The following is a 57,671-nucleotide window of genomic DNA, read 5'->3' as shown; positions in this document are numbered from 1 at the left end:
AGAATGCTCCAAGGGTTAAAGCCAAAGGCTGATAATAGCGAGCCACTCAATGTACAAATAGATAGTAAAGGGGATCTGGTTTTAATCTTAGGTTATGGCCGCGTCGGCCAAACCATAGCAAGATTTATGAAAACAGAAGCCATCCCTTATTTAGTCCTAGATCTTGACCCCAAAAGGGTCTCGGAGGCGAGAACGGCGGGAGAGCCTGTTTATTTTGGGGATGTCTGCAAGAGAAGTATCCTTAAGCAGGCCAAGATCCGTGATGCAAAGCTTATCGTACTGACCTTCAGTAGCGAGCGAATACTCGAAGAGGTCTTGCCTCTATGTAGGCAACTTGCTCCAGAAGCTAAAATTCTCGTCCGCACCCGTGATGACTCAGGAATGGAAGAGTTAGAACAGGCGGGTGCCAGCCAAGTTATCCCTGAAACACTGGAAGGTAGCTTGATGTTGGTGTCGCAGGTGCTTTATCAGTGTGGTGTGCCCTTGGCGCGAATTTTAAAGCGCCTCGAATCAGAGCGGCGAAACCATTATCAATACCTACACGGCTTTTTTTCAGGAGCCGAAACCGATTTTACTTTGGAGTTATTGCATGCGGTTGCTTTACCGAAAGGCGCTAATGCGGTGGGGCAAACCTTATCTCAGATCCCTTGGGAGAAACTCAGGGTGGAGTTAAGAGCGGTAAGGCGAGCCGGTGCAGAAGTCGAGAATCCGGAACTAGATTGGCAAATAAAACCAGGTGATATTCTTATCTTGCTAGGCAAGCCTAGGCGCATGGAAAAAGCAGAGATATATTTATTGCAAGGTTAAGTCGCACTTTACGCCGGTATAGCTAAATGTCGCTATAATTAACGGTTATCGAATAGACGTAGCTAAACTCTCGTTGCTGCAAGCCCAAGGAGTGAAGTCGTGCATTATCTCTTTTTTATCTTGTTGGCCCCCTTCTTGTTTTTACAAGGCCATAAAGTTAAGAAAAACACCCCGAAATTACCTGAAGCTGCAGGGCCTAGAGAAGGGGCGGTGGGAAGTGGCGCTGGATTATCGGTACTGATTTTGGGTGACAGTGCTGCTGCTGGAGTCGGCGTCGCGAGTCAGCAGCAGGCATTAGCTGGGGTGGTAGTAAGCGCGCTTGCCAAGCGTTATCAGGTTGATTGGCGATTACTGGCAAAATCAGGGTATAACACAGCGCAAACCATTGATATGTTACAACAAGCGTTAGCTAAGCAGGGGGACATGCGCTTTGAGGCTGTTGTCGTCTCGCTTGGCGTAAATGATGTCCTAAGCCCATTAACCGTCAATAAATGGATAAGACAACAGCAAGCCTTAATCGATCTCATCATTCAAGAACTGAACTGTCGGCACTTAATACTGACACGGGTGCCGCCTATGGGAGATTTCCCTGTACTGCCCCAGCCATTGCGTTGGTTTCTAGGTCAACGCAGCCAGGCCTTCAATCGACAGTTACTGCGCTATGCACGGCAAGAACCAAGATTTACCCTGTTAGATTTTGGTCATCAACTTAATTGTGATGCAATGGCAACGGATGGCTTTCATCCAGGAGAATTGATCTATAAAGACTGGGGCAAGAGTGTGGTGAACGTGCTGTTGGCACAGGAAGCTAACTCTAACGTCAATTGATTTTCTAATATTAATTGATATTAAAAAAATGCTTAATCTCATCAATCTGACACATAGCATCTTCATAGCCCAATTCTATTAAGGCACTGCAGTAGCCTTGCTCAAACAGTAGATAAGAAACAATACTCGAATCGGAGTGCTCGTTTATTCCAAGCACCTTCATCATTGATTTAATGGCGAACGGCATATCTTGAAAGTAGCGAGATGCCATCGCGCTGAGATCTTCACTGGGCTTAATCACTAAGGTTTCAATATTTTTAAGCGCTAATTTGCTTTTACTTTCTTCTGGGATCAAATCTAGGGTGTTATTGATCCGTTCCAGCCTTTCGAGATCGCTATTGAGTGTATCAGAGAAAATAGTGTCGAGTAGGTGACCGGCTATCGTCGCAGTCTTTGGATGGTGCTCAAGCTCTTTGGGTTGAATTTTATGGGGGCTCTCAAGGTTAATCACCATGATTTTTTCAGCTCCCAAATGAATTGGGCTGCTCAGTGGCGCTAACTGATGTACTGAGCCATCACCGTAGTATTCCTGATTTAAACGCACTGAGGGAAATACCATAGGGATAGCCGAGCTTGCTAGTAGATGATCGGTATTTAAGCGAGTACGCAAGCCATGCCGTCTATCTCTTTGCCAATTCTCCACGTGAGGGTTCGCCTGAAAAAAAGTGACCGAGCGGGAGTTGTTATAGCATGAGGTGTCGAGACTAACGGCTTCGAGTGCGCCGCTAGTAATATTACGGTCTATTCGCTCAAAGCTAATTAAGTCGTTGAGTAACTTTCTTAAAGGGTCGCTATTAAATAGGCTGCCAGGACTGCTAGAGGCACCATCACTCTGCAAGCCTTTTAAGGCCATTTTACTTAAGTGATTTAGTACGCCAAGAATCGATGCTTGATAGACTTTTCGAGCATGAATGTGTCGCCATACCCATTCAAGTTTACGTACACCTAAGTGGAAGCAAGATGCATGGGTCGCGATAGAGGTGGCGTTAATAGCACCTGCGGAAGTACCACAGATAATCCTAAACGGAATGCCATGGTTGCGAGGATAAAACTGCACTATCGCCTTGAGTACTCCAACTTGGTAGGCGGCCCTAGCGCCACCACCGCCCAATACTAAGGCCGTTTTATTTGGCAATTCGACGCTCCTTATCGGTTGAAAACTAAAACTTATTCAAAACAACTGCTTATTTTTAGAATATGTGAGTACACAAGGATCTTCAAGTCGTTAGTGCGAAACTCAAACAAATTTGTAATTGGGGGGAGTTTATGCGGATATATTGACATAAAAAAACGCCGATGATGTCATCGGCGTTTTTCGTGTTCTAGCTAGCTGTTTAGCGAACCCGCGATTAAGCTTGTTGCGCTTTTAAGAACTCAACGATTTGGTCTAGTGGAATATCTTGCTTCTCACCGGTGCGACGATTCTTGTATTCGAACATGCCGTTATCGATGTTACGATCACCAATAACCACAACGTGTGGAATACCAATCAGCTCCATATCCGCAAACATCACGCCTGGGCGTTCTTTACGGTCATCAAACATCACTTCCATGCCGGCATCGTTTAGGTCTTGATATAGCTGCTCTGCGATATCTTTAACGCGATGCGATTTGTGCATGTTCATTGGCAAAATACCAACAGTGAACGGTGCAATCGCTTCAGGCCAGATAATACCGCGGTCATCATTGTTTTGCTCAATTGCAGCAGCAACCATACGGCTTACGCCCACACCGTAACAGCCCATAAGTAGCGTCTGTGACTTACCGTTTTGATCTAGTACGTTAGCGTTCATCGCTTCAGAGTAGTTAGTGCCTAACTGGAAGATGTGACCGACTTCGATACCACGAAGTAATGCGATAGTCCCTTTACCACATGGGCTAGGCTCACCTTCGATGATGTTACGTAGATCGAATGCTTGCGCCTCTGGAAGATCGCGCTCCCAGTTAATACCGAAGTAATGCTTGCCATCTTGGTTTGCACCCGCGCCAAAGTCGCTCATGATGCTAACGCTGTGGTCAACAAATACAGGCATGTTTAGGCCAACAGGACCGATAGAACCCGTGCCTGCGCCAACCGCATCACGGATAGCTGCTTCATCAGCAAACTCAAATGGTGCTAATACTGCATCTAGTTTTTCAGCTTTCACTTCGTTTAGCTCGTGGTCGCCACGAATAACGATAGCCACTAATGGCGCTTCTTCAGTCGCACCTTTAACGATAAGTGTTTTAACTGTTTTCTCAATCGCAATACCGTGCTGTTCTACAAGTTCAGCAATCGTTTTAGCGTTTGGTGTGTCAACTAAGGTCATTTCGCTGGTTGCGGCTTGACGAGTTTCAGTTGGCAGTGGCGCTTCACATTTTTCAATGTTGGCTGCGTAATCACTTTCAGTTGAGTAAGCGATCAAGTCTTCACCGCTGTTAGCTAAAACGTGGAACTCGTGTGACATACTGCCACCGATAGAACCTGTATCAGCCATAACTGGGCGGAAGGCTAGGCCTAAGCGAGTAAGAATGTTGCTATAAGCTTGGAACATCGCTTCATAGGTTTCATCCATGGTTTCTTGATCGATATGGAAAGAATAAGCATCTTTCATCAAGAATTCACGTGAACGCATCACACCAAAACGTGGACGAACTTCATCACGGAATTTGGTTTGAATTTGGTATAGGTTAAGTGGTAACTGCTTGTATGAGTTAACCTCTTTACGCACGATGTCAGTGATCACTTCTTCGTGGGTTGGGCCAAGTACGAAGTCACGGTTGTGGCGGTCTTGGAAACGAAGCAGTTCAGGACCAAACTTTTCAAAACGACCCGTTTCAACCCAAAGATCAGCTGGTTGAACCATAGGCATAAGAATTTCAACTGAGCCAGCTTTGTTCATTTCTTCACGAACAATCGCTTCGATTTTACGTAGTACACGCAAACCTGTCGGCAACCAGCTGTATAAGCCCGATGCATTACGACGGATCATACCCGCACGTAACATTAACTGATGACTAACGACTTCTGCGTTGGCAGGAGTTTCTTTTTGAGTTGATAGCAGGTACTTGCTTACGCGCATTACCGGTGTCCAAATTTGAGTTGAATGGGCGCTATTTTATCATTTGTAGGGGTTCTGTCACCTATGGATTTCGTGATTAAGTGGAATTTATTGGCTTTGTTTTGTCTCAACAGACTAATGAGTGATAACTATTCGCTTTAACTTATTAAAAATTAAGCACAACAGCAGCCTATAGACATGTCGCGAAGGTTTGCCTTTATCACTTTATCTACGCTTCATTATGTCATTCATTATAGGTGCATCGGTTATGACTATGCTTGGACTTGGACTAGGAGTGGACAGGCAAGCTGTCTGCTTCGATTAAGCTAAACTTGAATATGGCATCTGATCACGAGTTTACATTTTCTGGAGCTCATCCTGCTATGGGAGCGATGAAATGGCATTAACTCAACTGTTCAATGGAAGGGAGCAAATCATGAAAAAAGTCGCAATCATTCAAGAAGCGCCTTGCGTGCTAGACAAAAAAGCTACGATTGAAAAAGCCGTTGAAATTGTTCACTCGGTATCAGAAAAAGGCGCTGAGCTTATTGTTTTTCCTGAGGCATTTATCCCTGGCTACCCCGCCTGGATATGGCGCTTAAGACCTGGGGGGGACTGGGGGGTGAGTGAAGCCTTACATACGCGTTTGCTACAAAACTCGGTAGATTTATCATCGGATGATCTTAAGCCCTTGCTTGACGTTGCAAAAGAGAGGGCGGTGACGCTAGTTTGTGGATTAAACGAGCGAGATAATGCCAATAGCCAGTCCACCATCTATAACACCGCCATCACTATCGATCCCCAAGGGAAAATTGTTAATCATCATCGTAAACTTATGCCGACCAATCCAGAGCGTATGGTCTGGGGCTTTGGCGATGGTCATGGCCTAAATGTGATGACTACACCAGTTGGAAAAATTGGTAGCCTAATATGCTGGGAGAATTACATGCCATTGGCGAGATACTCCTTGTATTCACAGGGGATAGAAATATATATCGCACCAACCTATGACAGCGGTGATGCTTGGATTGGCACTATGCAGCATATTGCCAGAGAGGGGAAATGCTGGGTACTGAACTGTGGTGTTGCGTTGCAAAGAAAAGATCTGCCAGAAGATTTTCCTGAACTCGATAGACTCTACCCTGCCGATGAAGACTGGATCAATCCTGGCGATTCGGCCATTGTCTCCCCAAGCGGCGAAATCATGGCTGGCCCCTTGTCTAAAGAGAAGGGGCATATACTGTTAGATATTGATGTTGAAAAGGCGGCGAGCTCAAAGCGGGCGCTGGATGTTGCCGGGCATTATTCGAGACCGGATGTTTTTAAACTAGAGGTCGATAAGTCTCGTCAGTCACCAGTGAGCTTTAAGAACCAGAGCTAAGATGAACAAAGCATACTTTTCAGTGTTAATTTAGCGTAAGGGCGCCTTTATAACGGCTATCTCATTAGCGAACTAAGTGTTAGATTAAGGACGGATGCAGTCGCTCTATCCTAGGGCGTTTTCAGAGACAAGTTTAGATAATGGAATTGATATTTTTACCGTTACTTATTGTGCCTTTTAAGTACAAGCAATTCGGTCGTTCAGAGTGGTATTTTACGCTGTTTTTTCTCACCTACGCCTTAACATTAACAAGCCTAACCTTGCCGTTAAATTCAAGGTTAGGCAGTTTTTATATTGGCGTTCCTTCCATCTCATATTTCTTTTATATGTACCCTGAGATCCAGACTCAGTATTCATCGACCGTGCTACGAAGCTTGAGTTTCTTAGGTGTCGTTAGTGCGTTTTTAGCTCTTGTCGTTTTCTTTTATTGAGTATGCAGTGCTAATTGCCAAGCTTCAAGCTGGCTATAAAGGCGTCATCAGTGCTACTCGTCGCTAGGATTATTTAACCACGAGAACTGGGCACTTAGCCTGATTGGCGATGGCTTCGGCGACGTTGGGGTTTAGCAGGTGAGACAGGCCTGTTAAACCATTGCTGGCTATCACTATCATGCCCACTTGTTGCTCGTCGGCTTCCTGTAATATTTGCTCAACTACGCCGCCGCTGCGAACGTTAGTATGCACCATTAAACCTCTAGGGACTTGCTCACGCACCTCTGCGACAATTTCTTTCATCTTATCGTTGGCATAGGCTTCTGGATCTTGAAGCTGCTCGGTTGGGCCGTTTATCACTATGCCAAAATCCGGTGCGACACTAGGTATTCCCATCACATTTAGTAGCCTAATGTTGACCCTATATAAACTTGCCATTTCAACGGCATAGCCTAAGGCGTGAGTCGATGTTTCTGAAAAGTCTATTGGGCACAAGATATCGTGTGTACGCATAACCCCTCCATCAAAATTAAAAAGCCAAGTATTGGAAAACCTAAGCTTTAAAGGCAAGCCTTAAATCTAAACCTAAGCCTAAACCTAAACCTAAGCAGTAAACATGAGCCTTAAATATAGGTGGATAAATGTCGCGGCTCAAATGTGTTTTTAAACCAAAATTAAAACAGTGGGAATGACTGAGGGGCAAACTTTGTTGGAGTTAATCTGAGTTGGTAAATTTTGTAGGGCGGCATAAAAGTGACTTAAACCAAAAGTCACTTCTAGGTTTACGCAGTTCTAGGTTTAGGCAGTTGCACTGTCGCAGCTTTTTGATATAAAGCAAGCGAGAAGCTGTTAGAGCTTATCTCGTCTATCGCCTATCACTCGGGCAGGGTTACCGGCCATAATCGCGTAGTCGGCGACATCTTTAGTGACAATTGCTCCCATGCCAATCACCGCATGATTGCCAATGGTTACACCATCGACAATGCCAGCTTGCGCACCAATCCACACATCTTCACCTATTACCACACCTTTTGAGTTCGACGCCTGTTGATAGATAGGTGTATCGGGAGCCATGCCGTGATTAAAGGCGTAGATGGTGACGTTATTGGCAATACGAGTCTGATTGCCAATTTTAATGCCATGACGACCGCCATCGAGGGAGCAACCATGGTTAATCGCCACCTCATTGCCGAGTGTTATAGGGCCGTGTAAAAAGCTGTCGGCGGCAATCATGCATTGCTCGCCTATAGTGATATCACGTCCTGGTTCGGCAAACAGGTTTGCTTCGGGCGCAATGAAACAACGCTCACCAATAGAGACGGTTTCAACCGCACTAAAATGAGCTTGCACCGCATTTTGCCAAGGTTTGGCCCACTGGAGGTGCTTCTCTTTTAATGAGAAATAAAGCCATGGCATATAAGACAGACGCTTTTTATGCTGAGTTTGGTAGTCCGGCTTCTGTTGTGCAGGTGGCAGATTTATTGGGCTCATCTAGTCTTGATTCTTCTGCTGAGTTCTACCTAAGGTTGAAGCTCTTAACTCTGTCACTTCGATACCAGCATCTGTGATCACCCACAAGATATCTAAGTCATATAAAGCGACTTGATATAATTTGGGGTCGGCCTTGGCTTTTTTATAAGCAGGGCGAGGGTCTTGCGCTAATACGCCTTCAATAAGCTCACGTAGGCGTGGATAAGCTGGATTTTGCTGATATTGCTCAACTTGTTCCAATGCCAGTTTGCTAAAGTATACATTCGCTAAAATAGGGGCGTCTTGGGCTATGCCTCCCTGAGCATTTTCGATTGAATCTGAAAATGGAATATAGGGCTTGATATCGATAATCGGGGTGCCATCGAGCAAGTCCATGCCTGAGATCTCAAGGCTCACCTTGCCGTTATGGGTATGCACAGCGTGAAGCTTAACCACTGACTGACCAATACCGTTAGGTCTGAAGGTAGAGCGAGTGGCAAATACACCCAGTTTTTCATTACCGCCCAATCTTGGAGGACGCACCGTTGTCTTCCAGCCTGCCGCTAGGTTTTCATGGAAGCAAAACAGCAACCATAGATGTGAGTATTGCTCTAAGCCTCTAACGGCATCGATTTGGCTAAAGGGCGGGGCTAACTCGACAAAGCCGCGTGCAGCGCTGACCAACCCCGGTTGTCTGGGAATACCAAACTTCTGTTTGTAAGGGGTGCGGCAATAGGCGACGGCTTGAATTTGGCTATTAAAAGACATTAAGGCTACTTATAAAATAGTAAATAATTACTGTTGGTTGTTGGTTGTAACAATCGCTTGGCCGACACAAAGCGCGCGGCTTACACAGTTTTGACTGGCTTCTTCAATCAATAAACAGTTTTTTATTACCAATCCATTGGCTTGTTTGTCTGCTGCTGCACGGCGCGCAAGCGTGCGGGCTTCACTGATCGCAGCCGGTGCATCATTTTCTGATACTTGGCAGGTTTCACCCTCGACCATGCCTTTCACTTCAAAAGGTCCAACAGGCTGAAGTGTCCCTTCATAGACAGTGACATCTGACGCCTTAAAGTAGTCATTAATGGCGTCGCTATCGAGATTACTGTTAAAGGTGTACTCACCCGCACAGCCACCGAGCAAAAGAACAAAAACTGAAGGTAAGAGATATTTCATGGTCGTTGGCCTGTTTTATTATTGAGATGAATGAGGCGTTATGATGATTAAAGCTACAATAAAAAAGTGCTCATTATGAGCACTTTTTTACCGTTCGGCTTTATACGCACTATAAGTTTGAAATTTTAGCGCTTTAGATACTTTTGATAAAGCTGTTGATGGCGATTATTAAGATCAATTTTACGGCCATCGATATAGATAGACTCGATACCCGCCTGCATTGGGTCCAATATGTCACCCGTTGCAAGGATGATATTGGCTCTAAAGCCTGGTGCTATCGCCCCCATATCATGGATATCTAGCACTTTGGCTGCATCTAAGGTGATGCTCTTGAGTGCTTCTTCTTTAGTTAAGCCATAGGCAACGGTTTGGCCGGCAGCAAAAGGCAGATTACGGCTATTCCAGTCAGACGAGAAGGCGAGGGCAAAGGGCACCTGAGCCTGTTTAAGCAGAGCTGGAATTTTAAAAGCCAGATCGATGGGTTCATCGTTACGTTTAGGAAGCGTCAACGTTCGGTTATAGATCACCTTAGCGTTAACTTCGGCAAGTGCACCAGCTACGCGCCAGGCATCATAGCCCCCAACAATTACCAGCTTAAAACCAAATTGTTTGCTTAAGGCGATGGCCTCTTCTATCTGTTTTTGCGACTGAGCATGAACAAATAGCTGCGCCTTGCCTTCATAGAGTGGCGCTAAGGCCTGCCAGCGAAGATCTTTCTTTTTCGTATTGCCCGCCTTTGCGGCAAGTTGATAGCGTTGACCATCTAAAAATGCGCCGTAGACTTTATCGATTCTGTGTTTTAAATCGTCTTGCTGCTCTTTACGCTTATCGGCATCTTTTGATAACCAGCGAATATGGGGCCAGTAAAGGTGAAACTGTTGTTCAGACTCGACTAAGGCATCCTCTATGGTCCAACTGTCCATCGACACCAGTGCCGACTGTCCTGCTAAACCATCACCTTGCGGCACAACTTGAGCATGGGTAATCCCATTGACACGGACGGTAGGAATAATCTCTGAATCTGGGTTAAAGGCTGAAATAGCCTCTAACTGAGGGTTGATGTAACCCACCTCGTAAGCGTCATTGCTTGGGCGCATCATCTCCACTTCAATCAACCCCATGGTGGTGTCTAGCGCAATCAAGCCGGGATACAGGTGCTTGCCCGAGGCGTCGATGATCTGTGCGCCGTTGAGCTTGGTTATATAGTCAGGCTCTGGCGCTGTATTTTCTGCTGTGGCTTGTTGGATCTTTGCAGGTACACTGTCAGAGCCATCGAGGTCTTGTCCCACCGCAATAACTTTACCATCAACAATCAGTACGTCGCTGTCTTGCATGACGCCATTAGTTACAGTGTGCACTGTGGCGTTAGTAAACAGTATGCTTTGGCTTTGGGCCTTAGCTGGTAGCATGTCATGGGCATTTGCCATAAAACACAAAGGTAGGCTCATTAGAGCGGCTGCCTGCATTAAAGCAGTCGGTTTAAAAGAGATTGTTAACATCATTACAGTGCTCCTTTAGCTGACTGCTGCCATGCATTGAAGTGGGTATCGCAGTGCCATTCAGGCTCGGTTAACTCTATAGGTGTCTCACCTTGTTTATGGGCATCATCGCTGCGAAGGACTTTTTGGATGAGTGAAGCGCGTTCAGTCGCAACTTGTGTTTGTGCATTCGCATCTTGCTCACGACTAAAGTAGCGACGACCTTTAATCCAAGTAGAGTCTACTTTAGCGTAGACAGAAAGTGGCGGGTTATCCCACAACACGATATCGGCTTGCTTGCCTTCTACAAGCGATCCGACCTTATCTTCAATACCGAGTTGGATGGCTGGGTTGATAGTGATCATCTTCCATGCATCTTCTGCGGACATACCGCAATACATCATAGACTTTGCCGCTTCTTGATTCAGGCGTCGCTGCATCTCATAGTCGTCAGAGTTGATGCTGGTGAGTACCCCTTTGTTTTGCATCAAGCAGGTGTTTTGCGGGATAGCGTCATAGACTTCAAACTTGTATGCCCACCAATCAGAGAACGTAGAGGCATGGGCGCCGTGCTTGGCCATCTCTTCGGCGACCTTATAGCCCTCAAGAATATGGGTAAAGGTGCTGATCTTGAAGTTGTAAGCCTCAGCAAGACGTAAAAACATCAATATTTCAGATTGCACATAGGAGTGAATATGAATATTGCGGGTTTGCTCCAGTACCTCGGCAATTGCCTCTAAGCGATAGTTGTACTGGGGCGCCACAGTGCGTCTGCGTTCGCTTGAGCGCATCTTCTTATAATCGACTTGATCTTGACGGTAGGCGATCGCCTCATTAAAAGCCTCACTAAACAGCGATTTCACCCCGATACGGCTCTGCGGGAAGCGGCGGGTAAAATCATCGCCCCAGTTACTCTGTTTAACATTTTCACCTAAGGCAAATTTAATACTTGCGGGCGCATCTTCAAACTTAAGCTGCTCGGCATTATCGCCCCACTTAAGCTGAATGATTTGTGCTTGCCCGCCAATGGGGTTGGCACTGCCGTGAAGTATTTGTGCGGTAGTGACGCCGCCAGCAAGTCCGCGATAGATGGCAATATCGTCTGGGTTGATCACATCGCCAATACGTACCTCAGAGGTGATGGCGTCGGTGCCTTCGTTAGTGCCGCCGTTGAGCGCAATATGAGAGTGCTCATCGATAATGCCCGCGGTGACATGTTTACCTGTAGCATCTATGCTGGCATAACCAGAAGGCGTCTTGAGGTTTTGGCCTATCTCTTCAATTCTGCCTCGGGAAATGATCAAGTCGCTATTGGGTAGGACACCACTCTTATCGGAGGTCCAGATGGTGGCATTTTTAATGTGTAGCTTATCCTGCTCTGGACGTTCGGTTAGACCATAAGCCACATTAGGTGAAGTTAACTTAGAGATAAGTGCGGCTTCTGCTGGCTTATTTTGTTTATCAGCGATTGAAATCGTTTCAAGCTTCACTCCGCCAAACGGCGTTGCTTGGTTGTTGCTGTCGAGTAATCTACCTGTTAGGCCTTGCCCATCTAACCAGAGAGTAAAGCGGCTAATCCCATCAAATCCCGCCTCAGAGAGGTCAGCGCTAAATGTGAGACGCCCTTGCTGGTAATCAATATTGGCAAGCTCAATGGTGCCTTCGCCACTCGAAAGTGTGCCTGATAGTGATGGAGACTGACTAATATTAAGATCGAAAGTCAGCTCGTTAAGTTGCAGCTGATAGGGAATGTCGAGCAGGGCTCGGTCTCGGTTGATGAGTTGACGCTCTTCACCCTGTAACCAGATACTGACAATTTTACCGTCATCGAAGATATTGCCATCGGTGATAACTAAGTCAGCCATGAAGCCTGGCTCGAGTTTACCGACTAAATGATCGATTCCCGATATTTCAGCGGCGTCGGTCGTTAATGCGGCTAGGGCCGCTTCCTCAGACAAACCTCTTTGAAGTGCTAATTTAAGCCTAGGCCAAAATTTATCAGACTCAATTCCGTACTGTGTTAATGCAAATGGAATTTCGGCATCTGCAATTTTGGCTAAATTACTTGGAGCGTGTTCCCAATGTCTTAATTGAGCTAGGCTAACTTCGCGCTCACTATCACCGTCGGTTATTTCAGGAGCTGCAGGATAATTGAGAGGGAGAATGAGACTGAAGGGATAGGACTTTAATTCAGTTAATCTTGCATATTCACGACCATTGCCAATTAGACTACCGCTTAATTCATGTTGGTTTAATAATCGAGCAGCTCTAAGCTGGTTATTGAGGTTTTTAGTTTCAAAAATGAAACTTTGCTTTTTGGCGTCGGCTAGTCGCTCAAATGCGATATTAAACTCAACCGTCTCTCCTGAGCTTTTATTCTTATTTTGGTTATACCAATTTGCATCGGACAAGGTTTGTCTAATTAATGCCATACTGCCCATTAAAGATTGTGGATAATCTTGAACGGAAGAACCTTTGTTGAACGCCATAAATTGGCTTGTGTGTGCATTATATATAACATCGTTAGCTTTCTTATTCGCTAATGATAATGCCACACCCTGCCCACGAAATATGCCATCTAAATAGCTAGATTGAACACTGGTAAAACCATTATCAATCCATTTCTTTGCTTGTTCTTTATCTGGGTAGACATAATTGAACCATTGCATTTCTGAATGGATTGCGCCATTGCTTGCATTACCACCGATCCGTTTAATTTCATATACGGGACCTGATTTATCCTCAACCTCTCTTTCATAATCGATGGCATATTCTGTAAATGGATCAATAAAGCCAGAATATATAGTGTGCCCCGACAAATCTATTTCAAATGCCCCATCCGGAATATCGTTATCCTTGATAACGGCTTTTATTTTATTGTTTTTAATCAACAGAGTAGCATCGGTCAGCGTGTGACCCGGTGCTAACATCAGATTGGCATGGGTTAATGCCGTGAGTCTAGGGGTATTGTCAGACAATTGCTCATTAGCAAATAGCGCTTGGCTATATAACAAGCTAAGTAAAGCGAAGGGGACTTTGATTATATGTTTACGCATTATTCTACTTATTATTGTTAGATAAACAGGGAAATGGTGAGCATATCCTAACTTATTAACAATGACTAAGCAGTAATTGTAACGACCAATGTGAAAAATTTAACCTCGAAATGAAAAAGCCCCGCAGTTGCAGGGCTCTTAGTTTGGATGACTTGATATTAGATCAAGAAGTCTTCCATTGTACGGCCTTGTTCAAGTTGGTTCTTAAATACTGTTGGCATACGGCCTTGGCCTGTCCACTGTACCATTTCGCCGTCAACTTCAATTTGATATTTAGCTGGACGAGGAGCACGCTTCTTAGGAGCGGCTTTAACTGCTGCGCCGCCGATATCATCAACAGATAAACCGATAGCTTCCATTTGCTTACGGATCTCTTCAATTTTAGCATTACGCTCAGCCATAGCTTCTTGTTCAGCGGCTTCTTGAGAAGATTTTTCTTCAATGATTTTTTCTAGCTTTACTGACAGTTCTTTTAAATCATTAAGTGATAAGTCTTTAACCGCTGCTTTAAAACGACGACCATGTGTCAATATTTCAAGAAAATCGCTCATAATTATTTAGGTCCAATTAAGAATAAGATGGGTAATAACTTTATTGAGTTAAATAATAGAAACTATTTGGGTGAGGATCAAATATTATTTTTGAATTATTTATATCGTCAAAACGTTAATATGAATAACTTAACTATCATCGATGGTTAATAAATGTTTTAAGAGTGTTTAATTCAATAAAAGCTTATGTTGTGTCAACTAGGGCGAACAGGCGTTTGAAACCTAGTTGACGTTAACGTTAACAGCACGTAAAGTGGCTTTAATTTCGGTAATAGTCGCAAGTCTGTTCTATCTGTGGCTGGTTACTTAATTTCGAACATTATAAGAGACGTAAGAAGGAAGCCCTATGAAAGTATTGGTGCCAGTTAAACGTGTCGTCGATGCCAATGTTAAGGTCAGGGTTAACGCTGACAATACAGGTGTTGATACCGCAAACCTAAAGATGGCGATTAACCCTTTTTGTGAAATTGCCGTTGAAGAAGCCGTTCGTTTAAAGGAAGCAGGAAGCGCCTCTGAAATTGTCGTATTAAGCATCGGCCCTAAAGCATCGCAAGAGCAGTTAAGAACGGCACTTGCGTTGGGAGCTGACCGTGCTATTCATATCGAAACAGAAGAAGATTTAGTACCGCTGTCGATTGCCAAGCTAATTCATGCCGTGCAACAAAAAGAGCAGGCAGAGTTGGTGATCTTAGGTAAGCAGTCAATTGATGGTGATAACAACCAAACTGGACAGATGCTTGCTGCTATTGCCAAGATGCCGCAAGCAACGTTTGCCTCAGAAGTTAAACTTGATGGCGATAAGCTGGTTGTGATCCGTGAAATCGATGGTGGGTTACAAACAATCAAGTTGCCGCTGCCAGCCGTTGTGACTGCTGACCTTCGTCTAAATGAGCCACGCTATGCCAAGCTTCCTAATATTATGAAAGCAAAGCGCAAGCCCCTAGAAGCTCTGACACCTGCAGATTTTGATGTCACCCTTAAGTCTCACCAGAACATCCTTAAGGTTGCTCCGCCAGCAGAGCGTAGCGGTGGTGTGATGGTTGCGTCTATCGATGAGTTGGTTGAAAAGTTAAAGAATGAAGCGAAGGTGATCTAATGGCAATTTTAGTATTAGCAGAACACGATAACGCCAGTTTAAAGCTAGATACCGCTAAAGTGGTTGCATGCGGTCAAGCCATTGGTGGTGACATAGACGTATTGGTTGTCGGACATAACTGTGATGGCGTGGTAAGCGAAGCGCAAAAGTTAGCAGGGGTGCGTAATGTACTGGTTGCGGATTCAGCCTCTTATGCCAACCATCTCGCCGAAAATATTTCTGAACTCGTGCTTGGCGTCGCATCTGATTTTGAGCATGTGTTAGCTGCGGCCTCAAGTTTTGGTAAAGATGTGTTGCCACGTGTGGCTGCGCTTTTGGATGTGTCTCAACTTTCAGAAGTCGTAGAAGTGGTCAGCAGTGATACATTCGTGCGTCCTATCTACGCAGGTAGTGTACTTGCCACCGTTCAGAGCCTAGACGATAAGAAAGTTATGACGGTACGTTCGAGTGCGTTTGATGCTGTCGCATCTGATGGTAATGCAGAGCGTGTGACCCTTGCCCAAGACATCGCACCACAAGCTGAGTTTGTTGAGCAGAGTCTAACAGAGTCTGAGCGACCAGAGCTAGGCAGTGCATCGGTAGTTGTTTCTGGTGGTCGTGCCCTAGGTAATAGCGAAAACTTCGGTATTTTAGAGCAGCTAGCCGACAAATTAGGTGGCGCAGTTGGTGCCTCTCGCGCTGCAGTTGACGCAGGCTTTGTACCAAATGACTTGCAGGTTGGTCAGACAGGTAAGATTGTTGCACCAGATTTGTATATCGCAGTGGGTATTTCAGGTGCGATTCAGCATCTTGCGGGAATGAAAGACTCTAAGGTGATTGTGGCGATTAACAAAGATCCTGAGGCGCCGATTTTCCAAGTTGCGGACTATGGATTAGAGGCAGATCTGTTTGAAGCGGTACCTGAATTATTAGCCAAGCTTTAATATAATGCTTGATCCCTGAGCAACGCTGTCGACCGTCAACTTGTATCATTCTGGTAGTCGAGTTGTTAATGGGTGTGGGTTGACTTGGTATTGTTCGTGATCTGTGTCACGATAAGCGGCTTTAGGGTAGCATCTCTAAAGCCGCTTATGTTTTTATGTCCGTCACGCTTTTTGAGCTAGTCTTAAATTGCGTCCTGAGAAGTAGAGGTGCATTAAATATCAGTATCGATAAGTAGGGTGATGCCGCTGATCTATCGAGAAAGGATTTGATGCCGAAGTGACATAGCATATCGGGGCTAGTTGCTGGGGCTGTGACCAAATAGGGACAGCACTGCCATAGTATTTCTTATCTGGAAGATAAGAATTAATTATATTAATGACGAACCATTAATATGGCTATGGAGCGCTACTGATAGGACAGGTGTAATCAGATATCTATTGCTATATCCCACCAGTTCAGTCGGCCTCCATTCGTATTTAGCGAAGAAATTAAAACAATGACAATTATAAGCTATGCCGATTCGGCTCTATCGCTGCTACCTCCTGTAGCGGCAATCGTACTTGCGATGTTAACCCGTCGCGTTCTACTGTCACTGGGTGTGGGGATTTTATTGGGGGCACTATTGCTTACCGATTTCTCTGCCATGCAAACAGCGCAATACCTAGGTGAAAAAGTATCTGCTCTTGTTTGGGATGATGGTGCGCTAAATAGCTGGAACCTTTATATTTTAGGCTTCCTTGTACTGCTTGGGATGATCACTGCCTTGATCACCGTCAGCGGTTCATCTAGGGCCTTCGCCGACTGGGCGCGTAACCATATTCGCAATAAGCGCGACGCTAAACTACTGACTATGTTCTTAGGTTGTGTAGTGTTTATTGATGATTACTTCAATAGTTTAGTTGTTGGTAGCGTCGCAAGACCCTTAACCGACAGATACTACATCTCTCGCAGTAAACTGGCGTACTTGCTAGATTCTACTGCCGCACCGATTTGTGTTATCTCACCAGTATCGAGCTGGGGCGCATATATTATCGCCTTGATTGGCGGTATTTTAACTGCGCACGGATTTACTGATACAGGCCACCTAAGTGTGTTTGTGCAGATGATCCCGATGAACTTCTACGCGATTTTCGCACTGCTACTGCTGCTTTGTGTTGCCTTGATGGGTCTTGATATTGGTCCAATGCGTCAACATGAATTAAAAGCGCAGAAGGGCGAGCTTTACGATGCGTCTAAAGGTCTGCCACCAGGAGCAAACTCTGACTTACCTGAAGCGGACACTGGTAAGATCATGGGGCTATTCCTACCCATTACTGTATTAGTGTTTGCCACTTTTTACTTTATGGTTAGTAGCGGCGGTGATGCACTAGCGGCTAAGGGCCAAGCATTTAGCCTAATTGGTGCATTTGAAAATACCGATGTGGGTTCATCATTATTCTTTGGTGCAGCAATTGGTCTAGCGGTAACTTTAGCTTTGGTTATCTACCAAGGTGTTGAAAAGTCGATGATAGCTAAAGGCCTATTTGAAGGTGCTAAGTCGATGTTACCGGCTATCTATATCTTACTGTTCGCCTGGACTATTGCTGGTGTGATTGGTCAGTTAGAAACCGGTAAGTATATGGCGAGCCTTGCGACTGGTAACATTCCATTTGCTATGCTACCAGCAGTACTATTTATTCTTGCAGGCTTAACTGCTTTCTCAACCGGCACTAGCTGGGGTACCTTCGGTATCATGTTGCCAATCGCTGCCGATATGGCGATGGGTAGCCACACAGGTATGATGCTACCAATGCTTGCTTCTGTACTTGCGGGCGCTGTATTTGGTGACCATTGTTCACCGATTTCAGATACCACGATTTTGTCATCAACGGGTGCAAACTGTCACCATATTGACCACGTGATGACACAGCTGCCTTATGCGCTTATCGTTGCCGGGATCAGTATGGTCGGTTACTTAGTGCTTGGTTTCACTGAGTCTGTTACAGCGGGTCTGATTGCTTGTAGCGTATTGTTTGTGATTAGCATCATAGTACTTCGCATCAAATCTTGTTCGCCTGATGCAGCCTGTAAGCAATAAGACGACACAATCATTGGTTTAGTGATTAAAGGCTAAATCAAAAGATAATTAAAACCGCTCTTTATCGAGCGGTTTTTTATTGGTTGGAATTGCTCGTAGGTTATAAATTAGTAATATTTATCAGATATAAAAAAGCTCCCTCATAAGGGAGCCTCTGTTCTAAGCTTGAGCAAGTTAACTCACTATCCGCTAATTCTTTACTAACGTTTGTGTATCGTTAGTTTAAACCACGACGCTCAAGTAGAGCCTCAGTTGTTGGCTCTTGACCTCTAAAGGCTTTGTAGGCGTCCATAGGCGCTACAGTATTGCCCACTTCACGAATGGTCTTTCTGAACTTCATGCCGATTTCACGATTAAGCCCGCCTTGTGTTTGTACGTAAGCAAAGGCATCAGCCGCCAGAATTTCACTCCACATGTAAGCGTAGTAACTCGCCGAGTATCCACCCGGGAAGGCGTGAGCGAAGTACGTTGACTTATAGCGTGGCGGTACTGCAGGTAAATTGACACCGTGCTTTTTAAGTGCTGCCGCTTCAAAGCTGGCGACATCTTGCAATGGCGCGTTCGCGTTAAGTGAGTGCCACTCTAAATCAACAAGCGCTGCTGACATGTACTCTAAGGTATCGAAACCTTGATTAAAGCTTCGAGACTTAAGTAGCTTGCTGAGTAACTCCTGTGAGATAGGCTCACCAGTTTCATAATGCTTAGCATAGTTTGCAAGCACTTTTGGATGCGCGGCCCAATCCTCTTCGAATGTCGATGGGAACTCTACAAAGTCGCGTGATACTGCAGTTCCTGAGAGCGTAGGATAAACCACTTTAGAGAACATACCATGAGTACCGTGACCCATTTCATGGAACATGGTAGTGACTTCATCGTAGCTTACAAAAGTTGGCTCACCAGCAGGCGCTTTTTTAATGTTCATTACGTTAATAACAACAGGCTTGTTGTTTAATAACTCTGACTGGGCCACAAATGAACTCATCCACGCGCCACCACGCTTACCTTCACGTGAGAAGTAATCGGCGTAGAAAATGGCTAAGCTGGTGCCATCTTCATCGAACATCTCATAGGCTTTAACATCTTCATGGTAAACAGGAAGGTCAGGACGTGGCGTTAATGTTACGCCATAAAGCGCTTTTAAGGTAAAGAACACGCCATCTTCTAAGACGCGGTCAAACTCAAAGTAAGGGCGGATTGCACTTTCATCTAAATCGAACTTTTCTTTACGGACTAATTCTGCGTAGTAAGCCCAATCCCAAGGGGCTAATTCAAAGTCACCACCAGTTTGGTTGATCATGGCTTGAATATCGGCAGCTTCTTTTTCAGTGTTTTTAACCACTGCAGGCACCATAGAGCCAAACATCTTATAAACGGCTTCAGGCGTTTTAGCCATCTGTGGTTCTAGGCGGTATTCAGCCCAGTTTTTATAACCAAGTAGCTCAGCGCGTTCGGCGCGAAGTTGTGCAAGTCTTGCCACTAAAGACGCAGTTTCGTTTTCACCTTCAAGCCCACGTTCTGCAGAGGCTTGCCAAATTTGTTGACGTAGCTCTCTATCTTGTAATTGAGTCAGTACTGGCTGGCGAGTAGTGTTGGTGATGTTAAGCTGATATTTACCGTCATGTCCGTTGGCTTGAGCATCGATAGCAGCTGCTTTAATGGCACTGTCTGATAAACCTGCAAGTTGCTCTTTTGAGTCAACGACAACGGCGATCTCTTTGGTTAGGCGCATTAAGCGCTGTGCAAATTCATTGGTTAGCGTTGATTGCTCTTCATTGAGCACGCGGATTTGCTGTTTCTGGCTTTCAGTCAGCTTGGCGCCAGCGCGAACAAAGCGCTTATAGTACACCTCAACTAAACGATTTTCTTCGGCCGATAACCCTAAGTTTTCGCGCTGGTTATAAAGCGTTTCGATGCGAGTAAACAGGGCTGGGTTTAGATTAATGTTATCTGAGTGAGCGGCCATTTTGGGCGCCATTTCACCTTGTAACTTACGTAGTGTCGGGTTGCTGTCTGTTCCTGCGAGGTTGTAGAAGACCTTCGATGTACGGGTCAGTAGCTCACCACTTTTTTCTAGCGCTACGATTGTATTTTCAAATGTCGCTGCTTCGGGGTTATTAGCAATGGTCAAAACTTGTTGATAGTGCTCACGGATCCCAAGCTCTAATGCAGGCTGAAAATGCTCATCCTTAATTTTAGTAAAGTCCGGTGCTTGATATTGCAAGGTACTTGCCTGCAGGAATGGGTTCTGTGCTTGTACCATAACAGCAGTTTGATTTTCTGGTGATGTTGTTGAGCAAGCGCTCAAGGCTAATGTTGCGGTAATAGCCGCTGCAACGAGTGTCTTATGCATAGATCTGTACTTCCTTTATTATAATTGTGCTTCTAATCTAATATTTGCGTATTAAACGTGTCTTAATTTGAGTTATTTTGTGCGTCGATGCAGGATTTTGTTTGAGTTTTGTTGTGTTTGTCACAAATTGGATGGCAAGGGTATCGCTGTCTGGATTGGGCTTTATAGGCTATTAGATAATGGAAACGAGTGAAAACAGAGGCTTTAGGATTAATCTTAAGTATTACGGCCTAAAAACAGGCTCATTACTAGGGCGTTGTCGTTAATATTTCTATTGCGCCTTAGAGGTGGATTAGTTGCTTGTAAGGTATCGTTAAGATGATTTTTTATCGAAAATGGTGGTAAACTAGCGCCGAATTCACCTTTAAGGATTTTAGTTTGGCGCAGCTCTATTTCTATTACTCAGCAATGAATGCGGGTAAATCAACTTCGTTATTGCAGTCTTCTTATAATTATCGCGAACGCGGTATGAATACCTTAGTAATGACAGCGTCAATCGATGACAGATATGGCGTCGGTAAAGTCGCTTCTCGTATTGGTATTGAAACCGATGCGCAAGTATTTGGCAGCAATGACAACCTAACAGAGATGGTGCGTACCAGTCTTGCAGAGCAAGCATTGCACTGTATATTGATTGATGAATCTCAATTCTTGAGCAAAGAACAGGTTAAGCAGCTAACTTATGTGGTTGACGTGCTAGATATTCCAGTGCTTTGTTATGGTTTGAAAACCGACTTCCAAGGTGAGTTATTCAGCGGTAGCCAATATTTACTGGCTTGGGCAGACAAACTTGTTGAGCTAAAAACTATCTGCCATTGCGGCCGTAAAGCCAATATGGTGGTACGTCTTGATGGCAGTGGCAAACCTATGCGCGAAGGCGAGCAGGTAGCGATTGGTGGCAATGAAAGCTACGAATCTGTATGCCGTAAGCATTTCAGAGAATTTATCTGGGACTAACTTTATCGTTCCCTGAGAATTGAAAGGCCAATACTTTATGAGTGTTGGCCTTTTTTATAGCGTTATTTCTATCCAGTAATCAGCCAGTAATAAAATTAATGTAAGTCCTTACCAACCTCTAAGCCCCGTTATAAAGCGTTTTATATTTTATAAAATCCTTATGCTATTTCTAGTTTGTAAATAGTGACTTAAACCGCTGTATTTTTAGCTGTTTTTCTGCATAATTCGCCCCTTGTTTTAGCCCATATCCATTAGCCCTTAGCCTGTAGTTGTACAAGGATCTTGAATGCAGCATAACCAAATAGTTGCCAAGCATATTGCCAAGTTACGCAGTGATGTTGATGCAGCTAGTTCACAAGATGATCTGCTCGAGGTTATCACTCAAGTTAAACACCATCCGGGCCCCTTAGATTACCGCGATAAGATCACCCACGGGATAAAGTGGTTGCTGATCAGCGCGAGCGTCTTATGTATCGTCTTCATCTTTATGCGCCTCTGGTATGAACAAATTGAGCCACTAGCTAAGTTAGTGATTGATGACTCTTGCTATTGGCTTCCTGTCGCGCTGAGCACATTGTTAGTCAGTTTGTGTCACGAGCGCGGCTGGCTGCCTGTCCCTATGGTTGTTAACTTTGCACTGCTGGTGGCGGCAATGGCTCTGGTAACCCTATATGTACCTGAGTGGCCGAAAATCTATTGGACGTTGATGTATGGTTTTGGCTATGTGATTAGTGTGGGCGAAATTGACGACCATCAATTTTCGCTGTGGCTTGTGTTGGTTATTGCTAGCGCACTCGCTTGGGTATGGTTAGATTATCGCGCTAATTGGCGTAAACACCTTTCCGATAAAATATTTCTTAGAGACGCGCTATTTAATAATGGCTTAAAACAGACTAAGCCAGCCGCCGAAGATAAACTTAATGCACTTGAAAAGCAGTTTGTAGAGTTTCGTCGCGGCAGTGGCAGCCGCGATATGCAGCAGATGTTTGAGGGGCACTATCAAGGTGATCAACACAGCTTTAACTATAAACTTTATCACCTTCAATATACGGTAAAACGCACGCAAACTAGCTCCGATGGTAATGGGGGGTATAAAACCAAAACTGTGCATGAAGATCGTCATCGTTACGGCATGTTACTCGACTTTCCATTCGCTAGCGGTTTGTGCCTAGATGCTGAAGATGAGGTAAAGCTTAAGGGCTCGGTTTATGCTGAAAAGTATCAAACAGAATCGAATGCCTTTAATGACATTTACCGAGTACAGGCCTGCGATAAACTCACCGCTGCACGTTTTTTAACGCCCGCAATGATAGAAACCTTACTCGATCTTAATCGCAACTTTATCTCGCCCATGGTAGAAATTGCGCCAGATGGCCGTTTGTGTATTGCCTCTACCAGTAAGCTAATTATCGAAAAACGTAAACATTCACTGGCAAAGCCAGATGAATTTCATAAGGAGATTGCCGGCCATACCGAGCTAAAGCGGGTACAAAAACTGCTTAAAGCGATCCATGAGCTTATGCGCTTGTCTGATAACAATTTTGTCAGTGATAACAATATTGTGAGTGATAGCAATACACGCGCTAATGTCACTCAAACCACATCCGCTAATGATACGGAGATCAACACTCATGCTGACTTATAACGCCCAAGTCACACGCAATATTGCGGCTATTCGAAGTGATGTTGAAGCCGCAAAAAGCCAAGATGATCTCATCGCGTTAGTCCGTAGGGTTGAGCTTCATAAAGGACCGCTAAACTATCGTGATAACTGGTATCGTTTTTTCTGTGCGGTTTCGTTGTTTTTCGCCTTGTTGCCGATAGCTTTTGAGTTGGGGTTAGTGGTCCCAGATTTTGTGATGCAGATCCTTAAAAGCGCATTGGGCTACAGTGTGATCTGGTATCCGATGTTGGGCTTGGCAACATTGACGCGCTATTTTGAAGACAAAGGCAAGCGCTTACCCATCCCAGGGCCTTTATGGGGACGGATGCTATTGATGGCAGCAGTGGGCGCGGCGCTGAGTCTAATCCCACAATGGCCTCATTGGTATTGGGATATGTATTTCGAAACCCTAGCCTCGTTTTTAGGCCTGTGGTACCCGAGCTCTGGCTTTGCTGCCCATAATGGCGTGGTAGGCGTAATTATGCTGTTTTGGCTTCGAAGCCGGATGAAGTGGCGTAACAAGCTGTCGGACACCATCTTTTTAAAAGATGCGCTATTTAATAATAATCTTGAGCAAGTGCCATTTGAGGGCAAAAAGCTGGCTAAAGAGCTTGAAGCCAGCTTTAAAGAGTTTGACCGCGGTAATGATCTGCGAGAAATCCAAAGCCTATACAAGAGCACCTATCAAGGCGATATTCATCAATTTGATTACCAGCTTTATCGCTTTCACTACATTGTAAAACGCACCGAAACCACCACCGATGCTAATGGAAAAACCACTACACGTACGGTAAGAGACAGTTACTATCGCCACGGTGTGTTATTAGAATTTCCGTTTGCCCAGAACATGAGTATCAGTAACGACTTTGGCATAAAGCGTAGAGGGGAGCGTTATAAAAGTGCCTCGAATGAGTTTAATCGCCAATATCGAGTGCATGCCAAAGAGTTGATGACGGCGGCACGTTTGTTATCGCCAGCGGTTGAAGAAAAGCTCGCTGTATTTGCGAAACAGTTAAAAAAGCCTGTATTTGAGTTCGGTCAACAAGGAAGGCTGTGTTTGGCGGTAACCGATGACTTATTAGCGGTTAAACGAGTAAACGGTTTAGATAACCCCAAAGCGTTTGCCGAAGAGTTAGCAGGCCATACCGAGCTAAAGCAAATGAAGCAAATGCTTGAAATAGTGCACGAGATGATGCGCTATAGCGATAACAATTTTAAGGTCAGCGCTTAAATCGGTGGGCAAGGTTTTAATCGTTTTAACCCCAAAGCAATTTACCCAGTTTTACCCTGTTAAATAGAAGATAAATAGAAGATAAAAAGGAACGTTAAATGGATAGTTTAGTAATCGGCGTTATTGTCGTAGTCGTGGTCATCATTGCTATTATCATGGTCTACAACGGCATTATTGGTAAACACAATGCTGTGGATCGTGCATGGGCGTCGGTACTGACTCAAGAGCGCCAGAAGAATAAGATCATTCCTATGGTTGAGCAGCTAGTTGAGCAATATAAGCTGCACGAGTCTGAAGTGTTAACCAAGGTCACCGAGCTGCGTAGTGCCATTGCAGATATGAGCGCCGGTGTTGATACCACAAAGCTCGCAGCCGCTGAGCAGCGGACCCAAGATTTATTGCAAGGCCTTAAAGTCACAGTTGAAGCTTACCCAGAGCTAAAAGCCTCTGATGTATACATGAAATTGATGGCAGAGATCAGCGAGCAGCAAGAGCAGATTGGCGCAGCGATTCGTATTTTCAACGCTAACGTTGAAGACTTTAATAACGCGATTGAGATGTTCCCAGGTTCACTCATCAACAGCATGTTGGTACGTAAGCAAAAAATCGCAAGCTTTAGCGATAGTGAAGCACAAGCTGGATTTGAGTATAAACCTAACCTTTAACCCGTTGGGCTGGGTTTTAGCCCTTAGGTTGGTCAGCCTTCGAATGAAGGCTGATTACATTATCTTTGTATCGTTGCTACAGGACTGCTCATTCTAAATTGTCGCTTTAGAGTGGTTAATCGCCTGCCGCGGGTGCTGGACAGGATGTCCGAATGTCGTGATCACATGGATGTGAAGGAATGACCTTATGTGCAGACACTGCTGCGAGACGCCGCAAGTACAATCCCTGTAGGCTCTGCGATGACATCCCTGTCATCGAAGCCCGCAGCCGTATCTACACCGGATAATTGGTGTTTCACTTTAAGTTGTGTTGCTTGATGTCTAACGCGGAAATGCCCCAAAGTGAGTTAGTCTTCGAATGAAGGTTCATTACATTTTTTATTTGTATAGTGCTATGGGGTAGCCCGTTTGAGATTGTAGCTGAGTCGCTATTAATCGCCTCCAGCGGGGTATGTGCAGACACTGCTGCGAGACGCTGTGAATATGTCCCTATACGCTCTGCGGTTTCATCCCTGAAACCGAAGCCCGCAGCCGTATCTACACGGGATAATTGGTGTACTCACTCGGCTGAGAGGTTTAGTTTCTAACTTGAAAATGCCCCAATATTATTTTCACGAATCTAAATGGTAAATGGCACAAGTAAGCTTTGACTATAGAAAAGCTAATATGAAAGGTTTTGCGTACACCATAAGTAATGCCTGTCTTTTTTCTTTAAGCTCAATTCTTCCGATTTCACCGTCCTAGAACAAACTAAAATAACTGTAATTCTATACAGGTATAATGAACTTGATAAATAAGGCTGATTTATCGATGCTAAAAAGTTAAATACTTGCATCGATAAATTTTTTACATCTTAAATAGCGCCTGTTTATCATATAGTTAAGCTTCCGTTTTAATCTTACAAGAGACCCGATAAATGTTCTGCTTTACTTTGCGGGCAAGGTAAATTCAAATTTGTTAACACCAGCAAGATTAACGGCTTTACATCAATGAGTTACGTTGTTAACTTTGACGTAAATTAAAAAAGTGCAGGGATTTATCCGAGACGCTGGATAATAAGCTGTTATACGAAAATGGAAAATTCATGACCCCGACATTTGAACGTAAAATTACAAGTGAAGAAAAAGAATTTTTGGTTGGTTTACTTAAAAGTTCCCCAAGTGATTTAAAGAGGCTTAAAGAAATTTTAGAAAACTTTTTAATTATATGGTCCGCAAGTCTCATTGGATTGGTTTTAGTTTGGATTGCAACTGTTTGGCTAATTAATTTTTTCATTACTTTTGATTACGGTTTAAAAAGTCAGTATTCTTTTTACATTCTTTTTGGTTTTTCTATACCTACTTGCTTATATTCTTTAATTTCCACTACCAAATGGGCAAAAAGTTGGCCAGATGATCGGCTTGATTTAAAGAAGGATATTGATGGAGACAAGGTATTGGATACAACATATGAAGTTAAAGGGGTTAAACGCTTTCAGGAGCAAGAGCACGGTGGGCTAATTTATTTTTTGTTACTACATGATAATAAAGTATTAACACTTTACGATTACGAAAGTGTAGAAATTGAGATGCAGGGGGGTGACCCTCTAACGAGCAATTTTAAACCTCGTAGTAAACTACGAATCGTTAAAGCACCAAATACTGGATATTTCATTACTCAAGAGTTTGTTGGCAATGAACTTTTGCTCCCCGAACCTACGGATTTATTTTCTTCTCCTGACAAATGGCCTGAAGGTGAGTCATGGTGCAACATTCCATGGAATGAGCTTGAAAGTAGGTTAATCGCGTGAATCAAAAATCGTATAACAAGTGGCTGCAACCGACCGTCAAAAGTGTCACTTAAATTGCTGGCGCAATTACGCGCCACTTTTGCCGGCGGCTGAGCCAGGCGTTAACCCTCCAAGGTAGTTATGAAGAAATTAACATCCAAAAGTACTTTTTTTAACAAAAAAATATTTCCAACGATATGGTTCGGGTTTCTAGCAATTTTTGTCATTACGTCACTGTTTGCAGGCGGAGATAACGGTCCTGGTCCTATGTTTGTCGTCATGCCTATTTTTATGGCCGTATTTGGCTATTTCATAATGAAAAAGCTAGTTTTTGACTTGATTGATGAAGTCTATGACGAGGGTGATTCACTATTATTCAAAAACTCAGGTAAGGAAGTACGAGTTAGCCTACGAGACATAAAGAATGTTAGCTATCAAACTATGATGAATCCCCCAAAAGTGACATTAAGCCTCCGTCATGAAACAGATCTTGGTAGTGAGCTTAGCTTTTCTCCTCCAATGAGCTTCATTCCATTTAAGAAGAACAAAGACATAGAAGAGCTAATCGACAGAATAGATCAGGCAAGGGGTTAACAAGGCAATGGTTCGGAATTTTAAAAGCTCCGGCTTCGCCTCCACTTTTAAAATCCGCACATTGCGGCGTTACATACATTACTGTGTTAGGTGCTAAAAAAGGAGTTTCAGATGCCATACCGACCTACAGCCAACCATAGAAAAAATGTTCGTGGAGTTATATATCCACTAACTGAAGCAATACGACGATTATATGGTATGCGTCAATCAGATGGTTCTTATCCATTAGGGGCTTTTTACACCATAAATATCAGCAACACGGTTTGGAGAAGCGTTGGCGGAATTTGGTATATCCCTCAAACAGATTTAGATTGTAGAAATCCTCGTGAAGAAGTCGTTTCAGCATTTATCAATAGTATACACTCGGGAGAGTCAGTAGAGTTACCTAGCGGGAAAGTGATCACTTGGGAACAAATTCCTAATAATGAGTCTGCAGCTTTGCCACATCATCAAATATAAAATCGTATGTAACAAGTTACTCAATCGGACGCAAAACGCTTGGCTTGCGCTCCTTCGTCGCTAATTTTAGCCAAGCATTTATGCACCCATTAGTAAGGCGTTAGGCATATTAAAAGTAGGGATAGATTCGTGGTTAGGAAAATCAAAAATAAAGCCTTTGTTAAAATACGAAGAAAAAGATTAGGTTATAGGTTTGTCGGTTGGTGGTTTCTAATTCTGGGCTTATTCATGTCAGTATCATTTGGGCAATTATTACTCGAACCTGAGGGCGTTTTAAATTATAACGGTGTCGATACCACTGATTTTGACATTAAGCTAAATTCTTTCCTTTTCACCCTCATATTTCCAGTTATTGGCTTAGTACTTATTCTTATTCCCAAACATCGCATCAACAAATTACTCGTATTGCAGGCTCGTATGAACCCATTCTCGTCAAAGTGAAGAGTACACATATGCCTAACAAGGCGTTCAAACGGACAAAAAAAACAGTTGGTTGTTTTCACTCCGTTCAACATTTTAACCAACAATTTTTTGCCGCTTAACGTGGCGTTAATAGTCTCAAGGATGGAGTCATAGATGGTCTACTTTTTTATAGCAGTTTTACTATTAGCTATCTACTTTTCGGCCAGAACATCTTATATGGCCTACAAAAGTGATTTACTCGAACAAAACCAAGTCTATTTGATTTTTGCTGTCTCTTGGTTAGTGCCATTTGTAGGTGCTCTTCTGATTAGTTCAGTTCTGAAGCCCGAACTTAGTAGCCGAGAGGAAGCGGTAAAATCAATGTGGGATTGGATCTTTTGGTTTAACCCGCAAGAGCAACCCAATGTTTTCCCTTCAGAAGATAGTAGCCAAATGGGGTCGTCAGTTGGTGATGGCGACCATTAACAAGCTGCTAAATTCAGATTCACCAAGGCTGTCATGCCATTTGCTGAGCAAATCGCCCGCCAGCACTCGGTTCACTTATTAGCAGGGCGTTATATGTACAAGGAGTCGTGGTGAAAAAGTTCTTCAAATATCTAGGTTTTGGTTTTTTAAGCGTTATTATCTTTTTTATTGGCATTGGAGTTGTGACATCAATCAATACCGTAGATAAAGAAGCTGTATTCGAACCTTATATTGCTAAAGCTATTCCGAAATTAACTTCATGGGAGCAAACTTCTTATCGAGAGTTAATGTCAGAAGAAGGTTTTAACGGTGCAACATCAGAACAGTGGACTTTGTACCTTAATAAATTTTCAAAACTAGGTGAGTTTCAATCAATTGGTAAAGCAGAGCTTCAAAATTGGAAAACGCTTTCACCAATTGGTAGCCCAAGCGTTACGTATGCTATTTATCAAGTACCAGTCACATTTTCTACTGGTCTTGCTCATGTCCAACTTGCTTTGCAATCATCTGAAGATAAAGTCGAAATAAATAGTGTTAAGTTTTTATCTGACATTCTGATGCAATAGTACATATAACAAGTTGCTCAAAAGGACAAATAACAGTTGGCTATTTGCTCCTTCGTCGCCTATTTTAGCCAACCATTATTTGCCTCTTAGCAAGGCGTTATATTTTAAAGGAGTATGCATTGAGTTCCCACACAACTGTGATTGTTGACTGGCGAGGTCCATTTTCATATCAAGAAATAGAACAAAACTCGGATTGGGGTAATGGCTTATACCTTGCCACTGGTAAGTTAAAATATGAAAGAGAAGCAACAATTCAATATTGTGGTATCACCGAAGGTAGTTTTCATGGACGATTTAAAAATCATCATAAAGTTCATGAAATTAATCGCCAACAAGAATTTTGGATTGGTGAAATAAATTACCCAAATGATGCATCAAGACATTTCCTCGAAATGGCTGAATCTATAATCATATACTTTTGGCAACCAGAGCTTAATGAAAAAAAGAAAATATCAATACCAAAGCCGATTACTTTAATAAGTAAATGGTTTAAGAAAGACTCAACTCCACGTTACAGACAACATACTATGTGTAAGGAGTTAGATGACGTCTTATCGTTTGATGGTGAATCTTGGCGCACGGGTAACCTTCAAGTGTGGGAAGAATAAAATATAACAAGGCGTTTAAATGGAACAAAAAAAACAGTGGATTACGTTTCGCTACACATTATAACCCACAATTTTTGTCCGCTTAACGCGGCGTTACTGTAAATCAACTTGCCATACATTCCCTAATGAGACTCATCACTTTAAGAGCTTTGACTCTAAGCAATCTCAGTCCAAAAACGAGCTAGACCTTTAATCATAACTCTATTTGCCAAAGGTTGTGCTGTTCTAACTTAGTGTAGATACGGCCGTGACCGTCCATGACAAGGACGTCATGGTCGAGCTTCCATGGATGGACTTGCTGCGTGTCACGGCAGTGTCTGCACATGCGCTGGCCGCAGGCCATTGGAACCACTTCTGTTCAATGTCATTCTCAGCTTAAAGATATATCGAGTCTTTGTGGGCTTTGTTATCAAACGAAGTTTGATTTCGATGTAAGGGCTAGTCGAGCTGCAAGCTCCAACTCACTTTTGTCCATTAACGTGTTAGGGCCTGTCCTATTACTCTAAATGCAAAGGGTATGCTTTTCTAACTCAGTGTAGATACGGCCGTGACCGTCGAAAACAGGGATGTTTTCGTTGAGCTTACAGGGCCAATTCTGTTCCATACAGAATTTGGCATTTCCTCCATCCTTGGAGGTCAGATGGACTTGCAACGATATCCATATCTAAAAGCCAGTTCAGCATCCATGCTTCTCGTTCGTAGCATAAAGCTTCACTTTACTCACCGTGTCATGGAAGTGTCTGCACATACGCCGGCCGCAGGCCATTGGAACCACTTTTGTTAGATGCCACTCTTAGCCAAAAATATATCGAGTCTTTGGGGGCTTTGTTATCAAACAAAGTTTGATTTCGATGTGAGGGCTAGTCGAGCTGCAAGCTCCAACTTTCTTTTGTCCAAAAACGAGTTAGGCCTTTAGCCGTAACTCTAAATATTAAAGAGTGTGCTGTTCCAACTTGGTGTAGATACGGCTGAGACCGTCGAAAACATGGATGTTTTTGTTGAGCTTACAGGGCCAATTCTGTTCCATACAGAATTTGGCATTTCCTCCATCCTTGGAGGTCAGATGGACTTGCAACGATATCCATATCTAAAAGCCAGTTCAGCATCCATGCTTCTCGTTCGTAGCATAAAGCTTCACTTTACTCACCGTGTCTCAGAAGTGTCTGCACATGCGCTGGCCGCAGGCCATTGGAACCACTTTTGTTGGACTCCACTCTCAGCATAATAGAGATAGGGTGTTTGCTATCAAACGAAGTTTGATTTAGCTTTTAGACGCCGTCTAGCTGGATTACCAAGGTTTCCACCAACGTTCGGTACTTTGCCAGTCTCTTTTATCACCAAATCCAGAATCTAGAATGTAATAACGTTCACCATCAAACCTTAAGCGGGTAATGGTGGTGCGGCTTTGAGTACTATCAGTGAGTTTAGGTAGGGCACCTGACAGCTTGGTCTTAGTGAGCAGTTTTAGGTCGGCAAAGCCTTTGTGTTGTTTAGCTTCGATGTGCAGTGCACCTTTGCCAGTTTCAACTATGTAACGCTGCTCAAGGCTGGCTTTGTCATTAGTTTTGTCGCTAGCTGCACCATTCGTTTTGTTGCCATTACTTGCAGGGTTGTAGGCGCTATCTTCGTTTTGCCAGACCTTCCAATAATATAGCGGTAGCTTCTCTACCACCGGAATTAAAAAGCGTCCTTGATGGACAAATAAACTTAAGTAGTCTGACTCATATTGCATCGCCCCATCTGGGTGTTGCTGCGCTTTCACTCGCACACCCAGTGCGCGGGTGTCATTGTTAAGTTTGTAGTTGGCAGTATCAATCCAAAGCGGCGCTTGTACAGCCGTGTTTTTCTCTTTGTTATCAGGTGTTGGAGGAACAAGTGTCAAACCTGAGCGCTCAGTTAAACTTCCTGTATGACGAGCGATAACCTCATGAGTCTGAGTGTCCATAATGACGGTGCGCAGGGTATAACGCCTTTCACCTGCAAAGCTGCCGCCTGTCCATTGTAAATACGCGCCCATGGTAAATTGTTCTTGATGGGGTAGCTGCTTACAAACCGCGGCGCTGAAACCTCGAAAATAACCACTGTCATTTTCCATCGCTTCAAGGGCATCAGTGCTGCACGCTTGCTTGGCATGGCTTGCGGGCGAGAACGCTAGCGTGCAGGTCAAAAGCGCGCAAGTCAAAACGGCTGTGCTAAATAGCGCGGGTAGTCTTTTGCCTAGTAGGGGGATAGAGCGCTTGTTAATTGGCATCTTGAGTCTCCGCTTGACTGCTGTTTTGGTTTATTTGCCAAAATTCTGGGGAGGGTAATCGTTCGGTGATAACAGGGTAACGCTTGCCATCATATTTAAGCTCAGTGCTAAAGCTTATCTCTTCGGTTTGATCATATTCACCATCGGTGCTGTATTGCTGGCCCTGAGTGACTAACTTCAAATCATGGTAGCCATGGCTGTTTGTTGGTAACACTTCAACTTTTCCTTGTACCCCATAATGCAGGTAAACCTCGCCATTACTGCCAGCGGTATCACTGCCTTCTATTTCGTAATCCAGCGGTAGATGTTTGAGTACAGGCCGTAGCTTGTCTCCCTCTTGAACAAATAGGGTGAGAAAACGATTGGTTTTAAAGGCGCGGTACTCTTGCTCCTGTGGTGAACTGTCGCCGTTAGCAAGGTCGAGGATCAAACCTAATGCTGGCGTATTGTCGCTTAGGGCGTATTCGCGGCTATCGATACTATTACTGTCAGGATGACTTTTTATCGCGCTATTTTCTTGAATGACTCCCGTATAGCGGGCTTCAATTTGATTACTGTAGCGGTTGACGAGTATGACTCGCCATAAGTAGCTTGCGTAGCCATCTTTGTTAGATTGGTAATATTGAAAATAAGACAGTAATGCTTGCTCTTTGTTATGGGGTAATACTCTACAAACAGTATTGTCTGTGGCTAAGCTAAGACCGTACTTTCTGGTTACCAGTGCGGCATCAAAATCGAGTACGCTGCTTAACTGATTTAAGCTGCAATCTTGTTGTTGATTCTTTTGTTGCTCATAGCTCGTTTGTTCATAGCCTTCTTGCTCACCGCCTTCTTGCTCAAGGCTGTTTTGCTCAAGGCTGTCTTGTGCGTAGCTATTTGCATTGAAAGTTATGGCTGACATCAATGCCGTAAATATTATCAATGGTTTAATCATGAATTTCATAAGTTAGGCTTTAGCCATTTAATTAGTTGGGAGGGCGCGATAAATAGTGGTTTTATAGCCGCGAACTTGTACGCCATTGCGAAGCGGAATGGAGTATTCGGCCGAAGGTCTGTTGCTGTAATCGATATATTGTGGCGTGGCGTAATAAAACACGCCTCGATACTGCTGCGGTAAGTCTTTTTGCAGCAGCAGATCATATTGCTGGTTATAACTGCTGATAGGCAGAGGCTTGCCGTTACTGCTAAAAACTTCTTCACCAAGCTTGTCGGCGAGGGCTTGAGTGGTTCTTTGTGCGCCAGCGTCTTCTACCCAGTTAGCCATCAACTGGCCTTTAGCATTATGCTTGAGTGGCATTAAGATGGTGTCTTTGATGATGGGGATGTTCGTTACTAGCGCCAGTTTGTCTTGCTTGCGCAGTAAGCTTTGTACTTGCCCTACGGACACCTTCTCTATATGCGGCGCGTTAATACCATAAATCAAGTGGTCACAGGTATTATCGTCATAACCTAAATCGGTGCACACTGCGCCCCAATCAGGCATGCTGATTTCAATAAGTGCGGCGCCGTAATTTTGAGTAAAACGATGACTTTCATCAAAGCTAGCCTCAAAATAACTACCAAGGATTTGGTAATCAACACTGCGACGGCTTGCTAACCAGCGTTGATTGTAGGAGTCACTGCGTTTACCTTCACAAAGCAGCAGAGGGAAGGGGATTCGATTACCCGCACTAGCAGCTTGATACATAGCTTTGCGTTCACGCTCATCAAACTGACAACTGCCTAAATCTAGCATCAAAGCTTGAATTTTTAGGGCATTTTCAGCATCAACATGGCTTGGCAACAGGCTACAACCGCTGAGTAAACTGATGCTTGTAATACATGTCGCGAGTAAGGCCTTAGATCCAGTGTTTGTTAATATAAACATGATTATTGGGGTAACCTTTTTGAGTTTGAGTCTGGATCTGCAATAAATTTTCGCGCCTGTTCAAGACTCATAGGTTTTTTTCCAGTGATAGCTTCTGCTCTTAAGGCGGCTGATTGCGCAATAATCTGTTGTAATAACTCATTGGTGAGCAGGGTGTATTTTTGGTAGGTAAACCCAAATAGTGATTTATCACCATATAGCGCGAGTTTGTCTCCCGATTGATAGCTATCCCAATCCTCTTTTTTAATGCCGCAGATGTAATCGTTGCCCCAGAAACGATAACCTCCAAGGTATAGACCACCATCGCAGGTGCGGCTGTAATAGCCAAAACGTTTATCATCTATGGTGGCAATAACAACGGCTTTGTCGGCAGTAAAACTATGCAGCAGTACAGGTAAGCCTTTAGCGAGTGCAAAATGCAATAAAATGGGAATACCGATAGTGACAGATAAGATCACTTTTATCGGGCTGCGAGGCTGATTATCTAGGTTCACTCTTATCCATGAATTCTTCTGCTTTAACCCCCAAAATAGGGCTATTAGCAAAAGCAGCGATAGCGTTGCAGCGAATAAGCTGAGTCGCTCGTACAGCACGTCATTGACTAAGGTGTTGCTAAATACGGCAATCATCATGAGTGCCAGTAGCAACATAAAAAAATACCCCAGCACTTTTTGCGTTTTGGTGGTTTTTGGCGCAAAGATATTAGCCATGCCGTTCCTTAGTGTTTTCGGTGACGATACGCGTTGAACTTATTTTTAAGATAAAAGGTAGGGGAGGTTTTGTGATAACTGGTAAAGGATCCAAATAGCGAGCGGAGCGTTTGCCCATAAACCGTAACGGATGCTTTTATAATAAAGCTTGGAAAACACTAAGCTGCCAATCACCAGTGCGCTTACCCAAATTAAGCATTTAAAGATAAACAGTAGACCTGTACCTACGCCTTCATGGTCGACACGTACAACGCCAATCAGAAAGTTGGGACCGATAAATTGCAGCAGCGGTATGGCAATAACAAACAGCGCCTTTCCGAGCTGAGTTTGCATCAATGTTGAGATAGCATTTGGCATTTTTGTAGTGGCCTAAGATGAAGTCTTAATAAACGCGAATGATGGGAGCGATTCGGTCTAATGTTTTTAAATAATAAATACAGTAGTTTATCGGCATTGGTTTAAGCATTACAATGCTACGGGGGGAAGCGCTTGCAGTTGATGACTTTTTTGTGACTCGTATAACAAAGTCAAAGTGCTGTTGAATCATATTCGAGGGTTACATTACAGCAGCAAGCTGATGCTCGGTGTGGCTGTAAGCTTAATTTCAAACTCTAGGTCAAGATCAGCGTCACTCCGTAATAGACCATTGGGTTAAGTCATTATTTTTGGAGCTTGAACAAATGCAGGGTTTTAAAGGGCTAGTGGGGTTTTGTTCACTATTCATTTCACTATTCATTTCTTTATCGGTTACAGCAGGGCAAGGGCTGAGCTTTTTTCACGGTGACTGGCAAGTGGTGTGTGATAGTACTAACACCTGCCGCGCCGTAGGTTATCATAATTCAGAACAGCAAAATAAACTGGGGGAGTACGCTCCGGTTTCTGTGATATTTGAGCGAGCTGCCGGAGCTAACGCCCAGATAAAAGGCAAAGTTAAGTTCGGCGCAAGCTCATATAAAGTTGATAGCAATCAAACTCCAAATGAGGCAATCGCACTGACCATTAATGACTCCTACCAGAGCCAATTAGGGGCTAAAATGCCAGCTTATGAAGAGTTGGGTATGAGTTTTAGTGATGAGCGTGAGTTAACTAAAGAGCAAGTTAGCCATTTGCTTAACGCGTTGACCATGAAGGGCAATGTTGCTATTAAATTTAATAGTAGTGCAGGGGAAGAGTGGCGTTTATCTACCACAGGCTCTACCGCTGTTTTGTTAAAAATGGATGATTTTCAAGGCTTAGTTAACACGCCGTTTGCGATAGTTAAAAAGGGCCCGCGTACCACAAATATTGTGCAGCCAAAGCAAGCTCCTGTTATTTCAATACCTGAGCCGTTGCCTGTCACGACAGACGCTGATAGCGCATTAGCAAAGAATTCTGACTTCATATCTAGAATACAAACCGCTGTAAATCAGTCGTGTGATATTGCCCCTGCAGAAGATGGTAAGTTAGACCTGAATGTCGCTAGGCTTAGTGAGCATCTGCTGGTGGTCACCGCACCTTGTTGGTCTGCAGCCTATAACTATGGCGACGGGGTGTGGATTGTCGATGATAACCCCAATATTGAGCCCAAGTTTATTACCGATAGTGCGACAAACTACGCCAACGGTATCATTGATGAGTTTATGAAAGGGCGTGGTATCGCCGACTGTGTTTCGGCAAGGCGGTTAATTTGGAACGGTAGTGATTTCATTTTAGCAGACGATTATTCAACAGGGGATTGTCGTGAAATAGCCATGGGTGGTGCTTGGTATCTACCGACTAAAGTCAGTACGGTTATTTTAGGTAATGATCCTGCAGCTGGAATCGATTGCCAATCTGAGCAAGCATACAACACTGAGGGCATGGTTAAATGCACTCAGCGAAGCTTGGCAAGTGTTGAATTGAAAATAGCATTACTGATTGACACAATTCATCAATACTTAAATGCCACAAATAATGCTGATTTAAGTCGCGCGATCAAGACCGCGCAAGAGTCTTGGTTAAGCTATCGCAATGATGTGTGTCGGGTGGTTAGGCTGACTCATGCCGACGGCTCAATGAGTTTACCTTTAATGGTGGGCTGTAAGCTTGAATTGACTGAAAAGCGACTCAAGCAGCTACAAATGACGAAAAAGTCGCTCATTTAGTTATTTTATTTAGTGAGCTTATTTGAATTCTATGGGCAAGCACGACTGTGGATCCAGTGCTTGCCCTTTGCTATGTACTTAGCTAAGTACCGATAACTCTATACTGCTATATCCAGGGCCTGACTCTTTTTTTATAGTCGATAAATGCCTGACCAAATATTGCTTCAAGTGCGCGTTCTTCCGGTTGGATCTGAAATCGCTGCATATAAAGCATAAAGCCTACAATTCCGAGCATGCTCCAAAGTGATGCTAAATAACAAGCCCAAGCACATAAAGCTAATGTCATACCTAAATACATAGGATTACGACTTAATCTATACATTCCTGAGGCCACGAGTGCTGAAGCGGTTTCAGGCTTTAGTGGGTTGACCGTGGTTTTGGCTCGTTTAAAGCTAATGACCCCCGCAATGGCTGAAAGCATGCCTAAGATCAAAAATAGGCCGATGGCGATAAACTTGATATCTAATAGTGTGGGAACGCTCGTTGTAACTTTGTCATTGGACGCTAACAATGCAATGGCCCACATGAAAAATGCGAAAATCAGCGTAACGATAGGTGGGGGAATTTTATTTTCTAACTTGCCGAGTAACTTTCTTTGTAAATCTTGCAATGCTCGTCCTTTGAGTCGTTCTAAGCCTTTACAAAATAATAGGCGAATGACCAATAAGAATAAATACTTTACTTGATGTATCTGTTGCTCATCGGTGGCGCAGAGGAGGGGGGTAACCCTCTATCTAAGTCCATCCGTCTAAAACACTTCGTCTAAATTCCTCTATCTAAGTCCATCCTTCTAAACCCCTTCGTCTAAAAAGCAGGGGGAGGCTAAAATATCGCAAAGTCCAGGCTAGACAGGTGTTTAGCCTGTTGTTTTGGGTGTTTTACTATTCAAGTAGACGAAATAATGGTTACCTTGGCTATTTAAGAGGAATGAATCATTGAGTTTTAGCTCGAAATTCATACTTATTATTGAGTATCTGCTGTTAAATCTTGAATGATTTAGAAATAGTTAGTGATCTAGCTTCAAAAAAATCATCACCTCAAATCAATTGATTTACATTTTAGCTCTATATTAATAACTGCTAAAGATAATAATCATTCTCAAATAATCTGTATCTTGCTGATAATATGGATTATTGGCTATTGTGCTGATTTTAACTTGTATCTTTATTGCATCTTTATATTGTGAACTCATAGACGCTTTTTACGAAAACCTGCTTTAAGCCTCAAGTTATTTTGAGATATGCATAATCTTGAATTTAGATATCCCATTTCAATAAAATACCCACTTCGATATATAACCGGCCTGTAGTTAATGTCCACAATAAAAACCATGAAGTCAGTGAATTTTATGGCCAAATTAATGGCTAGCAGTTTACTCACGATTCTTATCAGTGTTCTGCCTGCTCAAGCGACCCCATGGGATAAGCTTGATTCAACGCAACTCGAACAAAAATTAACAGAGAAATTTAATGAAGGTAAGTACTCTCCAAAAGGAGCAGACTCTTGCCTGATGTGTCATAAAAAGAATGCCAAAGTCATGGCGATTTTTGACGGCGTTCACGGTGACATGAATAACAGCAAATCACCAATGGCCGGCATCCAATGTGAAGCCTGTCATGGACCGCTAGGTAAGCACAATCGTGGTGGCAAAGAGCCAATGATTAGCTTCAGCCCTGATAGCAAACTGCCTGCTGAAACACAAAATAGTGTTTGCCAAGGTTGTCATAACGATCCTAAGCAGATGGCATGGCATAACAGTACCCACAACCTAGAAGAAGTGGCTTGTAGCGACTGTCATAATGTTCACGCGGCAAAAGATCCAGCCCTTGACCGTTTAACGGTTAACGACACCTGTACTTCTTGTCATACCCGCGCTAAAGCCGATATGAACAAGCGTTCATCGCACCCAATGAAGTGGGATCAGATGACCTGTATCGATTGTCACAACCCACACGGTTCGATGACCGAAAGTGCGTTGATTAAGCCAAGCCTTAACGAAACTTGCGCCGAGTGTCATGCCGACAAGCGCGGCCCATTCCTATGGGAGCATGCCCCGGTAATGGAAGACTGCTCAAGCTGTCATACTCCCCACGGCAGTGTTAACGACAACCTACTTAAGTCGCGCACTCCACAGTTGTGTCAGCAATGTCATGCAGACGACGGCCATGCGAGCCGCATGACAAGCCAAGCAGGTCTAGATGCATTCAGTGCGGGTAAGAGTTGTTTAAATTGCCATAGCAAGATCCATGGTTCTAACCATCCTGCTGGCAGCAACTTTGCCCGTTAAGTCTAGGAGTGACAAATATGCGTTTAATTAAACCTTTTTCATTAAACCTGATCACCTTAGCCTTGCTAGGTGCTGGGACCAGCGCGTTTGCGGCTGATTTTGGTGTGCAAAATGCCAATATCACTGAAGGCAAAACGGCTAACTATCAGTGTAAGCGTTGTGTTGAGTCCCAAGGTTACACTGGCAGTGTTGGTGTGAGTGTTGGCGCGATTGATGCCGATGACAACCATGCTATCAATCAGTTTGGCACCGGTGATGACGGCGCTATCGCTGGCGTAAACAGTGACCTTCGTTATCAAAAGTCGGGCTATAAAGCTAAAGTTCAAGCTCATCAGCTAGGTATGGATAATGGCTTTATCACTATGGAGGCCGGTAAAAGCGGTCACTATAAGCTGGATCTCGATTATCAAACGATTACCACTAACCAAGGCAGCAATGCTTCGACCAATCTTTGGCAAAACGATGGCATGCTTACGCCAAGTGAGCAGACCCGAGTGTTAGATTTAGCTCTCCAAAGACAGCGCAGTGGTATCGGTTTTGAGTATGACTTCTCACAAGTGATGGGCCTAGGTCTAAGTAGCTATGCACGCTATGACCGTGAAGATAAAACCGGTCACCGCAGTGCAAGCCTAACTAGCCCAACGCCAACTAACTTTGCTGAAGCGGTTGATGAAACCACAGATAAATTCAGTGCAGGTGTGGTACTTGACGGCGCTAACTGGTTGTCAGAACTGAGCTACAACGGCTCACGTTATGACAACAATATGGGTGACTTAAGTCTGCCATATGCCTATGACGTTTATAGCGCAACGCCAGACAATCAAGCGCACCAAGTGTCTTTGTCTGGCCAGTACCGTTTAGCTTCTAGTGTCTTTAGCGGTCGCGTGGTGACGGGTCGTATGATCCAAGATCAAGATCTTATTCAGATGAGCGGCAACCCAATTCAAAACTGGGATGGCCAGGTTGATACCTTAAGCTCAAACCTAGCGGCTAGCACGCGAGTCAGCAGTCGCTTACGTCTAGGCGCAAGCTATGACTACAGCAAGCGTGATAACCGCTCATCGGTATTTGATTTTGCTCAATACGAGTTCAATTCAATGTCAGGTGCGTTTAAACAAAACGTGCCAATGGATATTGAGCGTCAAACCTTTAAAACCAACGCTAGCTACCGTATTGCCAGTGGTTACCGCTTACAGGCTGGTTACGACTATAAGCAAGTTGAGCGCAGCTATGGTGAGCGTGAAGAAACCCGTGATAATGAGTTTTGGAGCAAGCTAAACATCCGTGCGATAGACAAGCTAACCCTAGATTTTGGTGTGAGCTATGGCGAGCGCGGCGGTAGTGACTACCAAGCGAACGAGCTAACCAGCGATGAAACCGAATCGCTAATGCGCAAGTACAACCTTGCCGATCGCAAGCGCACAGAAGTTAACGCAAGAGCAAGTTACGCGCCGCTTGAGTGGTTAACCTTCGATGTTAGCACTTACTACGCCAATGACGACTATGACGCAACTGAAATCGGCCTCACTCAGGCTAAAGATTACGGTTACGACATGAGTGTCCATGCACAAATCGCTGAACCTCTATCTGTTTATGCCTTTGCTGGTCAGCAGTGGATCGATTCAGACCAAAACGGTGACCAAGCATCTGTTTGGCACACAGAAGTGAATGATGAATTCATTAACCTAGGTCTGGGTGCGACTTACACAGGACTCATGGATGGCAGACTGATTTTAGGTAGTGACTACCTATTTGCTAACTCATCTAGCAATACCGGTGTTAATGGTTACAACTCAGGCAACTCGAATCCAAACAGTTATGGCAGCTATTACTCCTATAACCACAGCGTGAGTTTATACGGTCAATACCTGATTTCAGAACAAATGGCAGTCAAGTTGGCTTACCAGTTTGAACGTTATTTTGATACAGACAGTGCTGCGGTCACCCCCGATAGCATTCCAGGTTTAATCACCTTGGGTGACCTGAACCACAATTACAACGCCCATCAACTGATGTTGACCTTCAGCTACAAGCTGAAATAAGTCGAGTCAGATATTAATAAGTTTGAGGAAAACAAGATTATGGAACGTAGAAGTTTCTTAAAAATGAGTGCCGCGCTGGGCTGCGCCGCAACAGTTACCGGCTGTAATTCAAGCTCTGATGATGCCAATGTTATTCCACCACAACCGCCTGTTACAGACGAAGTGGTGAACTGGTCATCTTGCCTAGTTAACTGTGGTTCTAACTGTCCAATTAAAGTCTTCACTAAAGATGGTATCGTGACCCGTGTTGAAACCGACCATGAAGTTGAAGACAACTACGGTCTACATCAAGTACGTGCTTGTGCTCGTGGCCGTTCACTACGTCAAAGAAACTACGCCGTAGACCGTTTAAAAACACCAATGAAGCGTGTTGGCGAGCGTGGTAAAGCAGAATTTGTACCAATCAGCTGGGACGAAGCGACTAGCATTATCGCTGAAAAACTATCGGCTGTTTACGCACAAGAGAATGGTGCTAAGTCAGTATTCCGCAGCTACGGTTCTGGTGCTTACTACGGTTTTGCATCAAATGCGTGTTTCAACCGTCTATTTAACCTAAATGGTGGTTGCCTAAATGCTTATGGTAACTACTCTTGGGCGCAGCAGATGGAAGCGGCGAAGCACACCTTTGGTACTGGCAGTACTAGCGGTTCGTCAACCATCACTATTGAAGACAGTGACTTCTTCTTAGGCGTTGCTTACAACCCAAGCGAGATCCGTCAATCGGGTTCTGGTGAAGGTTACGATTACTTACAGGCGCTGCAAAGAAACAACGGCCTAGAAGTGGTGATGATTGACCCTCGTTACACTGACTCTATGTTAGGTAAAGAATCAAGCTGGTTACCAATTCGTCCAGGTACTGATGCAGCGTTTGCTGAAGCGGTTGCTTATGTGATGATCAACCACGCTAACTTTGCTGGTCAATCTCTACCGTTTGTACTTGAGCATTCAGTTGGTTTTAACAAGCAGTCAATTGAAGATCAAAAAGCGATTTTTGCAGCTAGCAGCGATGCGACTGATCAAGAATACGCTAAGGTGATGAATTCAGATGAAAACTACCAAGACTACATTCTAGGTCAAGGTATTTACACTGAGGCTAAAACACCTGAATGGGCTGAAAAAATCTGTGGTATTTCTGCAGAGAAAATCCGCTACATCGCTGGCAAGCTAATGACAGCTAAAGCGCCTTACATCGTTGTTGGTGCGGGTGTTAACCGTCAAGCAAACGGCGAGCAAAGCATGCGTTCTCTATACATGCTATCAGTGCTAACCGGCAAGCTTGGTACTCGCGGCGCATCAAACGGTGAATTGCCATACATGAGCAGTATGTCTCGTGCAGGTATTCCAACAGGTAAGAATGAAGTTAAAGAAAGCATCTCTTTCTTCACTTGGTCTGAAGCGATCCTAAATGGTGAAACCATGACGGCGCGTAGTCACGGCGTTCGTGGTACTGACGGTTTAGATACGCCACTTGGCGCGAACATTAAGTTCATCCTGTCAGCATCTGATAGCTCGCTACTCAACCAGCACGCTGAAATCAACAATACGGCTGAAATCTTCCGCACTGCTGAAGACTTATTCATCGTTTCTTGTGATTGCTGGATGACACCGGGCGCTAAGTTCGCTGACATCATCCTACCGGATACCAGCTGGTTAGAATCAAACGACTTAGTTAACGATTCATACGCTTCTGGCTCTTTAGGCTACCTAACTGCAATGTCTTCTTCTGTTGAGACTATGTGGGATTGTAAGTCTATGTATGAAGCCGCTGCGATGATCGCCGACAAGATGGGCGTTGGCGCTGGCTTTAGAGATGGCAAGAACGAAGATGAGTGGTTAGAAGAGCTTTATCAAAGCACTAAAGCTAACAGCAACAACATCGGTGTTTCTCCAGCATTCCCGGCTACTTACAAAGAAGCACAAGAAATTGGTTTCTTCCGTAAGAACATGAACGACAACCACGTTGCACTGCAAAGCTTTGTTAAAGAAGGCAAAGCGCTTTCAACACCAAGTGGCAAGATTGAAATCTACTCTGCTGAACTAGCATGGCGCGCGGCTAACTGGGATCAAGAGAACAGTACTCAAAATCCTACAAACGTTAAGGGCGACACTATCACAGCTATTCCACAGTACACGGTAACGTGGGACGGTTATGAAGATGAAGGCACTAAAGAAGATTACCCAATTCAGCTAGCGGGTTACCACACTAAGGGCCGTACTCACTCAAGCTACCACAACGTACCTTGGTTACGTGAAGCGGTAGAAGACGCTGTTTGGGTTAACCCAATGGACGGCGCTAAGCACGGCTTAAGCTCTGGCGACAAGATTGAGATGTACAACGAACGCGGCTCTGTTGAAGTCACTGTACGTATCACGCCACGTGTTGCTCCAGGTGTATTTGCCCTAGGACAAGGTGCTTGGTACAACCCTGGTAACAAGCGAGGCAGCACTGGCCACATCGTTGATGAAGGCGGCGCAATCAACTCGTTAACACGCTACCAGCCTAGCCCTGTCGCTAAAGGTAACCCACAGCACACTATTCGTGTTGCCATTAAAAAGATTTAAGAGAGTAGTTAATTATGACTGAAGCAACTCAATACGGTTTTTACGTCGACAGCACTAAGTGTACTGGCTGTAAAGCATGTCATGTATCTTGTAAAGACCGTCAAGGTAACGAGATCCGTAACAATACTAATCCTGAACAAAATGGCGTGCCTGCACTAAATGGCGTAACTTGGCGCCGTGTGTACGAATACGGTGGTGGGCAATGGACTGAAGGCCAAAATGGCTGTTTCGAGCAAAGTGTATTTGCTTACTACATGTCTATTGGTTGTAACCACTGTTCTGAGCCTGTGTGTGTTAAAGCTTGTCCAACTGGTGCCATGCATAAACGCCGCGAAGATGGTCTAGTACACGTTGCACAAGACCTATGTATCGGTTGTGAGAGCTGTGCTCGTGCATGTCCATATGACGCGCCACAAATTGACCGTGAACGTAAAGTCATGACCAAGTGTGATGGTTGTTTTGAGCGCATCGCTGAAGGGCGTAAGCCTGTATGTGTTGAGTCTTGTCCGCTACGTGCACTAGACTTTGACACTATGGATAACCTACGCGCTAAATACGGTAACGGCGATGGTCACATTGCACCATTACCACCAGAGTCAATCACTTCACCAAACCTTATCATTAAGGCTAACGTGAATGGCGGACAAGGCGGCGATATCCTTAACCCAACTGAAGTATAACTTCAGTAAGAGGTTAAGTATTAAGGTCTTTAAATAGTACATCAGCAGCGGGCTTGATAGCCCGCTTAGCTTGTAAGGTAAATTATGTCTTCAAAAACGCAGCCATTAACGCAATCAACCTTAGCTCATTCATCTATCGCTGCAGTGGACTTTGTCGAGTATCAAGGACTAGCGCGAATATTGCATCATTGCCTTATTCGTTATCCTGAGGCCGATTTTGTCGACGGGCTAAAAGAGTGCGATGTTGCTGGCAGTTGGCCAGAGTTTGCCAGCCGCGAGCAAAATAGCACAGGTCGCAAATTGCTGGGAGATTTTTTACAGCAATGGTCGAGTGAAGCGAGTGCGGAAGATGCAGAGAAGGCATTAATTACTTTAAAGCTGGATTACGGCCAACTTTTCTTTGGACCAGGCGAACCGACAGCTGTGCCGCAAGGCTCAGTTTACCTGTGCGAAGAGCAGTTAATTAACGATAGAACCACGGTTGAATTGATGGATTTTTATCGGGCTCATGGCGTTGAGTTGCAACTTGATTACAAGCAACCCATCGACCATATAGGTTTGTTTTTCGCTGTACTTGACCAAACATTTGGTCGCTTGCAGAGCGAAGCAGATAACCAAGCTTTGATCCGCTTTACTCAAGTGTTATTGCAGCAGCACTTGTTGCCTTGGGCACTGCGCTGTTGTGAGTTAGCCGTTGAGCACGCCAAGACTGATTTTTATCGCGGCGTTGCCTTGCTAACCACAGACTTCTTACTGCAACTGCAACAAGATTTCCAAGTGTTAGCGCTGGAAAAGCGCTTATTCCGCTAATTGATTAATTAAAGATGTAAAAGCCCGCAATTGCGGGCTTTTTTATTGGCTAAATGCCCGTTGATTGGTTGAGTTTTATACTGCTTGATGTTAACCGTGGCCGCCCATATTTCGGCTAGACTGGCGTTTTTCGCTACGCACTTTCTCTAGCTGAGTATTAATCGTCTGTAATAGCTGACAAAGCTGCTTAGCGTCATCATCGAGTGGCGCTGCGTTATTTTGGCTACCTGCGCTTGGGTTGATAAGCGATTGACTCCACTGATAGCTAATCGTCAGCACTAGGTGCTCCGACTGACCTAATTCGCCTTGCTCAATCTCTTTGACAAACAATAAACGACTGGCTGCAAATAAACAGTGCAGGGCAAGCTCTTGCTCAAGTGCTGTCTGTTCGCTGCTATCCATAGGCGGTAGCCAAACGGGTTCGCCCTCAGCAAATACTAATGCAGATATGGTGTTAGTCACGGTTGCAAGTGAGGTTGCGCCGCCAAACAGTTGTTGTACCTTGTCACTGCTTCGTAAGGTTAAAGCAAGTCTGTGGGCAAGAATCGACTTACTCCACTGCTGGCCTAATGAGCGTCTCAGAGTCATTAAATCAAAATCTCGTATAAACGGCCTCAAAATCGAGGCGAAATCAAGCTAAGTGTTTAGTTTAGCATTTTGGATTATCTCTATATGTGCTTGACGCTGCATAATCGACTTAAGGTGTTAAATTGACTAGGACTGTGGTGCATTTCTGCTAAAATCAGCCTTCTATATATGATGAATTTTTAAGGTTTAAAATGGATATTCAACGCGTTAATCCATGTGCTAATTGGTCTGATGCAACCGTGTTTAATAATATGGCGCATTTTGTTGAGATTGCCGCCGATGTTGAAGGCAATATGCTCAGCCAAACAGAACAGGTCTTTGCTCAGGCTGAAGCGACTTTAGCTAGCGTGGGTAGTGACAAATCTCGTTTGTTATCAGTGACTATCTATGTCACTGACTTTGCCAATGTGGCAGTATTTAATCAGGCGTGGCAAGCCTGGTTACCAGAAGGCTGCGCACCTAGCCGTGCATGTTTAAAGGTTGAGCTTGCAGACCCTAGCTACCTTGTTGAAATCGCTTTTGTAGCCGCAGTAAAATAGTTTTGCGACTCAGTTAAGCTACTGGCCACGTCAGCTGGGTCAGTAGCTTTATTTTATATGCCGGTTAATCAAGTTACCGCTTAATTGCTAGTCTCATTATTAAGTACTTGCTGATATCTTTGGTTTGGTTTTTTCTATAACAAAGCAATTGCATAGTATTTCTATCTAGGAAATTAAATGCACATAATGTTTAATAAGTTATTTTAGTGATTCATATTAATTACAACTTTTAGAGAATAACTCGTTATTGTTAACCTTGTCTCTATTTTTATTAGGTTGGTTGTGTATTATGTGTTTTTTGTTTTTCATATGACAACATGAATAAAATTAAATGTATAGTCGGTCGAGAGGAGATTGCTAAGTATGCAGTTAATATTATGGATGAGAATGGTGACCTAGACTTCTCGTTTAGTGATATACGTAATAGGTATAGAATATCTGCAGGTAAACTGTATCGTTGCTTTCCATCTAAAAGTGAATTACTAGCATATATTTACTATAAAACACTCTCTGAGTTTTTTGATATAACAAAAGACTTCCATCGCTATCAACTTACCACGAAAGAAAAAATAGCTTGTTTGGCATGCCTACAAATATTTGTTCGTGGTATTTTTCCTGATAGAACTGGGATAGACATTCTAAGCACCAATAAGTTTGTATTTGATAATGCATCAGACAGTATACTCGAAGACTTAAATAAATTGATTTCCAATATACAAAAGTTTCGCTTTTCTCAGTTTGTAGAGGCTGTAAATAGTGGTGAGTTAATCGCTACAGAAGAAGAAATAAAGTTGGTGCTTAAACATTTAGCCTTGATATCTAGAGGGAGCTTATTTATCTCAAGGCATATATTCCTCTCCGATAAAAAAAGTTCCATATTTGAACTTATGGACTTTTGTGACGTGGCGATGAATCAATTAGAATGGTCGTCAGCTAACTATTCTATTGATCACAACAAAGTCTTATTGGCCATGCGGACCATGATAGACCGTAAAGGGAATAGCTTTATTCGTTAGACTGTTTCAAAATACAAATAAGGCGCCGTAGCGCCTTATTTGCTGTTTACTTATTGCTTGTCAATGTGACAGGTACCACAGGCCCAAGGATCAGGCCATTCTTTTGACATTAGATAAGTCGAGTTTTTCGGCATGTGAGTATCTGGATATTTATCTTGCTCACCCCAAGTGTTAGGGGAACGTTTACTACCGAACTCTACGTTACCAAGGAATTCATCTTGCTTTCTCAAGAATAGAGCGCCAGCATCTCCATGATTTGGAAGACCTCCATCAGAGTTAGCAGAGTGACACCAAAAGCAGGTTGTAATTGCTCCGTGAGCTTCAGGTGCGCCATTGCTTCCGTGACAGCTTGCACAGAAATAGGGCTGCACAGTATCGAAACCGCTAGCTGAGTTTACAGGCCAACTTGAGCCACCGTGTCCTTTCGGGTCTTTTGCCTCATTATGACAAAGCGTACAATCTGCAACTTTCCAGCCAAAATGTGATTCTTTAAGAACTGCTGCGCTACCAGATGGATTATCCTCTGTTGGCGTTGTTAATCTGCTAACTGTTGCTATATCCGGTGCAACCGCAGGATACGTTTTAGAGTCCATTTTGTGCATGGTTACAGCGCCACTATTGAACACATAGTCATGAGTGTCATTTACATCATACACTGGGTATTTAGCATCTCGGCCTTGGGGGTAGATAGTTAATTCAAACTCTTCAATACCATAAGGTAAGTGTGTTGAGCTTAACATATCGTAAGTAAAGTAGCCGCCTTGACTGTTGTTTCTGTTGTTTAAGAAACACATTTTTAAGTCTAGTACTATTGTGTTCTTAACGTCAGGTAAAGGTTTACCTTTGTAAAAAATTTGTTCACCATCGATATTGTAATGGTCACAATCAGTTACCATTGCCCCAAATTCTTCCATGGCATATTTGTTTGCAAAGTTCATCCATAAGCCATTACCCACACTTGCGCCACTGCCAATACCGAAAATAGGTGCGCGTTCAACACCAAACTGATTAACAATAGCTCCACTCACCATCAGAGGCCAGAATGATAGCTCAAACCTTGGTGTGTCAATATCGTTAAGTAGGAACTCACCTGTTTTTTCATCCATATGAGTATTGGAAGATAGCATAATGTCGATAGCTGTAATCACACCGGGCTTATACATATCGCTTCTAAGATTGCTTGGATAGACTTTCATATCTAGCGCGTATTGGTGGTAATCTTCCTCTGTGGCGGATTCTCTATCATAGAAATCACCATCAAAGAAATAGAAGTCGTTAACGTAAGTGTATGGGCGCCCCTTGTCATCTATAGGGTATGCTTTTTCGTTTGGTACGTTAATTTTACCGCCTTGGTTAATATGGCGTTCAATATCATTTCTCCAAAGCCATTGTCTACGTTCAGTGTAGGTTGGAGCTTCTGGGAAGAATCGAACATCTTGACCCTCTCTGATTGAGAATCTGTCAATATTGATATAGTTGAAAGCAGTAAGAAGTTGTCTATCACCTCTATCAATACCTCTATCGCCATTTGCTTTAAAGTGCCATCTGTTACTTTCAAAGTAAGCAGGATAGCTCTTGTCATGGCTTAGCTCTAGTTGACGGTTGTATTTATCGAACTTGCTAGAAATGTAAGAGTTGTCAACTTCTGTGAATTTACCGTCTCCATTGACATCCCAATTAACTGTAAACTCGTAAGTGTTCAGTTCTGATAGCTCATAATTATCTATTTTTAATTTTGAGTATCCATGTTTGCTGCTGTGGAAAGGTACTGCAGTGATGTTGATTTCAAGGTCATCACGAATAAAGTCAATGTATCGGAATAAGTCAAATGCTGAAAAATGATTAAGCTGATAAATGTCAGGTCTTGCAGTGCCTTTACCTAAGTGGTCACCAACATTCTCTAACCATTTGTTCATTTCGTCTAAATCAATTTCTAACTCAACTTGTCCATCACCATTTTCACCAATAACAGGGCGAGGGTTATCAATACCATTTTCAGATGCATCTAGTTGAACGATGTTACCGTCATTGTTGAAATCAGCAAATACATCGTGTCCATTTCTATCTAGTGATGCACTTAGTTCTGGGTTCGTAGCTCTTACTCTTAGCATTTCATAATATTCGTTACCATCAATGCTAAATTTTTTACTTCGTGTAATACAATCAGTGCTAAAGAACTTATTTCTATCTTCATCAGTAAGTTCGTCCATTGGTTTATTTAGCTGATAAGCGGCTCTAATATCAAATGTACCGTCAGCATCTTTTGGATATAGTTGCTTGGTTACTTTCTTTCCATGTTCTTCTACAACAACAGTAGACGGTAATCCGTTAGCCCCTAACTGACAAGCGAACCCCCAAGTTTGAACTTCATCAAACCTTCGACCTAAGGAAACATGAACTTTACCTCTTGATTCACTTACTCCGTCTAGACCTATGTAACCATGAGTAACGTATTTCCAAACGGGATCGTTGCTTTTAGGTGCTGTAGAGTCTGGAGCGGGTTCAACAGGCTTTATATTATCTGGATTTTTGGTGTTATCATCGCCACAGCCAGCTAATAGCACTGAAAACATTAAGGCTCCCAGTAATTTATTATTCATTATCTATTTCTCTATATAAGATTGTTGTTAATTGCTTCTAAAATTAAATTAGGGTTGTTTTTTGCGCCTAGGATGTTTTTTGCAATTTCCAAGTGGTACTGAACTCCTCTAGTCGATAAACCAATTAGTTTTGCAATATCTTTTGAACTCATGCCTAGTGCTGTTAATTTTATAATTGCTTGTGTTTTTGAGTTTATCCCCTTGTTGTTTATGTTTTGTTTTTCTTTTTCTTGTATTGTTGAAATAACTCTTCTTAAGGTGATGTCTATGTCGTTAGCTTCATACCGCTGAGTTGAATAAAGTATAAGTATTCCAGTAATAGTATTTGAATGTTGGGGGTGCAAACAGAATAACGCTATGTGTTTATTCCTCATTCTTACTGGGATGTTAATAGATTTGCTATTAATTACATTGTTCTTCGCTAAGATATACCTCGCACTGTTAAGAGCTTCTGGATCAGAGGTGCTAATGCTGTACATGTTTTTTAAATCTACTTCATTTGTAAAACTATGGATTGGAGTTATTGTTGTTACTTGGATTGATTTCCCATTGTGTAAATATATCCAATCAATGTTGTTATTCATTTTTCGACCTTTATTTTAAATTTTATATTGTGATCGAGTCAGATGAATATTGTGCGGCTCTCATTATTTTTGTAGTGCTTATTTCTGATTGTATTTTGTGATTTCTAGCAAAGATATCAGCACGAATGTTGTGGTTTGGTTGTTGTTGCGTGGCGTTGGTGTTGGTTTTTGGGCTTTTTATGCCTTATTCCCATAATTGTCGGACAGATTGTCCGCACATTTAGCCTGGGTGAAGGTGATAAGGGCGTAAAAAATAGAGTCAACGGAAGAGCTTTCCTTGGCGACTGTTTTTAGATTGTGTCTGTTGCAAAGTATAAAGTGTTCACTAATCGTTACCGATACTAGCTGTGAGTGACTCAGGGCACAGACTCTATTTGAGTAAGGTTAATCTAACTGTTTAAGTAGCTGCCTGACTTGAGCGCGAGTCTCATCTATTTTTGTCACAACAGCCTGTGCACTAGCCTCATCATCGGGTAATTGCTGCCAATTTGCTTGCCAGCTCAGCTTTAGCTCCTTTGCGGCCACGCTGATTTCTGGCTCGGTTATCATACTCAAATCGGCAATCAAATTAACTTTTACCCAGCCCTTACGCGGACTACCTAAAACTAAATCTTGATCGTAATGGGCGGCGTAGACGATAGACTCTAGTTCAGATAACTGCAATAGCAGCTCAAAACTGGCCGAACGCATATTGCTGTTATATTCGGTGATCTCCATACGCCAGACGTTATAACTAAAGCCCACTAAGGCAAACAACATACTAAATACAGCGGTTAGCTGAAATACAGAAACGGTTTGCTGGCCTGATAGTTCTATTTTCAAAATTGCCTCCAACTCCTAACAATACAGAGTGAACCTCTTCCTCTAACTTTAGACAAAGAGATTGATTGCACAGCAGACATTTCTATTTTTTGAAACGAAGTTCACTCTAGTTAATCTTTATCGATAAAAACAAACCTGAATTAAAGCCGTTAATTGCAGGGCTGATTTAGTTCGAACTCAGCTGTTTTCCTATCTTGGTTTTTGTTGAAATCTCCTTTGTTTATCAAACACAAAATTAATTTGCTATAGCTTTTGACATCAAGCATGTAGCGACTACATTTTATATATCACAATACCCTTATATTACGGATGGATACCTTATGAGATCATACCAAGTTCCATTGATCGCGGGAGTTTGCATCGGCTTGTTAAGCAGCGTTGCAATCGCAAAAACTAACCCCGCAGACAATGCACAATATGAAAAACGTTTCCCTAAGCAATACCAAAGCTGGCAGAAAACCGCTGAAAGCAAAGAGGTTTCAGATGCATTATCGGGTGATCCAAATTTGGTTATTCTCTGGGCGGGATATGGTTTCTCTAAGGATTACAATGCGCCAAGGGGGCACCAATATGCGATCACAGACGTGAGAACCACGTTACGAACCGGTGCACCAATGAAAGAAGACGAAGGCCCTATGCCTATGGCTTGTTGGAGCTGTAAAAGTCCCGACGTGCCAAGGGTGATAGAGGGGCAAGGTGAAGGGGAATACTTTAAAGGTAAGTGGGCCAAAGGTGGCCCTGAAATCGTCAATGTTATTGGTTGTGCAGATTGCCATAAACCAGGAACGCCAAAGCTAAGGGTGGCAAGGCCATTTGCCGAGCGTGCCTTTGCAGCGATTGGTACGCCGTTTGACAAGGCAGATAAGAGCCAGAAGCAAAATATGGTCTGTGGTCAGTGTCACGTGGAGTATTACTTCGAGAAAACTGAGGAACATCCAAATTGGGTTAAATTCCCTTGGGATAACGGCACCACAGTAGAGAATATGGAAGCTTACTACGACAAGTTGAAGTTTAAAGACTGGACCCATCAACTATCAAAGGCGCCAATGTTAAAAGCGCAGCATCCTGGGTATGAAACAACGGCCCTAGGCATGCACGGTGATATGGGCGTATCTTGTACTGATTGCCATATGCCGCGAGTCACCAATGCTGAGGGTAAGGAATACACAGACCACAATGTTGGCAGCCCATTTGATAAGTTTGAATTTACCTGTGCAAATTGTCATGAGCAGACCAAAGAGCAATTGCAGTCCTTAGTTCAAGCGAATAAAGATAAGGTCAATGCATTAAAACTTAAGGCAGAGGCTGAACTGGTTAAAGCGCACTTTGAAGCCGCTGCAGCATGGAAAGCTGGGGCATCAGAGCAGCAAATGACGGCAGCGTTAACCGATATTCGTCATGCACAGTGGCGCTGGGACTTTGCCATTGCATCTCACGGTATTGCAGCGCATGCGCCGGAAGAGGGACTGCGTATTCTAGAGACCTCACTGACTAAATCTGCAGAGGCCCGTGCTAAGCTTGCGAAAGTATTGGATACTCAAGGCGTTAAAACCGCGGTAGCCATTCCTGATATTTCAACTAAAGCTAAAGCTCAAGCGGTGTTAGGCATGGATATGGATAAGATGAATGCCGACAAAGCCATCTTTATCGAGAAAGTCGTGCCGAAATGGGAAACAGAATATAAAGCTGCAAATGGTGGAGAATAAGCGTTAGGTTTTGCTGTAATTCGGCAGTAAGTTTTGCTGCAACTTGGCAGTAAGATTGTGCCATGTCTAGAGACAAAATAAGATTCCGGGAAGTTTACGCTTCGCGGAATTTTTTTGTGTTGAAGACGGTGAGGCCTGGAAGTTGAGAAATAATAAGGATACTCATACTTAGGCAAATGATAACTTGATGTGTATTGAAAGCTTCGATGATAGAGGCGACAACATTATTACAGGAACGGCATAAATGGAATTTAATCAGATTTGACATTTTGCAGAGTAAAAGCAGCAAAAAATAGCGACAACTTGTGATGGTCTTACTAAGGATTGGCGACAATATTGAATATTCTACTGGTGAGTGCTAGTCAAAGAGCGGACTCTAATAGCATCGAAGTCGCTAGGTATTTACAAACAAATATTCTAAATGATCTAGATAGCGTCCAATCAGGTATCTTAGATTTATCGCTTTATCCTAGCTTGTTAGAGCATTATGGAACGAGCAGGGATGATGTCACTTCGCTTGATAACGATAAAGCTGAAGTGCTAAGTCTGCTTTATGCTTGTGATGCAGTGGTATTTATCACTCCCGAGTGGGGCGGCATGATCCCTCCCGCATTAATTAATCTTTTTCTTTTATCAGCCAATGGCTCTGCTAACGGTTTACCTTTAGCCCATAAACCGGCATTTGCTATCGGTATTTCAACTTCCAACGGTGGGAGTCACCCTATTTCTTTATTAAAAGGTTATACGGCAAAGAATAGCCATTTAGCTTGGTTGCCATTGCATGGGATTATTCAAAATGTAGAGGCATTTTTAGCATAAGCTTGGACACCAATGAATGACGATAGGGTTTCGCAGGTACAGTCACGTTTATTGGTTGGCATTAAAAGTTTGATTATTTACGCTGAGCAGCTCGGTTTTGTTAGAAGTGACTTACTAGCGCTATCTAAAGTACATCCTTTTGGACAGTAATGTTTAGTTGGAAAGAAGCTTCGAAGAATAGTATTGCAGTAGGGGAAAACAGCTGCGAACTGTGATCTAGGTGGATTCCCTTGGAATAAGAAAGTCTATATTATCGCGTCCCGTTTAATTTTGACTGTAAACCATGAAATTTGTAAAACTGGCTGCCATCGCCCTGATGTGCTCAAGCCTTACTGCTTGTATTACCTTCCCAACAGATGAGTCCAACACAGTAAAAGTGTTATGGGATGACACCCTCTCTCTACAAGGTTGTGAACTTAAAGGGACTGTTATTGGTTCACAAGGCCACTTTTATGACTATTGGCTACATGCCGATAAAGATATGGTGTGGGGCACGCTTAATGAAATGCGTATCAAGGCTGCTAAGCTTGATGCTGACACCATCTATCTCTACAAACCACTTGGCTTTACAGGTTCTGTGACCATGATTGCTAATGCTTATGATTGTGAAGTTCCTGCTGCAGAGTCTACGACTGATTCTACAGCGGACTCTGTTAGCGCTGCTGTACAACCGACAGTTGATGAAGCTGTAGCTGCAAAATAGCTTTAAGCTTTGGTTATAAAAAAAACGCAGCCAATTGGCTGCGTTTTTGATTGGTATATCCCTTTAGATAGTTTTAGTTAGCATTAACTAAAACGTCATTTCAGGCACATGCTCAGGTACCACGAGTTTACCTGCAGTTTTTGAGACAATCTCTTCAACAGATACCCCAGGTGCACGCTCTAATAGGTGAAACGCGCCCTCTTTAATTTCCAGAAAGGCTAAGTCGGTTAATACGCGCTTAATACAACCAAATCCTGTTAATGGCAGCTCGCATTTTGGCAGTAACTTTGAGTTACCTTTCTTGTCGGCGTGCATCATGGTGACAATAATATTGTCGGCGCCAGCCACGAGGTCCATCGCGCCGCCCATACCTTTAATCAGCTTGCCGGGGATCATCCACGAGGCGATAGAGCCTTGCTCATCGACTTCGAATGCGCCCAGTACCGTTAAGTCCACATGGCCGCCACGGATCATGGCAAAGCTCTCAGCGGATGAGAAAAACGATGCGCCATCTACCGCTGTAACTGTTTGCTTACCGGCGTTGATTAGGTCGGCATCGATAGTCTCTTCGGTTGGGAACTCGCCCATACCCAATAAACCATTTTCCGATTGCAGCATTACATCTATGCCTTCTGGAATATAGTTGGCCACTAAAGTCGGGATACCTATGCCTAGGTTAACGTAAAAGCCATCTTGGAGTTCTTGTGCTACACGCTGTGCCAGTTGCTCTCTTGATAATGCCATGGTGCTGCCTCCTTATGCTTTTGATTCTGTTTTGGGGTCTGAGTCAGAGACTGGTTTAACAGTGCGTTGCTCGATGCGCTTTTCAAACTTACCTTGAATGATGCGATTCACGTAAATGCCTGGGGTATGGATATGGTCAGGGTCGAGCTCACCCGGCTCTACAATATGCTCGGCTTCTACCACGGTGATCTTGCCTGCCGTTGCCATCATTGGATTAAAGTTGGCTGCGGTCTTACGGAAGACCAAGTTACCCATGGTGTCGGCTTTCCATGCACGCACTAGCGCAAAGTCCGCTTTTAGCGCTGGTTCTAACACATAGTGTCGACCATCGATTTCACGGGTTTCTTTGCCTTCAGCAACGGGTGTGCCGTAGCCTGTTGCGGTAAAGAAGGCTGGGATGCCTGCGCCACCTGCACGAATTTTCTCGGCTAAGGTGCCTTGGGGAGTCAAGATAACGTTAAGCTCGCCAGATAACATCTGCTGCTCAAAGGTGGCGTTTTCACCCACGTATGAAGCGATCATGGTATCGATTTGACGGCTCTTTAATAACAGGCCTAAACCAAAGTCATCGACGCCAGCGTTATTTGAGATAGCGGTTAACCCTGTGACACCCGTTTTGACCATTTGGGCGATTAAGCCTTCTGGAATACCACATAAGCCAAAGCCACCAACCATTACTGTCATATCGTTACTTAGGCCTTTTAAAGCCTCTTCGTAACTACTGACTACTTTATTTAGCCCTTTATTTAGTCCTACCATTATTGTTATTTCCTTATTCTGTCAATGCTAGGACTTAGGTACTAGGTCCTAGATTTTGAGTTCTGATCTTTCGTCGCCGAGAGCTCTCTATTCGCTGAGGGCTTTTTATTCGCTGAGGGCTCTAGCCACCTTTGAACCCGATTGGCGACCGAGGGCTTGGCTGATTTTATTGCCAGCATTAACCAGTTTAGTTAAGTCGATACCGGTTTCGATGCCAAGCCCATGCAGCATATAAACTAAATCTTCGGTGGCTAAATTACCCGATGCGCCTTTGGCGTAAGGGCAACCACCAAGACCAGCAACCGATGAGTCGATAACGCTGACACCCGTTTCTAAGCAAGCCAGAATGTTTGCTAAAGCTTGGCCATAGGTGTCATGAAAATGCAGAGCCAGTTTATCAATAGGCACCACCTGAGCTACAGCTTCCACCATTCTACGGGCATTGAGCGGTGTGCCAACGCCTATGGTGTCGCCAAGTGAGATCTCATAGCAGCCCATTTTGTAAAGTAATTCAGACACTCGAGCCACTTCACTGACTGCAATTTCTCCTTCATAAGGGCAACCTAAGGTACAAGATACGTAGCCGCGAACGGGAATATTTTTAGCCTGAGCCAGCTCCATGACAGGGATAAAGCGCTCAATAGACTCTTCAATCGAGCAGTTGATATTCTTTTGACTAAAGCTTTCTGAGGCGGCGCCGAAAATGGCCACTTCATCGGCGCCAGCGTCAAGCGCAAGTTCCAAGCCTTTTAAGTTGGGTGTTAACGCGCTGTAGGTAACATCATTTTTACGAGTAATACCGTGAAGCACATCGGCTGAATCTGCCATCTGTGGTACCCATTTAGGTGACACAAAGCTGGCAGCTTCAATACGCTTTATGCCAGCAGCGGCTAAGTCTTCAATTAGGGCTATCTTATCTTGAGTAGTAACCGGCTTTTCGTTTTGCAAGCCATCACGAGCGCCAACTTCAAAGATGCTAACCTTTTTAGGATAAGAGCTTGTCATGTTATGCACTTTCCTCTGTTTTAGCAGGTTCAAGAGCCTCAACTTCAGCAAGCAACATACCGTCACTAACGAGTTCACCGGCCTCAAAGAAAAATGCACTGACAATGCCGTCAAACGGAGCCTCAATGGTGTCTCTTATATTAGTCATCTTCACCCGGCTTCTTCCTTTTCTTGGCAAGTATCAGCTTTCGCCTCAACTTCTGCTAGCAACTCTCCATCACTGACTAATTCGCCAGACTCGAAGAAAAATGCGCTGACGATACCGTCAAACGGAGACTCTATGGCGTTTATTACATTAGTCATTTTCATCCGGCTTCTTCCTTTTCTTGGCAAGTATCAGCTTTCGCCTCAACTTCTGCTAGCAACTCTCCATCACTGACTAATTC

54 protein-coding genes, 1 pseudogene and 1 riboswitch (1 of these 56 running past the window's edge) are annotated in these 57,671 nt (G+C 43.7%); of the genes and pseudogenes, 29 read left to right on the top strand and 26 right to left on the bottom strand.

Features of this window, described 5'->3' with window-relative positions:
• Positions 1 to 807, top strand: partial view of a monovalent cation:proton antiporter family protein gene (locus Q1A86_RS04260; protein WP_299803261.1) — the 3' end only. Its footprint begins 1,143 nt before the window's first position; 807 of the gene's 1,950 nt are visible here — the last part of the coding sequence; its start codon lies beyond the left edge, outside the window; its stop codon occupies positions 805 to 807.
• Between the two features lie 99 nt (positions 808 to 906).
• Entirely contained in the window at positions 907 to 1,635 is a 729-nt protein-coding gene (locus Q1A86_RS04255) for an SGNH/GDSL hydrolase family protein (RefSeq protein WP_299803258.1), read from the top strand.
• A gap of 10 nt (positions 1,636 to 1,645) precedes the next feature.
• Here the strand turns inward: Q1A86_RS04255 and Q1A86_RS04250 are convergent, their stop codons facing one another.
• Positions 1,646 to 2,770 carry a patatin-like phospholipase family protein gene (locus tag Q1A86_RS04250; protein WP_299803256.1) on the bottom strand — a complete coding sequence of 375 codons (1,125 nt, stop codon included), beginning with the start codon at positions 2,768 to 2,770 and terminating at the stop codon, positions 1,646 to 1,648.
• Positions 2,771 to 2,984: 214 nt separating this feature from the next.
• Positions 2,985 to 4,697 carry a proline--tRNA ligase gene (locus Q1A86_RS04245; protein WP_299803253.1) on the bottom strand — a complete coding sequence of 571 codons (1,713 nt, stop codon included), beginning with the start codon at positions 4,695 to 4,697 and terminating at the stop codon, positions 2,985 to 2,987.
• Positions 4,698 to 5,112: 415 nt separating this feature from the next.
• Here Q1A86_RS04245 and Q1A86_RS04240 point away from each other — a divergent pair, with 415 nt between their 5' ends.
• Positions 5,113 to 6,057: a carbon-nitrogen hydrolase family protein gene (locus tag Q1A86_RS04240; RefSeq protein WP_299803251.1), complete on the top strand. Its 945-nt coding sequence runs from the start codon at positions 5,113 to 5,115 to the stop codon at positions 6,055 to 6,057.
• 500 nt (positions 6,058 to 6,557) lie between these two features.
• Here Q1A86_RS04240 and Q1A86_RS04235 read toward each other — a convergent pair whose 3' ends face one another.
• The 7 genes from Q1A86_RS04235 to Q1A86_RS04205 all read right to left on the bottom strand — a co-directional run bounded on the left by Q1A86_RS04235 (position 6,558) and on the right by Q1A86_RS04205 (position 14,222).
• Positions 6,558 to 7,001, bottom strand: coding sequence for a universal stress protein (locus tag Q1A86_RS04235; protein WP_299803249.1), 444 nt, complete (start codon positions 6,999 to 7,001; stop codon positions 6,558 to 6,560).
• A 336-nt stretch (positions 7,002 to 7,337) separates the two neighbouring features.
• Positions 7,338 to 7,979, bottom strand: a complete 642-nt coding sequence (locus tag Q1A86_RS04230) for an acyltransferase (RefSeq protein ID WP_299803247.1) — start codon at positions 7,977 to 7,979, stop codon at positions 7,338 to 7,340.
• On the bottom strand, positions 7,980 to 8,726 hold the full coding sequence (gene tsaA / locus Q1A86_RS04225; protein ID WP_299803245.1) for a tRNA (N6-threonylcarbamoyladenosine(37)-N6)-methyltransferase TrmO: 747 nt from the start codon (positions 8,724 to 8,726) through the stop codon (positions 7,980 to 7,982).
• A 27-nt stretch (positions 8,727 to 8,753) separates the two neighbouring features.
• Complete coding sequence (rcsF, locus tag Q1A86_RS04220; protein ID WP_299803243.1) at positions 8,754 to 9,137, bottom strand: Rcs stress response system protein RcsF; 384 nt, start codon at positions 9,135 to 9,137, stop codon at positions 8,754 to 8,756.
• A gap of 125 nt (positions 9,138 to 9,262) precedes the next feature.
• Positions 9,263 to 10,603, bottom strand: a complete 1,341-nt coding sequence (locus tag Q1A86_RS04215; protein WP_299803914.1) for an amidohydrolase family protein — start codon at positions 10,601 to 10,603, stop codon at positions 9,263 to 9,265.
• Positions 10,604 to 10,638: 35 nt separating this feature from the next.
• Positions 10,639 to 13,671: an amidohydrolase family protein gene (locus tag Q1A86_RS04210; protein ID WP_299803242.1), complete on the bottom strand. Its 3,033-nt coding sequence runs from the start codon at positions 13,669 to 13,671 to the stop codon at positions 10,639 to 10,641.
• A 158-nt stretch (positions 13,672 to 13,829) separates the two neighbouring features.
• A complete protein-coding gene (locus Q1A86_RS04205; RefSeq protein WP_299803240.1) occupies positions 13,830 to 14,222 on the bottom strand; it encodes an H-NS family nucleoid-associated regulatory protein in 393 nt (130 codons plus the stop codon).
• Positions 14,223 to 14,568: 346 nt separating this feature from the next.
• On the opposite strand from Q1A86_RS04205, the gene Q1A86_RS04200 reads away from it, so the two are divergent.
• The 3 genes from Q1A86_RS04200 (at position 14,569) to Q1A86_RS04190 (ending at position 18,319) form a co-directional block, all read left to right on the top strand.
• Complete coding sequence (locus Q1A86_RS04200; protein WP_299803238.1) at positions 14,569 to 15,318, top strand: electron transfer flavoprotein subunit beta/FixA family protein; 750 nt, start codon at positions 14,569 to 14,571, stop codon at positions 15,316 to 15,318.
• Positions 15,318 to 16,241 (top strand): FAD-binding protein, encoded by a 924-nt coding sequence (locus Q1A86_RS04195; RefSeq protein WP_299803236.1) that lies wholly within the window; start codon positions 15,318 to 15,320, stop codon positions 16,239 to 16,241. Before Q1A86_RS04200 ends, Q1A86_RS04195 begins: the two co-directional genes overlap by 1 nt.
• A gap of 194 nt (positions 16,242 to 16,435) precedes the next feature.
• A riboswitch (Lysine riboswitch) is annotated at positions 16,436 to 16,658 on the top strand.
• An 80-nt stretch (positions 16,659 to 16,738) separates the two neighbouring features.
• Positions 16,739 to 18,319: a Na+/H+ antiporter NhaC family protein gene (locus Q1A86_RS04190; protein ID WP_299803234.1), complete on the top strand. Its 1,581-nt coding sequence runs from the start codon at positions 16,739 to 16,741 to the stop codon at positions 18,317 to 18,319.
• Positions 18,320 to 18,536: 217 nt separating this feature from the next.
• On the opposite strand, the gene Q1A86_RS04185 is transcribed toward Q1A86_RS04190, so the two are convergent.
• Positions 18,537 to 20,669 carry a M3 family metallopeptidase gene (locus Q1A86_RS04185; RefSeq protein WP_299803232.1) on the bottom strand — a complete coding sequence of 711 codons (2,133 nt, stop codon included), beginning with the start codon at positions 20,667 to 20,669 and terminating at the stop codon, positions 18,537 to 18,539.
• 378 nt (positions 20,670 to 21,047) lie between these two features.
• Between Q1A86_RS04185 and Q1A86_RS04180 the strand changes: the two genes are divergently transcribed.
• From Q1A86_RS04180 to Q1A86_RS04130, 11 genes are all read left to right on the top strand, one after another.
• Complete coding sequence (locus Q1A86_RS04180; protein WP_299803230.1) at positions 21,048 to 21,626, top strand: thymidine kinase; 579 nt, start codon at positions 21,048 to 21,050, stop codon at positions 21,624 to 21,626.
• A 286-nt stretch (positions 21,627 to 21,912) separates the two neighbouring features.
• Positions 21,913 to 23,271 (top strand): DUF3137 domain-containing protein, encoded by a 1,359-nt coding sequence (locus Q1A86_RS04175; RefSeq protein WP_299803228.1) that lies wholly within the window; start codon positions 21,913 to 21,915, stop codon positions 23,269 to 23,271.
• Positions 23,258 to 24,520, top strand: coding sequence for a DUF3137 domain-containing protein (locus tag Q1A86_RS04170; RefSeq protein ID WP_299803226.1), 1,263 nt, complete (start codon positions 23,258 to 23,260; stop codon positions 24,518 to 24,520). The genes Q1A86_RS04175 and Q1A86_RS04170 overlap by 14 nt, the downstream gene beginning before the upstream one ends.
• 98 nt (positions 24,521 to 24,618) lie before the next feature.
• Entirely contained in the window at positions 24,619 to 25,185 is a 567-nt protein-coding gene (locus Q1A86_RS04165) for a LemA family protein (RefSeq protein WP_299803224.1), read from the top strand.
• Between the two features lie 1,084 nt (positions 25,186 to 26,269).
• Complete coding sequence (locus tag Q1A86_RS04160) at positions 26,270 to 26,974, top strand: hypothetical protein (protein ID WP_299803222.1); 705 nt, start codon at positions 26,270 to 26,272, stop codon at positions 26,972 to 26,974.
• A gap of 120 nt (positions 26,975 to 27,094) precedes the next feature.
• Positions 27,095 to 27,547 (top strand): hypothetical protein, encoded by a 453-nt coding sequence (locus Q1A86_RS04155; protein WP_299803220.1) that lies wholly within the window; start codon positions 27,095 to 27,097, stop codon positions 27,545 to 27,547.
• 111 nt (positions 27,548 to 27,658) lie between these two features.
• Complete coding sequence (locus tag Q1A86_RS04150) at positions 27,659 to 28,006, top strand: hypothetical protein (protein WP_299803219.1); 348 nt, start codon at positions 27,659 to 27,661, stop codon at positions 28,004 to 28,006.
• Positions 28,007 to 28,234: 228 nt separating this feature from the next.
• A complete protein-coding gene (locus Q1A86_RS04145; protein WP_299803217.1) occupies positions 28,235 to 28,447 on the top strand; it encodes a hypothetical protein in 213 nt (70 codons plus the stop codon).
• Between the two features lie 135 nt (positions 28,448 to 28,582).
• Positions 28,583 to 28,894: a hypothetical protein gene (locus tag Q1A86_RS04140; protein WP_299803215.1), complete on the top strand. Its 312-nt coding sequence runs from the start codon at positions 28,583 to 28,585 to the stop codon at positions 28,892 to 28,894.
• A 110-nt stretch (positions 28,895 to 29,004) separates the two neighbouring features.
• Positions 29,005 to 29,460 carry a hypothetical protein gene (locus Q1A86_RS04135; RefSeq protein ID WP_299803213.1) on the top strand — a complete coding sequence of 152 codons (456 nt, stop codon included), beginning with the start codon at positions 29,005 to 29,007 and terminating at the stop codon, positions 29,458 to 29,460.
• Positions 29,461 to 29,579: 119 nt separating this feature from the next.
• A complete protein-coding gene (locus Q1A86_RS04130) occupies positions 29,580 to 30,068 on the top strand; it encodes a hypothetical protein (RefSeq protein WP_299803211.1) in 489 nt (162 codons plus the stop codon).
• Positions 30,069 to 30,261: 193 nt separating this feature from the next.
• Here the strand turns inward: Q1A86_RS04130 and Q1A86_RS04125 are convergent, their stop codons facing one another.
• Positions 30,262 to 30,393 (bottom strand): hypothetical protein, encoded by a 132-nt coding sequence (locus Q1A86_RS04125; protein ID WP_299803210.1) that lies wholly within the window; start codon positions 30,391 to 30,393, stop codon positions 30,262 to 30,264.
• Between the two features lie 315 nt (positions 30,394 to 30,708).
• On the opposite strand from Q1A86_RS04125, the gene Q1A86_RS04120 reads away from it, so the two are divergent.
• The gene (locus Q1A86_RS04120) at positions 30,709 to 30,852 is read left to right on the top strand and encodes a hypothetical protein (protein WP_299803208.1); all 144 of its coding nucleotides are present in this window, start codon (positions 30,709 to 30,711) and stop codon (positions 30,850 to 30,852) included.
• Between the two features lie 504 nt (positions 30,853 to 31,356).
• Here Q1A86_RS04120 and Q1A86_RS04115 read toward each other — a convergent pair.
• From Q1A86_RS04115 to Q1A86_RS04095, 5 genes are read right to left on the bottom strand one after another with little or no spacing between them, the layout of a single operon-like run.
• Entirely contained in the window at positions 31,357 to 32,319 is a 963-nt protein-coding gene (locus Q1A86_RS04115; RefSeq protein WP_299803206.1) for a hypothetical protein, read from the bottom strand.
• Positions 32,309 to 33,262: a hypothetical protein gene (locus Q1A86_RS04110; RefSeq protein ID WP_299803204.1), complete on the bottom strand. Its 954-nt coding sequence runs from the start codon at positions 33,260 to 33,262 to the stop codon at positions 32,309 to 32,311. The genes Q1A86_RS04115 and Q1A86_RS04110 overlap by 11 nt, the downstream gene beginning before the upstream one ends.
• 18 nt (positions 33,263 to 33,280) lie before the next feature.
• Positions 33,281 to 34,186 carry a hypothetical protein gene (locus tag Q1A86_RS04105; protein WP_299803202.1) on the bottom strand — a complete coding sequence of 302 codons (906 nt, stop codon included), beginning with the start codon at positions 34,184 to 34,186 and terminating at the stop codon, positions 33,281 to 33,283.
• Between the two features lie 2 nt (positions 34,187 to 34,188).
• Entirely contained in the window at positions 34,189 to 34,896 is a 708-nt protein-coding gene (locus tag Q1A86_RS04100; RefSeq protein ID WP_299803200.1) for a hypothetical protein, read from the bottom strand.
• 45 nt (positions 34,897 to 34,941) lie between these two features.
• Complete coding sequence (locus tag Q1A86_RS04095) at positions 34,942 to 35,253, bottom strand: hypothetical protein (RefSeq protein ID WP_299803198.1); 312 nt, start codon at positions 35,251 to 35,253, stop codon at positions 34,942 to 34,944.
• Between the two features lie 323 nt (positions 35,254 to 35,576).
• Between Q1A86_RS04095 and Q1A86_RS04090 the strand changes: the two genes are divergently transcribed.
• Positions 35,577 to 37,019 carry a DUF1176 domain-containing protein gene (locus Q1A86_RS04090; RefSeq protein ID WP_299803196.1) on the top strand — a complete coding sequence of 481 codons (1,443 nt, stop codon included), beginning with the start codon at positions 35,577 to 35,579 and terminating at the stop codon, positions 37,017 to 37,019.
• A gap of 106 nt (positions 37,020 to 37,125) precedes the next feature.
• On the opposite strand, the gene Q1A86_RS04085 is transcribed toward Q1A86_RS04090, so the two are convergent.
• The gene (locus Q1A86_RS04085; protein ID WP_299803911.1) at positions 37,126 to 37,545 is read right to left on the bottom strand and encodes an isoprenylcysteine carboxylmethyltransferase family protein; all 420 of its coding nucleotides are present in this window, start codon (positions 37,543 to 37,545) and stop codon (positions 37,126 to 37,128) included.
• Between the two features lie 822 nt (positions 37,546 to 38,367).
• Here Q1A86_RS04085 and Q1A86_RS04080 point away from each other — a divergent pair.
• The 5 genes from Q1A86_RS04080 (at position 38,368) to Q1A86_RS04060 (ending at position 45,400) form a co-directional block, all read left to right on the top strand.
• On the top strand, positions 38,368 to 39,306 hold the full coding sequence (locus Q1A86_RS04080) for a DmsE family decaheme c-type cytochrome (RefSeq protein ID WP_299803195.1): 939 nt from the start codon (positions 38,368 to 38,370) through the stop codon (positions 39,304 to 39,306).
• Between the two features lie 17 nt (positions 39,307 to 39,323).
• A complete protein-coding gene (locus tag Q1A86_RS04075; protein ID WP_299803193.1) occupies positions 39,324 to 41,348 on the top strand; it encodes an MtrB/PioB family decaheme-associated outer membrane protein in 2,025 nt (674 codons plus the stop codon).
• 39 nt (positions 41,349 to 41,387) lie between these two features.
• A complete protein-coding gene (locus tag Q1A86_RS04070) occupies positions 41,388 to 43,910 on the top strand; it encodes a DMSO/selenate family reductase complex A subunit (RefSeq protein WP_299803191.1) in 2,523 nt (840 codons plus the stop codon).
• Positions 43,911 to 43,924: 14 nt separating this feature from the next.
• Positions 43,925 to 44,590: a DMSO/selenate family reductase complex B subunit gene (locus Q1A86_RS04065; RefSeq protein WP_028768110.1), complete on the top strand. Its 666-nt coding sequence runs from the start codon at positions 43,925 to 43,927 to the stop codon at positions 44,588 to 44,590.
• Positions 44,591 to 44,674: 84 nt separating this feature from the next.
• Positions 44,675 to 45,400 carry a molecular chaperone TorD family protein gene (locus Q1A86_RS04060; protein ID WP_299803187.1) on the top strand — a complete coding sequence of 242 codons (726 nt, stop codon included), beginning with the start codon at positions 44,675 to 44,677 and terminating at the stop codon, positions 45,398 to 45,400.
• A gap of 90 nt (positions 45,401 to 45,490) precedes the next feature.
• Here the strand turns inward: Q1A86_RS04060 and Q1A86_RS04055 are convergent, their stop codons facing one another.
• On the bottom strand, positions 45,491 to 45,988 hold the full coding sequence (locus Q1A86_RS04055; protein ID WP_299803185.1) for a hypothetical protein: 498 nt from the start codon (positions 45,986 to 45,988) through the stop codon (positions 45,491 to 45,493).
• Between the two features lie 191 nt (positions 45,989 to 46,179).
• Here Q1A86_RS04055 and Q1A86_RS04050 point away from each other — a divergent pair, with 191 nt between their 5' ends.
• The gene (locus Q1A86_RS04050; protein WP_299803183.1) at positions 46,180 to 46,527 is read left to right on the top strand and encodes a RidA family protein; all 348 of its coding nucleotides are present in this window, start codon (positions 46,180 to 46,182) and stop codon (positions 46,525 to 46,527) included.
• Positions 46,528 to 46,844: 317 nt separating this feature from the next.
• Positions 46,845 to 47,543, top strand: coding sequence for a TetR/AcrR family transcriptional regulator (locus tag Q1A86_RS04045; protein WP_299803181.1), 699 nt, complete (start codon positions 46,845 to 46,847; stop codon positions 47,541 to 47,543).
• A gap of 50 nt (positions 47,544 to 47,593) precedes the next feature.
• On the opposite strand, the gene Q1A86_RS04040 is transcribed toward Q1A86_RS04045, so the two are convergent.
• The 3 genes from Q1A86_RS04040 to Q1A86_RS04030 form a co-directional block, all read right to left on the bottom strand.
• Positions 47,594 to 50,143, bottom strand: coding sequence for a hypothetical protein (locus Q1A86_RS04040; protein ID WP_299803179.1), 2,550 nt, complete (start codon positions 50,141 to 50,143; stop codon positions 47,594 to 47,596).
• Between the two features lie 11 nt (positions 50,144 to 50,154).
• The gene (locus Q1A86_RS04035) at positions 50,155 to 50,727 is read right to left on the bottom strand and encodes a hypothetical protein (RefSeq protein WP_299803177.1); all 573 of its coding nucleotides are present in this window, start codon (positions 50,725 to 50,727) and stop codon (positions 50,155 to 50,157) included.
• Between the two features lie 384 nt (positions 50,728 to 51,111).
• Complete coding sequence (locus tag Q1A86_RS04030; protein WP_299803174.1) at positions 51,112 to 51,549, bottom strand: hypothetical protein; 438 nt, start codon at positions 51,547 to 51,549, stop codon at positions 51,112 to 51,114.
• Between the two features lie 320 nt (positions 51,550 to 51,869).
• On the opposite strand from Q1A86_RS04030, the gene nrfA reads away from it, so the two are divergent.
• From nrfA to Q1A86_RS04015, 3 genes are all read left to right on the top strand, one after another.
• The gene (nrfA, locus tag Q1A86_RS04025) at positions 51,870 to 53,255 is read left to right on the top strand and encodes an ammonia-forming cytochrome c nitrite reductase (RefSeq protein ID WP_299803172.1); all 1,386 of its coding nucleotides are present in this window, start codon (positions 51,870 to 51,872) and stop codon (positions 53,253 to 53,255) included.
• Positions 53,256 to 53,591: 336 nt separating this feature from the next.
• Entirely contained in the window at positions 53,592 to 54,074 is a 483-nt protein-coding gene (locus Q1A86_RS04020) for an NAD(P)H-dependent oxidoreductase (RefSeq protein WP_299803170.1), read from the top strand.
• Between the two features lie 283 nt (positions 54,075 to 54,357).
• Positions 54,358 to 54,777: a DUF4156 domain-containing protein gene (locus Q1A86_RS04015; protein WP_299803168.1), complete on the top strand. Its 420-nt coding sequence runs from the start codon at positions 54,358 to 54,360 to the stop codon at positions 54,775 to 54,777.
• An 87-nt stretch (positions 54,778 to 54,864) separates the two neighbouring features.
• On the opposite strand, the gene Q1A86_RS04010 is transcribed toward Q1A86_RS04015, so the two are convergent.
• From Q1A86_RS04010 to Q1A86_RS03990, 5 genes and pseudogenes are all read right to left on the bottom strand, one after another.
• Positions 54,865 to 55,521, bottom strand: coding sequence for a 3-oxoacid CoA-transferase subunit B (locus tag Q1A86_RS04010; protein WP_299803166.1), 657 nt, complete (start codon positions 55,519 to 55,521; stop codon positions 54,865 to 54,867).
• Positions 55,522 to 55,533: 12 nt separating this feature from the next.
• Positions 55,534 to 56,280, bottom strand: a complete 747-nt coding sequence (locus Q1A86_RS04005) for a CoA transferase subunit A (protein ID WP_299803164.1) — start codon at positions 56,278 to 56,280, stop codon at positions 55,534 to 55,536.
• A 105-nt stretch (positions 56,281 to 56,385) separates the two neighbouring features.
• Complete coding sequence (locus Q1A86_RS04000) at positions 56,386 to 57,285, bottom strand: hydroxymethylglutaryl-CoA lyase (protein WP_299803162.1); 900 nt, start codon at positions 57,283 to 57,285, stop codon at positions 56,386 to 56,388.
• Position 57,286: 1 nt separating this feature from the next.
• A complete protein-coding gene (locus Q1A86_RS03995) occupies positions 57,287 to 57,433 on the bottom strand; it encodes a 3-methylcrotonyl-CoA carboxylase (protein ID WP_299803160.1) in 147 nt (48 codons plus the stop codon).
• Positions 57,434 to 57,435: 2 nt separating this feature from the next.
• A pseudogene (locus tag Q1A86_RS03990) lies at positions 57,436 to 57,567 on the bottom strand (3-methylcrotonyl-CoA carboxylase); the annotation flags it as partial.
• Positions 57,568 to 57,671: the final 104 nt, after the last annotated feature.

It is taken from the genome of uncultured Shewanella sp., from assembly GCF_947497935.1.
In the GTDB taxonomy this organism is placed as follows: Bacteria; Pseudomonadota; Gammaproteobacteria; order Enterobacterales; family Shewanellaceae; genus Shewanella.
This window is presented reverse-complemented; position numbering and strand designations above follow the sequence as displayed.

Bases quoted from the DNA above. Each gene is read 5' to 3' on its own strand.
- Q1A86_RS04245 (WP_299803253.1), bottom strand. From the start codon at position 4,697: ATGCGCGTAAGCAAGTACCTGCTATCAACTCAAAAAGAAACTCCTGCC.
- Q1A86_RS04240 (WP_299803251.1), top strand. From the start codon at position 5,113: ATGAAAAAAGTCGCAATCATTCAAGAAGCGCCTTGCGTGCTAGACAAA.
- Q1A86_RS04235 (WP_299803249.1), bottom strand. From the start codon at position 7,001: ATGCGTACACACGATATCTTGTGCCCAATAGACTTTTCAGAAACATCG.
- Q1A86_RS04230 (WP_299803247.1), bottom strand. From the start codon at position 7,979: ATGAGCCCAATAAATCTGCCACCTGCACAACAGAAGCCGGACTACCAA.
- tsaA (WP_299803245.1), bottom strand. From the start codon at position 8,726: ATGTCTTTTAATAGCCAAATTCAAGCCGTCGCCTATTGCCGCACCCCT.
- rcsF (WP_299803243.1), bottom strand. From the start codon at position 9,137: ATGAAATATCTCTTACCTTCAGTTTTTGTTCTTTTGCTCGGTGGCTGT.
- Q1A86_RS04215 (WP_299803914.1), bottom strand. From the start codon at position 10,603: ATGCAGGCAGCCGCTCTAATGAGCCTACCTTTGTGTTTTATGGCAAAT.
- Q1A86_RS04210 (WP_299803242.1), bottom strand. From the start codon at position 13,671: ATGCGTAAACATATAATCAAAGTCCCCTTCGCTTTACTTAGCTTGTTA.
- Q1A86_RS04205 (WP_299803240.1), bottom strand. From the start codon at position 14,222: ATGAGCGATTTTCTTGAAATATTGACACATGGTCGTCGTTTTAAAGCA.
- Q1A86_RS04200 (WP_299803238.1), top strand. From the start codon at position 14,569: ATGAAAGTATTGGTGCCAGTTAAACGTGTCGTCGATGCCAATGTTAAG.
- Q1A86_RS04195 (WP_299803236.1), top strand. From the start codon at position 15,318: ATGGCAATTTTAGTATTAGCAGAACACGATAACGCCAGTTTAAAGCTA.
- Q1A86_RS04190 (WP_299803234.1), top strand. From the start codon at position 16,739: ATGACAATTATAAGCTATGCCGATTCGGCTCTATCGCTGCTACCTCCT.
- Q1A86_RS04185 (WP_299803232.1), bottom strand. From the start codon at position 20,669: ATGCATAAGACACTCGTTGCAGCGGCTATTACCGCAACATTAGCCTTG.
- Q1A86_RS04175 (WP_299803228.1), top strand. From the start codon at position 21,913: ATGCAGCATAACCAAATAGTTGCCAAGCATATTGCCAAGTTACGCAGT.
- Q1A86_RS04170 (WP_299803226.1), top strand. From the start codon at position 23,258: ATGCTGACTTATAACGCCCAAGTCACACGCAATATTGCGGCTATTCGA.
- Q1A86_RS04165 (WP_299803224.1), top strand. From the start codon at position 24,619: ATGGATAGTTTAGTAATCGGCGTTATTGTCGTAGTCGTGGTCATCATT.
- Q1A86_RS04160 (WP_299803222.1), top strand. From the start codon at position 26,270: ATGACCCCGACATTTGAACGTAAAATTACAAGTGAAGAAAAAGAATTT.
- Q1A86_RS04155 (WP_299803220.1), top strand. From the start codon at position 27,095: ATGAAGAAATTAACATCCAAAAGTACTTTTTTTAACAAAAAAATATTT.
- Q1A86_RS04150 (WP_299803219.1), top strand. From the start codon at position 27,659: ATGCCATACCGACCTACAGCCAACCATAGAAAAAATGTTCGTGGAGTT.
- Q1A86_RS04145 (WP_299803217.1), top strand. From the start codon at position 28,235: ATGTCAGTATCATTTGGGCAATTATTACTCGAACCTGAGGGCGTTTTA.
- Q1A86_RS04140 (WP_299803215.1), top strand. From the start codon at position 28,583: ATGGTCTACTTTTTTATAGCAGTTTTACTATTAGCTATCTACTTTTCG.
- Q1A86_RS04125 (WP_299803210.1), bottom strand. From the start codon at position 30,393: ATGTGCAGACACTGCCGTGACACGCAGCAAGTCCATCCATGGAAGCTC.
- Q1A86_RS04120 (WP_299803208.1), top strand. From the start codon at position 30,709: ATGGACTTGCAACGATATCCATATCTAAAAGCCAGTTCAGCATCCATG.
- Q1A86_RS04115 (WP_299803206.1), bottom strand. From the start codon at position 32,319: ATGCCAATTAACAAGCGCTCTATCCCCCTACTAGGCAAAAGACTACCC.
- Q1A86_RS04110 (WP_299803204.1), bottom strand. From the start codon at position 33,262: ATGAAATTCATGATTAAACCATTGATAATATTTACGGCATTGATGTCA.
- Q1A86_RS04105 (WP_299803202.1), bottom strand. From the start codon at position 34,186: ATGTTTATATTAACAAACACTGGATCTAAGGCCTTACTCGCGACATGT.
- Q1A86_RS04100 (WP_299803200.1), bottom strand. From the start codon at position 34,896: ATGGCTAATATCTTTGCGCCAAAAACCACCAAAACGCAAAAAGTGCTG.
- Q1A86_RS04095 (WP_299803198.1), bottom strand. From the start codon at position 35,253: ATGCCAAATGCTATCTCAACATTGATGCAAACTCAGCTCGGAAAGGCG.
- Q1A86_RS04090 (WP_299803196.1), top strand. From the start codon at position 35,577: ATGCAGGGTTTTAAAGGGCTAGTGGGGTTTTGTTCACTATTCATTTCA.
- Q1A86_RS04085 (WP_299803911.1), bottom strand. From the start codon at position 37,545: ATGTGGGCCATTGCATTGTTAGCGTCCAATGACAAAGTTACAACGAGC.
- Q1A86_RS04080 (WP_299803195.1), top strand. From the start codon at position 38,368: ATGGCCAAATTAATGGCTAGCAGTTTACTCACGATTCTTATCAGTGTT.
- Q1A86_RS04075 (WP_299803193.1), top strand. From the start codon at position 39,324: ATGCGTTTAATTAAACCTTTTTCATTAAACCTGATCACCTTAGCCTTG.
- Q1A86_RS04070 (WP_299803191.1), top strand. From the start codon at position 41,388: ATGGAACGTAGAAGTTTCTTAAAAATGAGTGCCGCGCTGGGCTGCGCC.
- Q1A86_RS04065 (WP_028768110.1), top strand. From the start codon at position 43,925: ATGACTGAAGCAACTCAATACGGTTTTTACGTCGACAGCACTAAGTGT.
- Q1A86_RS04060 (WP_299803187.1), top strand. From the start codon at position 44,675: ATGTCTTCAAAAACGCAGCCATTAACGCAATCAACCTTAGCTCATTCA.
- Q1A86_RS04055 (WP_299803185.1), bottom strand. From the start codon at position 45,988: ATGACTCTGAGACGCTCATTAGGCCAGCAGTGGAGTAAGTCGATTCTT.
- Q1A86_RS04050 (WP_299803183.1), top strand. From the start codon at position 46,180: ATGGATATTCAACGCGTTAATCCATGTGCTAATTGGTCTGATGCAACC.
- Q1A86_RS04045 (WP_299803181.1), top strand. From the start codon at position 46,845: ATGAATAAAATTAAATGTATAGTCGGTCGAGAGGAGATTGCTAAGTAT.
- Q1A86_RS04040 (WP_299803179.1), bottom strand. From the start codon at position 50,143: ATGAATAATAAATTACTGGGAGCCTTAATGTTTTCAGTGCTATTAGCT.
- Q1A86_RS04035 (WP_299803177.1), bottom strand. From the start codon at position 50,727: ATGAATAACAACATTGATTGGATATATTTACACAATGGGAAATCAATC.
- nrfA (WP_299803172.1), top strand. From the start codon at position 51,870: ATGAGATCATACCAAGTTCCATTGATCGCGGGAGTTTGCATCGGCTTG.
- Q1A86_RS04015 (WP_299803168.1), top strand. From the start codon at position 54,358: ATGAAATTTGTAAAACTGGCTGCCATCGCCCTGATGTGCTCAAGCCTT.
- Q1A86_RS04010 (WP_299803166.1), bottom strand. From the start codon at position 55,521: ATGGCATTATCAAGAGAGCAACTGGCACAGCGTGTAGCACAAGAACTC.
- Q1A86_RS04005 (WP_299803164.1), bottom strand. From the start codon at position 56,280: ATGGTAGGACTAAATAAAGGGCTAAATAAAGTAGTCAGTAGTTACGAA.
- Q1A86_RS04000 (WP_299803162.1), bottom strand. From the start codon at position 57,285: ATGACAAGCTCTTATCCTAAAAAGGTTAGCATCTTTGAAGTTGGCGCT.
- Q1A86_RS03995 (WP_299803160.1), bottom strand. From the start codon at position 57,433: ATGACTAATATAAGAGACACCATTGAGGCTCCGTTTGACGGCATTGTC.